This is a genomic window from Stenotrophomonas sp. SPM (assembly GCF_003105135.1).
In the GTDB taxonomy this organism is placed as follows: domain Bacteria; phylum Pseudomonadota; class Gammaproteobacteria; order Xanthomonadales; family Xanthomonadaceae; genus Stenotrophomonas.
This window is the reverse complement of the sequence record NZ_QETL01000012.1, coordinates 1-57,671: the sequence shown is the minus strand read 5'-3', so window position 1 is coordinate 57,671 and position 57,671 is coordinate 1. Positions and strand designations below refer to the sequence as shown.

Here is a 57,671-nt window from a genome sequence, read left to right as displayed (position 1 = left end):
GCGCTGCGGCTGCAGGTAGGTGTGGAACTGACGGCCTGTGAGCCGGCCATCGATCAGTTCGACCGCGCCGATCTCGATGACCCGATGGCCCATGCGGTGGGAAATGCCGGTGGTTTCGGTATCCAGTGCGACGATGCGGCTCATGCGTGTGGCGGTTTCCTGATGCGTGCAGTGATGATTTTCGCATGCCCGGCGCGTGTCACCCCAACACCTCCAGCGCCCAGTCAATGAACACCCGCAGCCGCTGGCTCATGTGCCGGTTCGGCGGAAACATCACGTGCATCGGCATCGGCGGCAGCTGCCAGTCCTGCAGTACCGGCCGCAGTTCGCCGCTGGCCACGTGTGGATCTGCCATGTAGCTCGGCAGCGCGACCACGCCCAGGCCCGCCACGCCAGCGGCCAGGTAGGCATTGCCATCATCGAAGCCCACCGCATGCCGACCCTGCACTTCCATGCGCTCATCACCGCGCTGGGCGAGGAACACGCGTGCGCGGCCCGTGCGCGGGCTGAGGAAGCCGACCATGTGATGGTCCGGCCCTTCCAGCACGCGCGGGTGCGCGGGCACACCGACGCGCTGCAGGTAGGCGGGGCTGGCATGGAAGCCGATCGACAAGCTGGCCAGCGGCCGCGCGACCAGCGCCGGATCGGCGGGCGCACCGCCGCGGATCACACAGTCCACGTTGTCGGCGATGACATCGACCTCGCGGTCGCTGACGCCGATGTCCAGCCGGATGTCCGGATAGCGCGCATGGAAATCCGGCAGCGCCGGCACCAGCCGCAGCCGCGCATACGGACCGGGCACGTCGACGCGCAGTCGCCCGCGCGGCTGGCTGACGGCATCGCCGAGGCCGCCCTCCACCTCTTCCAGCTCGGCCAGCAGGCGCGCGATGCGCGGGTAGTAGGCCGCGCCATCGGCGGTGACGCTGACCCGCCGCGTGGTGCGGTTGAGCAGGCGCAGCCGCAGGTGCGCTTCCAGCTGCTGCACCAGCTGGGTGACCGTGGTGCGGCTGACCTGCAGGGTGTGCGCGGCACGGGTGAAGCTGCCGGTTTCCACCACGCGGGCGAAGGCGCGCATCGCCTCGAAACGGTCCATGGGCCGGGCCGTGATTGTTTGGGATTGGCAATCAATCTAGGCCGATCATCACTATTTATCCAGACAGAGCCAGCGAGCAGCATGGAGGCCTTCCCCTTGGAGCCTCCCCAATGACCCCTCGTGATGTCGTTTTCCCCGCCGGCCGCCAGGCCCTGTACGAGCGCAACCGCTACTCGCCGGCCATCCGTTCCAACGGCTTCCTGTTCGTCTCCGGCCAGGTCGGCAGCCGCGAGGACGGCTCGCCCGAACCGGACTTCGAGACCCAGGTGCGCCGCGCCTTCCACAACCTCAATGCCGTGCTGGCCGCCGCTGGCTGCAGCTTTGGTGACGTGATCGACGTGACCGTGTTCATGGTCGACCCGGAAACGAACTTCGAGAAGGCCTGGGCGATCGTGCCCGAGTACTGGGGCGAAGCGCCGCACCCGACCCTGACCGGCATCGGCGTGACCTGGCTGTATGGGTTCCAGTTCGAGATCAAGGTGATCGCGAAGCTGCCCTGACGTCTGCTGTGGCGCCGAGCCCATGCTCGGCTCATGACATGAAACCAGCCGAGCATAGGCTCGGCTCTACAGCCCGCAGCCTCAGTCGGAAGCAGATTCCAGCGTGCGGCGCCAACGCAATGGCGTCTGCGCACGCGCCGGGTCAGGACCAAACCGGGTCAGCCACCCGGCCGCCAGCGCGCGCTCACGCAGGCGCCCGCCGACGCCTTCGGCGGTCTCCACCTCGACATGGGTCACCTTGCCAGCGGCATCCACGTCCATCGCCCAGACCAGCTTGCCCACCCACTCGGCCGGTGGAATGGAAGGGTCGTAGTTCGGCCGTCCTGCCACGTAGGGCTGGTCATGCCGCCGGTACAGGGGTGACGCCTCCAGCGTCGGATCCACGCGGATCTGCGCGCTGCCACGGCGTCCATCCCCCAGCACGGCATCGACGGTCCACATTCCGGCCGCGCCGGTACTGCCGAGGTCAGCGGCATAGCACTTCTTGCGGCCCCGGTAGTCCTCGTGGGCCGTGCGCGAGGCCTGCACGCCCTTGGCATCACGGATGTCGATGTGCAGGCCCGCCACGTCGGTATCGACGAGATTGGCGGCCACGCAGATGCGGTGATCGCGGTGGCCGTCGGCAATGAACAGCTGGGTCTGCGAGCGTGCGAGGGCACCTGCCGGGGTCGGCGCCCACAGGAATTCCACGTAGACATCCTCGGCGGCGACTGCGACGGGACTGGCCAGTATCAGCAGCAGGCCTGCTGCGGCAATGCGTGCGGTCATCGTTCCTTCCCTGGTGACGAATCCTGATCCTCGACGATGGTGCGTGGCGGTGCAACGGTCGCACGGGAGCAGCCGAGCATGGGCTCGGCTCTACAGGGCGATCCGACCCGGCCATTGATATTGTATCCACCGGAAACTGCTTGCTAGCCTGCCCTCCATGCGCTGGATTGCCCGCCACCTCCGTTCGACCCTGCTGATGCTGCTGATGGCGGCATTCGTGGTCGTGCCGGTGGCCGACGTGCTGGCTTGCACGGTCGAGCCGCATGACACGGTCGCGGCCCATGTTGAAGCCGCGGCCGACGACGCAGACGGCGGCAGTGACGGCATGCATACCGGTGCCTGCAGCCATAACCACTGCCACCATTCCAACCTGAGCCTGCCGGCCGGCACCGTTGCCGCCTTTGGCACGCCGCTGCCGGCACGCTGGATGGCGGACGGTGACAGCGCGACCTATGCCGTCGCGCAGGATGAACTGAAGCGTCCTCCCCGGGCGTGAGTTGAGCGCGTCCCGCGATCGCGGGCTTCCGTTTCACTCACTACCGGACATCCTTCATGCCGAACTCGACACCTCGGTCGCTGCGTGCGGCCGGGCGGGTCATCGCCGTGTTGCTGGGCCTCGCCCCGGCACTGCAGGCGATGGCGCAAGCCGCCCCTTCCTATGACACCCTGCTTGAACGCCTGGACCAGCTGCCCGGCGCCCGCGTTGGCGCGGCCCTGGCCGACGCTGCCGAGGCACGCGCCGAGCAGGCCCGCGCCCTGCCCAACCCATCGCTCTCCTACACCACCGAAAATGCCTGGGGTACCGGCAGCTATGGCGGCATGGGCCGCGCCGACAGCGTCCTCACCCTGTCCCAGCCACTGGAAATCTGGGGCCAGCGTGGTGCACGTGTAGGTGCTGCCCGCGCCGAAGCACAGGCCGCAACACTGCGAGGGACGCAGAGCCGCAGTGATGTAGCCAGCCAGCTGGCAGCGTTCTACGCGCAGGCCGAGAGCGCGCTGCGTCGTTACGCCCTGGCCAAGGAAGCGCTGGCCCTGACCCGCGACGATGCCGTGGCCGTCGACGCGCTGGTGGAGCAGGGCCGCGAACCGCAGCTGCGCGCGGTGCAGGCGCGCAGCGAAGTGGCCAATGCCACGGCAGCACTGGATGAAGCGCAGGCCTTCCGCGATGCGGCTTTGGCGCGCCTGACCAGTGCGGCCCTGCTGGATACGCCGGTGCAGTCGATCGACAGCAGTCTGCTGGACCGCACACCGCCGCTGCCGCGCGGCGCCGCCGACGCCGCGCTGGCGGTGCGTATCGCCGAAGCCGAGGCACAGGCCAGCACCCGTCTGGTTGACGTGGAACGCAAGCGTGCCCTGCCCGATCTCAGCGTGACCGCCGCGCAGACCCGCTTCCGCGAGAACCGCGAACAGGCCTATACGCTGGGCGTGAGCCTTTCGATCCCATTATTCGACCGCAACCGCGGCGGCATCCGCGCGGCCAGCGCCGAACAGCGTGCGGCCGAAGCACGGCTGGACCAGCAGCGCCGCGACAGCGAGGCCGAACGCCTCTCGGCCGTGGCCGGGCTGAAGGCCGCCGGCAGCCGCACACGCGCCGCCGATGACAGCGTCGTGGCTGCTGAGGAAGCCTACCGGCTGGCCCGCATCGGCTTCGACGCCGGACGCATCTCGCAGCTGGAACTGCGCAGCACGCGCAGTGCCCTCATCGCCGCACGCAGCAGCGCCGTGGATGCACGCCTGTCGCGCGTGGCGGCAGAACTCGATCTGGCCCGCCTGGAAGGGCGCCCCCCGTTTGTGGAGGTTCGCTGATGTTCCACCGTACTTTTTCGTTGATGGCCGCTGCCGTGTTGGGCGCGCTGCTGGCCGGCTGCACTGGCACTGCACAGCCCCCGACTGCTGCTGCCGACGATGGCCATGGCCATGCCCCGGGCAGCGCTGGAACCGCGCCCGACGCCGCGACCGAAGCCGATGAAGGCGTGGTCGCGCTGACGCCGGAACAGATCAAGGCGTCATCCATCGAGGTGGTCGCCGTCGGTCGTGGCGGTGGCGGATCCACGCGCCTGTCCGGCCGTGTCGAACCGTCGATCGGCGCGCGCGCCTCGGTAGCGTCCAGCGTGACCGGCCGCGTCGAGCGCGTGCTGGTGGCACCGGGCACGGCCGTGAAGCAGAACCAGACGCTGGCCATCGTGCTCAGCGGCGAGGCCGCGGTGTTCCGCGCCAATGCGCTGGCGGCCGCCGCCGAGGCCAAGGCCGCACGCCTGGCCCACGGTCGCGACAGGACGCTGGTGGAACAGGGCGTGATCGCGCGCCAGGATCTGGAAACCTCGCATGCACGTGCCATGGCTGCGCAGGCGCAGGCCGCAGCGGCACAGGCACAGGCAGCGGCCAATGGCGCGCCCGATGCCAGCGGCCGCGTACGCATCACCAGCCCGGTGGCCGGCATCGTCGGCAATGTGCAGGTCACGCCGGGCGGTGTGGTCACTGCCGGCAGCGTGGTGGCCGAGGTCGCCGATCCGGCGATGAACGAGCTGGTGTTCACCGCGCCACCGGCGCTGGCCGCACAGGTCACGCCGGGCATGACGCTGGAAGTGAGCGGGCCGGGTGGCAGCTTCAGCGCCACCGTCACCGGCTCGGCCGCGGATGTGCGCCAGCAGGGCGGCGTGGCGGTGATCCGTGCCATGCCGGTGAACGCCGCGCTGCCGCCGACAGGTTCGCCGGTGTCGGCCGCGGTGGTCACCGAGGCCCAGGGCGACGCGCTCAGCGTGCCGGCCGCTGCGGTGCAGAACGTCGATGGCCGCAGCGCGGTGTTCGTCGCCGTCGACGGCGGCTTCAAGGCGCAGCCGGTGCTGGCCGGCCGCCGTGCCGGTGACCGCATCGAGATCCTCGGTGGGCTGACCGGCGGCGAACGCATCGTCGGCGCCAACGCCTTCCTGCTCAAGGCCGAGCTGGCCAAGGGCGAAGCCGAGCACGGGCACTGAGGACGCGACCATGTTCAAGCTGATCATTGAAGCCGCGGTCCGCCACCGCTGGCTGGTGGTGGTGGTTGCCGCCCTGCTCGCGGCGGTCGGCCTGCTGCAGCTGGGCAAGCTGCCGATCGACGCGGTGCCGGACATCACCAACCGCCAGGTGCAGATCAACACTGTGGCACCGGCGCTGACGCCGGAACAGATCGAGCGGCAGGTGACCTACCCGCTGGAAACCGCGCTGGCCGGCATTCCCGGCCTGACCACCACCCGCTCGCTGTCACGCAATGGCTTCTCGCAGGTCACCGCCATCTTCACCGATGAGACCGACATCTACTTCGCCCGCCAGCAGGTGGCCGAGCGCATGCGCGAGGCCGCCGACGATCTGCCCGACGGTGCATCGCCGCTGTTGTCGCCGGTCACCACCGGCCTGGGCGAGGTACTGATGTGGACGGTGGATTTCACCGCGTTCGATCCGGCCCAGCTGGCCAAACCCGGTGCGGCCGGCTGGCAGGCCGGCGAGGTCTACCGCACGCCGGAAGGCACCCTGCTGCGCACGCCGGAAGAACGCGCCACCTACCTGCGCACCGTGCAGGACTGGATCATCGCGCCGCAGATGCGCTCCAGCCCGGGGCTGGCCGGTGTCGACACGGTCGGCGGCTACGTCAAGGAATACGGCGTGCACCCGGACAGCGCGCGGCTGGCCGCGCATGGCCTGGGCCTGGCCGACCTGGTCACTGCCCTGCAACGTTCCAACGTGCAGGCCGGCGCCGGCTTCGTGCAGCGCGCCGGCGAGGGCCTGGTGGTGCGTGCCGATGGCCTGGCGCTGACCACCGACGACCTGGCGCAGGCCCCGGTAGCCACGCGCAATGGCGTGGTGGTACGCGTGGCGGATGTGGCCGAGGTGGCCTTGAGCCGCGCGCCACGCCTGGGTGCGGCCAGCCGCAACGGCCACGAAGCCGTGCTCGGCACTGCGCTGATGATTGCCGGCGGCAACAGCCGCACCGTGGCCCAGGCCGCCGCGGAACGCCTGCAGCAGGTGAACACCTCGCTGCCACCGTCCATCGTGGCGGTGCCGGTGCTGGACCGCAGCGAACTGGTCAACGCCACCATCAGGACCGTGGCGAAGAACCTCAGCGAAGGCGCGCTGCTGGTGGTGGTGGTGCTGTTCCTGCTGCTGGGCAACCTGCGCGCAGCGGCGATCACCGCGTTGGTGATTCCGTTGTCGTTCCTGTTCGCAGTGATCGGCATGAACCGCTTCGGCATCAGCGGCAACCTGATGAGCCTGGGCGCGCTGGATTTCGGCATCCTGGTGGATGGCGCGGTGATCGTGATCGAATCGACGCTGCTGATGCTGGGCCAGCGCCGCGCCGAACTTGGCCGTGCGTTGACCGCGATGGAGCGCCTGCGCGTGGCTGCCGATTCGGCCATGAAGATGGCGCGGCCTGCAGCCTTTGGCCAGCTGATCATCCTGCTGGTGTTCGCACCGATCCTCACCCTGGAAGGCGTAGAAGGCAAGACGTTCCACCCGATGGCGGCCACCTTCATGCTGGCCCTGGTCGGCGCCTTCATCTTCTCCTTCACCTTCGTGCCGGCGATGGCCGCGCTGCTGGTCCGCGAGCCCACGGTGAAGCACGGCGACGCGTATGCTGGCGACGGCAAGCACGAGACGAAACTGATCCGCGTGCTGCGTGCGCGTATTGAGCCGGTGGTCCGTCGTGCGGTCACGCATCCGCGCACGGTGCTGGCCGGTGCGGTGATGATGGTGGTGGTCGGCATCGCTTCGTTCTCGCTGCTGGGCCGCGAGTTCATGCCCACCCTGGACGAAGGCAACGTGGCGATGCAGGCCCTGCGCGTGCCGTCCACTTCGCTGGAGCAGTCGCTGGCGATGCAGCTGGCGCTGGAAGAAGCGCTGGCCGGACAGCCGGAAGTGGAAACGGTGTTCTCGCGCACCGGTACCGCCGAAGCGGCCATCGACCCGATGCCGACCAACATCTCCGACAGCGTGATCGTGCTGAGGCCGCGCGCGCAGTGGCCCGATCCGTCGCTGGACAAGGAAGCGCTCGTGCAGCGTTTCGAGCAGCTGGCCGGGCAGCAGCTGGGCAACAGTTTCGAGTTCAGCCAGCCGATCGAACTGCGCTTCAACGAGCTGATTTCCGGCGTGCGCACGGACCTGGCGGTGATGGTGTACGGCGATGATTTCGCCACACTGCAGAAGGTGGCCGATCAGGTGGCGTTGAAGCTGCGCGCGGTGGACGGCGCCGCCGACGTGCGGGTGGAGCAGATTTCCGGCCTGCCCACGCTCAACGTCAAGATCGACCACGTGGCAGCCGCGCAGCATGGGCTGACCGCGGCGGACGTGAGTGATGCGTTGTCCACCGGCATCGGTGGTACCGCGGCCGGGCGGATCTTCGAAGGCGACAGACGCTTCGATGTGGTGGTGCGCCTGGACGATGCCGCACGCAACGATCCGGACCAGCTGGCCGCGCTGCCGATCGCCACGCCGGCAGGCCAGGTGGTGCCGTTGTCCTCGCTGGCACGCATCAGCGTCAGCGAAGGGCCGAACCAGATCAGCCGCAGCGACGGCAGCCGGCGGGTGGTGGTGCAGGCCAACGTGCGCGGCCGCGATCTCGGTGGCTTCGTCAGCGAAGCCCAGGCGGCGGTGGCCGACGTGGCGTTGCCGGCCGGTGCCTACCTGCGCTGGGGCGGCCAGTTCGAGAACCTGCAGCGCGCGGAGAAGCGGCTGGCCACCGTGGTGCCGGTGGTGTTCCTGCTGATCGGCGGCCTGCTGTTCATGGCCCTGCGCAGCGGCAAGGAAGCGCTGCTGGTGTTCAGCTGCGTGCCATTGGCCTTGGTCGGCGGCATCCTCGCCCTGCTGCTGCGTGGCATGCCGTTCTCGGTGTCGGCCGCAGTGGGCTTCATCGCCGTCTCCGGCGTGGCCACGTTGAACGGCCTGGTGCTGATGCAGGCGATCCGCGAGCGGCTGGAGGGCGGCGACCTGCCGATGCAGGCGGCCATCAATGGTGCCGCCAGCCGCATCCGCGCGGTGCTGACCACGGCCCTGGTGGCCATCGTCGGCTTCATACCGATGGCCATCGCCAGTGGTGCCGGCGCGGAGGTGCAGAAGCCGCTGGCGACGGTGGTGATCGGTGGTCTGATCACCGCCACGCTGCTGACGTTGCTGGTGCTGCCGACGTTTTCCGGGCGACTGGTAAAGCGCTGAGGTGCGTTGGGGTCGGAGCCCTTTCCGGTGGAAAGGGATCCGACCCCGGATCAGAGTCGGATCCCCGCCAACGGCGGGGCTCCGACCCGGTCACCTGACCCTCAGGCCTTCTTCCGCTCGGCGATGTACGTCTGGATCTGCTGCTCCAGCACCGGCAGCGGCACCGAGCCCTGCTTCAGGATCACATCGTGGAAGCCCTTGATGTCGAACTTCTCGCCCAGTTCCTTCTCGGCCTGTGCGCGCAGGCGCACGATGGCGATCTCGCCCAGCTTGTAGCTCAGCGCCTGGCCCGGCCAGGAAATGTAGCGATCCACCTCGGTGGTCACTTCATGCTCGCTCAGCGCGGTGTGATCGCGCAGGTAGGCCAGGGCCTGTGCGCGGGTCCAGCCCTTGCTGTGCACGCCGGTGTCGATGACCAGGCGCGCGGCACGCCACATTTCGTAGGTCAGGCGGCCGAAATCCTCGTACGGGGTTTCATAGATGCCCATTTCCACGCCCAGCTTCTCGCAGTACAGCGCCCAGCCTTCCCCATAGGCGGAGATGTAGGCGTTGCGGCGGAACTCGGGCAGGTCCTTCTGCTCGGAGGCGATCGCGCCCTGCAGCGCATGGCCCGGGTCGGACTCATGCAGGGTCAGCGCCGGCAGGTTGTACAGCGGGCGCGACGGCAGGTCGTAGGTGTTGACCCAGTAGGTGCCCATGCCACCGCGACCGGCCGTCCAGAACGGGGCGATATCCGGCGGCACCGGCACGATGGTGAAGCGCGCACGCGGCAGCGTCATGAACCGGCCGAGCTGACCATCGGCGCGCTTGGAGATCCACGCAGCGCGCGACAGCAGCTCTTCCGGGGTCTTGGCGTAGAACTGCGGATCGGTGCGCAGGAAAGTCAGGAATTCAGCGAAGCTGCCCTTGAACTGCACCTGCTGGATGATGTCGTTCATCTCCTTCTGGATGCGCGCCACTTCACCCAGGCCGATGCGGTGGATCTCATCGGGCGACAGGTCCAGCGTGGTGTATTCGTGGATCTGCTGCCTGTAGAAGGCCTTGCCACCGGGCATGGCCTCGGCGGCCAGGGTGGTGCGCGCCTGCGGCACGTATTCGCTGACGAAGAAGGTGCGCAGCTGCTGGAACGCCGGCACCACCTTGCCGCTGATGGCCTCCGCGGCCTGTTCGCGCAGGGCGGCCTGTTCGGCGGCCGGGATGCTGGCGGGCAGCTTCTTGAAGGGCGCGTACAGCGGCGAGGTCGTCGGGTCCTTCAGCTCGGCGACGGTGGCGATGGAGACCTCGCGGCCGTCCAGCACCGCGCGCGGCACGCTGAAACCGCGCTTGAGGCCGGCGCGCATGTTGTCGGTCTGCTGGCCGAAGTAGCGCGGCACGTCGTTCAGGCGGGCGATGTAGTTGCGGTAGTCCTGCGCGGTCTTCATCTCGCGCCGGGCCATGAAGGACAGGTTGGACCAGAACGAGGAGTCCGAATTGAACGGCATCTCGTAGGTGCGCAGGCGCGTGGCTTCGGCCAGGTTGAAGACCTGGTCGCGGTAGATCGCGTAGTTGACCTGATTGTCGGCCGACAGGGCCTTGACGTCGATCTTCTTCAGGTCGGCCAGGGTTTCGTCCCAGACCTTCAGGCGGGCCTGCTGCGCGGCCGGGCCGACATCAGGCATGCGGGTGGCGTTGGCCGGCGCGTCCTCGTCCTCGCTGGCTTCACCACCGCCATCCTGGCGCCACTTCCACTCCTTCTCGTACAGCGCACGGAAGGCAGCATCGGCGGCCGATTCGGCGGCCATGCTGGCCGGAGCGGCGGCCGGCGGCGCAGCCAGGGCGACCGCAGGAGCGGACAGGGCAATCAACAGAGCTACGGCAAGGCGGGTTTTCACGAGCACAGGTTCCCGGGAAGGCAGATCCCGATGATCGCACCGTGCACAGCCTGTGGCATGGGACGAAGGTCCTGCCTGCGCCCGGTAGCGCGGGGCCATGCCCCGCGAGCGCGCAGCGCGGACAACGGATCCATCCGCCGGGCATGGCCCGGCGCTACCGACGAACGTGCGGCGTCGGGGATCCGGACGGGGTCAGAGCCCTTTCCTGCGGAAAGGGATCCGCCCCCTTGCCTCAGTGGCTCGCCTTGTCCCGCTTCCAGCCGCGGTGCTGGATATCCAGGTGCAGGCTGTACAGGGCGGTGAACGCCGGGAACAGGTTCTGCAGCACGCCCACCGAGTCCTGCTTGGCCGAGAACAGGAAGTAGCTCAGGGTCATCAGGCTGCCGACCACGCTCATGTACCAGAACAGGCGCGGGATGACCGGCTTGCCGGCACGCTTGGACGCCACGAACTGCACCAGCCAGCGGCCGCCGAACATCAGCGCGCCGGTGTAGCCGATCAGCTTCCAGCCGGTGACGTGCAGGCCGGTCCAGTACAGCCAGGTCAGCGGCTGGTCGAGCCAGTGCAGCTCCATCAACGCTCCTCCACCGCAGTGCGCTTGCTGCGGGTGATCAGCCACGCCACGCCGCGCAGGTCGCGGATGCCGACCAGGGCGCGGCCCAGGTTGTTGTACTTGGACACGCCGGCGGTGCGGTGGCGGTGGTTGACCGGCACGCTGGTGGTCTTCCAGCCGGCGCGCTGCATCAGCGCCGGCAGGTAGCGGTGCATGTGGTCGAAATACGGCAGGTCGAGGAAGGCCTCGCGCTCGAACAGCTTGATGCCGCAGCCGGTGTCGGGGGTATCGTCGCGCAGCATGCGCGCGCGGATCGCGTTGGCCCACTTGCTGGCCCAGCGCTTGCTCCCACTGTCCTGGCGGTTGACGCGCCAGCCGGCGAACAGCTTCACCTGCGCGTCGGCCGACTGCCGTGCAGCCAGCAGCTTGGGAATATCGGCCGGATCGTTCTGGCCGTCGCCATCGAGGGTGGCGATCCACGGCGCGCGGGCGTTGCGCACGCCGGTGCGGACGGCGGTGCTCTGCCCGCTCTGGCTGACATGGTGCAGCACGCGCAGTTCCGGGGTGCTGGTCTTCAGGCCCTGCAGCACGGCCAGGCTGTCATCGCGCGAGTTGTCGTCCACATAGACGATCTCGAACGGCAGGTGGCCGCGCAGCGCGGCAACGATCTCACCGACCAGGGGCGCGACATTGTCGCGTTCGTTGAACACCGGGACGACAACGGAAAGCTCGGGTTGGCTCATGGGTCACTCGGCCAGCAGGGATACAAAGACCGCGCATTCTCCGAAGCCGAGGTTATCCGAAGATGAATCCGGCTGCGTGAGGGTCCGTCCTCAGGCGCGATCGCCAAAATAGTCGCGGCACCACGCCACCACCGGCGGCAGGCCCTGTTCGATCGGGGTCACCGCATCGAAGCCAAAAGCGTCACGGGCGCGTCGGGTGTCGGCCATCGTGCGGACCATGTCACCCGGCTGCATCGGCTTGTAGACCTTCTGCGCGGGGCGCCCGGCGGCCTGCTCGATCACGCTGATGAAGCGCTCCAGCTCGACCGGCGTATGGTTGCCGAGGTTGAACACCCGGTGCGGCACCGTTTCGGTACTGGGGTGCGCGAGGGCGCCGAGGATGCCCGATACGATGTCGGAAACATGTGTGAAATCGCGCTGCATGCGCCCTTCGTTGAACACATCGATCGGCCGCCCGGCCAGCACCGCGCGCGAGAACAGCAGCGGCGCCATGTCCGGCCGGCCCCACGGGCCATACACGGTGAAGAAGCGCAGGCCGGTGGCATGCAGGCCGTACAGCTGCGCATAGGTGTAGGCCATCAGCTCGTTGGCGGCCTTGGTGGCAGCGTACAGCGAGCGCGGCTGGTCCACGCGCTGGTCTTCGGAAAACGGCGGCGTGGCCGAATCGCCATACACCGAGCTGCTGGACGCATACACCAGGTGCTGCACGCCACGGTGGCGGCACAACTCGAGCATGTTGACGAAGCCGGTCAGGTTGCTGTCAACGTAGGCATGAGGATTTTCCAGCGAGTAACGCACGCCGGCCTGCGCGGCCAGGTGAATCACCGCCGTCGGCTGCACCTCATCGAACAGCGCGGCCAGGCCCTGCTGGTCGGTCAGGTCCAGGATGCGCAGGTCCAGGCCCGGGCACAGCGCGGCCACGCGATCGCGCTTGATCTGCGGGTCGTAGTAGTCGTTGAAGTTGTCCAGCCCGACCACGGCCTGGCCTGCCCCCAGCAGCGCGCGGGCGGTGTAGGCACCGATGAAGCCGGCAGCGCCGGTGAGCAGGATGGTCATGGCAGAGACTCTGTAACGAAGTTCAGACGGTGGATGTTACCGGTCTCAGAAGAAACCGAAGCGCTTTCTGGCGACGTTTACCCGACCCGGCACGATCACGTCCTGGATGTTCTTCGCATCGAAGCGGTCCAGCAGGGCCTCGGCGTCCTTCTTCAGCTTCAGGTCCATCTCCTCCGGGTACAGCGGGACGATGGACATGAACTCGATGGTCCTGGCGTCGTCCAGCTGCAGCGTGCCGAAGCCCTCGGGGGCGGTGACCGGCGGCAGCACGATGGCGCCATCGAAACCCACGCCCGGGGCGTAGGGCTCGGCCGGGTGGCCGTTGGGAATGGTGTGGCCGAAGCCGAGCCAGGTGTCGTACTCGTGCGGCAGCCGTGCCAGCGTCTTCAGCAACCGCACCGGCCAGTAGTTGCGCTCGTCCTCGAAGGCATCAGCGCTGATCGGCCAGTCGGCCGGCAGAGTCACCATCAGCTCCATGTATGCCGAGCCGGGCGCACCTCCGGGCAGGGTCATCGGCAGGTCGCTCATGCCTGAGGTCACCAGGCGCAGGTACGGAAACGGCTCACTGGCCGGCACGACATGACGTCGATATGCACGAGGTCGGAGATGATTTCGTGGAATACGCCCGAGATCGGCCCCAGGTGGCGCTCGATATGTGCGCTGATGGCCTCGATGTGCGATTCACCCTGGGCCGGGGTGAAGTCCTTCTCGCGGCTGTGCACCAGGATCGGGCTGCCGCCCGGGCTGACGTCGTCGATGTCCATGCTCATTCCTGCTCCGTGGATGAGCCGCGGCACGAAGCCGTCCTGCGGCGTGTGCGTCCTGTTGCCTGGCGCTGCTGCAGCGCTGCCGCGCTCAGCCCTGGCGGGTGCGCAGCTTTTCCAGCACGCCGTCCAGCGTGTCCAGATCGGTGTAATGGATGATCAGCTTGCCCTTGCCGCCGCGGCCATGGTTGATGGCCACCCTGGTGCCCAGCGATTCGGACAGCTCGGTTTCCAGCGAGGCGATGTCGGCCTGCTGCACCTTCGGCGTGGCCACCGGGCGGTTGCTCGGCACCTTGCCGGCGGCGAAGGCCTGCGCACGGCGCTCGACCTCGCGCACCGACCAGCCTTCATCGGCCGCTTCCTGGGCCAGCTTGCCGGCCAGTTCCGGGGCCAGGGTCAGCAGCGCGCGGGCGTGGCCCATTTCCAGGCGGCGGGTTTCCAGCAGCAGGCGGATGGCCACCGGCAGCTCCAGCAGGCGCAGCAGGTTGGACACCGCCGCGCGCGAGCGGCCGACGGCCTCGGCGGCCTCGGCGTGGGTCAGGGTGAATTCGCTGATGAGGCGCTGCAGCGCTTCGGCTTCTTCCAGCGGGTTGAGGTCTTCGCGCTGGATGTTCTCGATCAGCGCCATCGCGATGACGGTGCGGTCTTCCAGCTCGCGCACCACCACCGGCACTTCGTCCAGCCCGGCCAGCTGCGATGCACGCCAGCGGCGTTCACCGGCGACGATTTCGTAGTTGCCCGCCGGCAGCTGGCGCACCAGGATCGGCTGGATCACGCCCTGCGACTTGATCGAATCGGCCAGCTCGGAGAGCTTGCCCTCGTCCATCTCGCGGCGCGGCTGGTACTTGCCCGGCTGCAGCTGGCCCACGGCCAGCTTGCGCAGCACTTCACCCGGCAGGGGCTCGATGACCGCAGTGGTGGCCTGCACCTGGCTGGCTGCGCCCTTGGGGCCCAGCAGGGCGTCCAGTCCGCGGCCGAGGCCTCGCTTCTTGGCTGCAGGCTTGCTGGTCATCAGGCGGTCTCCACGGCCTTGGCGGCCTTGTTGCGTTCGTTGTTGCGGCGGATGATCTCGCCGGCCAGGCCCAGGTAGGCCACGCCACCGCGCGAGGCGCGGTCGTAGCCGACGATGCTCTGGCCGTGGCTGGGGGCCTCGGCCAGGCGCACGTTGCGCGGCACGATGGTGCGGAACACGCGGTCACCGAAGTGCTCGGTCAGTTCGGCCGACACCGCGTTGGCGAGGTTGTTGCGCACGTCGAACATGGTGCGCAGCACGCCCTCGATCTCCAGCACCGGGTTGAGGTTGGTGCGCAGCGCTTCGATGGTTTCCACCAGCGCGCTCAGGCCTTCCAGTGCGTAGTACTCGCACTGCATGGGCACCAGCACCGAATCGGCGGCAGCCAGCGCGTTGAGCGTCAGCAGCGACAGCGCCGGCGGGCAGTCGATCAGGATGTAGTCGTACTCGTCGCGGATCGGCGCCAGCGCGCGCTTCAGGCGCTGCTCGCGCTCTTCCTGCGCCATCAGCTGGATCTCGGCCGCGGTCAGGTCGATGTTGCCCGGCAGCAGATCGTAGCCCTCGGCGGTGGCCACGCGCACGTCCGCTGCCTTGGCTTCGCCCAGCAGCAGATCGTAGGTGGAGGAGACCAGCTCGCGCTTGTCCACGCCACTGCCCATGGTCGCGTTGCCCTGTGAATCCAGGTCGACCAACAGCACGCGCTTGGGTGCGTTGGCCAGGGAAGCGGCCAGGTTGACGGCGGTCGTGGTCTTGCCGACGCCACCCTTCTGGTTGGCGATGGCGATGATGCGGGCCATGCGGGTGTGCCTCGTCGACGTGTGCTGGGACCGGTCATTATGCGTACAACCGGCCCCGTGCGGAAATCATGGATCGCCAACCCGTTGTTTCGCAAAGGGCGGGCGGCGGGGTTCAGGGGCCTGTAACGGTAACCAGATGGCGTTCGCCGGCCAGGCCGGGCACGCTCAGCGGGGTCACCTCGCGCACCTGCCAGCCTGCCGGCAGGGCCGCGATCTCGTCATGCGGGTAGACGCCCTTCATGGCCAGCAGCACGCCACCGGGGCGCAGCAGGTGGCCACCGACGCGGACGATGCCGGCCAGGGTGTCCATCGCGCGCGCGGTCAGCTGGTCGTAGCGGCCGGCCTCGTCCAGCGCCTCGGCACGCGATTCGGCCACGCGCGCGTTGGTCAGGCCCAGCTGGCGCACGGCTTCGCGCATGAAGCGCGCCTTCTTGCCGTTGCTCTCCACCAGGGTGACCTGCAGGCCCGGGCAGGCGATGGCCAGCGGGATGCCCGGCAGCCCGGGGCCGGTACCGAGATCGGCCAGGCTGCCATCGGCCACGAACGGCTGCATCGCCAGGGAATCGAGCAGGTGGCGGGTGACCATTTCCTGCGGATCGCGGATGGCAGTGAGGTTGTAGGTGCCGTTCCAGCGGTGCAGCAGCGCCAGGTAGCGCAGCAGCGGCGGCGCCAATGCGGCCGCCAGGCCCATGCTGGCCAGGCCCTGTTCCAGCGTGGAGACCACGCCGGCGGGAAGATCGTGTTCGCTCATGCCGGCATTATCGCCGGTTTTGCCCGCCGGTTCGCCGCTTTCACTGCGGATACCAGGCCAATGCGGCGCGGAACTGGCCGCTGGCCTGCCATTCGTGCAGGTGCCAGCGCTCGGCCTGGCCCAGTTCGGCGTCGCACCAGCGCAGGTGCAGGGCACCATCGGCGGCGGGTGCCAGCTGCAGGCGGTGCAGGCCGAAGGAGATGCCCTGGCCGTGCGCCTTGAGCAGCGCTTCCTTGGCGCACCACACGCGGAAGAACCAGTGTTCGCGCTCGTCGGCGGCCAGCCCGTGCAGCCACGCAACTTCATCGGGGTGGAAGAAGCGATGGATGATTTCCAGCAGCCGCGGGCGCGGGCGCAGCAGTTCCAGGTCCACGCCCAGCCGCACGCCCTCGCCCAGCGCCACCAGCAGCACTTCGCCGCTGTGGCTCCAGCCGGTGCCGTAGTGGGCCAGCGCGCCGGCCAGTTCGGGGCGGCCCTTGTCGTCGCGCACCAGCGGCAGGGCATCGGGTTCGCCGCCCAGCGCCTGCGCCAGCACCTGCCGCGCCTGCGGCTCACCGCGCTGGCCGGGCACATGCGGGCAGCGCCAGACCCTCACCGGGCCGAAGCGCCAGGGGCCGTCGAGGGTGGCTGGCAGGCTCATCCGGACGCCCCCGTCACGGGATTGCACGACGGTTTCACGGCACTGCGGGTCAACTGGTCCCCGTCCCTTCCACTTCCAGAGGTCACGTTCATGGGCATAATCATCTGGCTGATCGTTGGCGGCATCGTGGGCTGGCTGGCCAGCATCATCATGCGTCGCGACGCCCAGCAGGGCATCATCCTCAACATCGTGGTGGGCATCGTCGGCGCGCTGATTGCCGGCTTCCTGTTCGGCGGCGGCATCAACGATGCCATCACCCTGCGCACATTCCTGTTCTCGCTGATCGGCGCGGTGATCCTGCTGGCCATCGTCAACCTGTTCACCCGCAAGAGCATACGGTGAAGCGAGGGGTAGCGCCGGGCCACGCCCGGCGTCTCCCTGCCGCCGCTGCGGTCGCCGGGCATGGCCCGGCGCTACCGCTTCAACCCACTTCCACCCACGCCGGCGCATGGTCGCTGGGGCGTTCCCAGGTACGCGGCTCGCGGTCGATGCCCGAGGCCACCGCACTGGCCTTCAGCGCATCGGAGACCAAGGTCAGATCGATACGCAGGCCCAGGTTGCGACGGAAGCCGGCGGCGCGGTAATCCCACCAGCTGAACACGCCGGCCTCGTCGTTGTGCAGGCGGAACGCATCGTGCAAGCCCAGCTGCAGCAGCTTCTGCAACGCGCCGCGCTCGGCGGTGGAGGTCAGGATGTGGTTCTCGTTCCAGACCTCGGGGTCGGGTACGTCGCGCACGTCCGGTGCGATGTTGAAGTCACCCATCACGATCAGCTTCGGATGGCGTTGCAGTTCCTGCGCGATCCAGGCATGCACCGCTTCCAGCCAGCGCAGCTTGTACTCGTACTTTTCGGTGCCGACGTCCTGGCCGTTCACCACGTACAGGTTGATTACCCGCAGGTCGCCGAAGGTGCCGGCGATGACGCGCTTCTGCTCGTCCTCGAAGCCAGGGATGCCGATCTGCACGTCCTGCGCCGGCTCACGCGACAGCAGGGCTACGCCGTTGTAGGTCTTCTGGCCGGCAAACACGCTGCGGTAGCCCGCGGCGATCAGCGCCGAATCGGGGAACTTGTGGTCCTCCAGCTTGGTTTCCTGGATACCGACGATGTCCGGGCCGAAATCCTTGAGCCACTGCTCCAGGTGCGGCAGGCGGACATTGAGCGAATTGACGTTCCACGAGGCGATTTTCATGGGGGGCATTCTACCCGGGTGGGCCTGGGTTGCCTTGTAGAGCCGAGCCCACGCTCGGCTGCGGTTGAACGACAGAAGGCAGCCGAGCGCGGGCTCGGCTCTACAGGTGAACGTGCCCGCATGGCGTCACCGAACCAGCAGCTTCAACAACCCCGCAATCCTCGAATACGGCGGCCGCAGCCGGTCACTGGCCGCCCAGCGCGACTGCCACAGCACCGGCAGCCGCTTGCTCATGGCATCGAAGCCGGCCCGGCCGTGGTACGCGCCCATGCCACTCGCCCCCACCCCGCCAAACGGCAGGCCGTCGGCGGCGAAGTGCAGCAGCGTGTCGTTGACCGTTACCCCGCCCGCCACCACCTGGCCGAGAATGCGCTCCACCGTGGCCGTGTCATGGCTGAAGGGATACAACGCCAGCGGGCGGTCGCGCGACAGCACATCGGCCAGCGCGGCTTCCAGGTCCGGGTAGGCCCGCACCGGCAGGATCGGCCCGAAGATCTCCTCGCGCATCAGGTCCAGATCATCCGGCGGGTCCAGCACTACCGTCGGCACCAACAGGCGCTCGCGGTCGGCGCGCGCCTGGTCCACCTGCGCCAGCGCAATCACCGGAACACCGCGTTCGCGCGCCTGCGCCAGATAGCCCTGCAGGCGCTGGTACTGGCCTTCGTTGATGATCCGCGTGTAGTCACCCGCATCGCTGAAACCGCCGTAACGCTCGCGCACCTGCTGCTGCAGCGCCTGCACGAACTCACGCTGGCGCGCCGTGTCGATCAGCACGTAGTCCGGCGCGATGCAGGTCTGGCCCGCGTTGAACCACTTACCAGTGGCCAGTCGCGCGGCAGCCTTTTCCAGCGGGAAATCGCGGCAGACAATCGCCGGGGATTTGCCGCCCAGCTCCAGCGTCAGCGGCACCAGATGCTCGGCCGCGGCGGCCATCACCTTGCGGCCCACCGCCGTCGAACCGGTAAACAGCAGATGGTCCAGCGGCAGCGAGGACACCGCCGCAGCCACGTCCGCCCCGCCCTGCACCACTGCTACCCGGTCGAACGGGAACACGCTGGCCAGCAGATCGGCCAGGAACGCGCTGGTGCGCGGGGTGTGCTCGGATGGCTTCAGCAGCACGTGGTTGCCGGCGGCGATGGCCGTGACCAGCGGCACCAGCGCCAGCGTGACCGGGTAGTTCCAAGGTGAGATCACGCCGACCACGCCGAGTGGCGTCGGCCGCAGCTGCGCGCGCGCCGGCCACAGCTTCCATCCCGCCGATGCCCGCTGCGGCTTCGACCAGCGCCGCAGGTGCCGACGCAGATGATCGATGGCCGACAGCACGCTCATGCCATCGGCCAGCTTCGATTCAACGTGGGCGCGGTGGCCGAAGTCCTCGGCGATGGCCTGGGCCATTTCATCCATGCGCGCCTGCAGCGCCTCGCGCAAGCGGCGCAGGTCGGCTTCGCGCTGGTCAAGCGAAGGGCGCTGGGCCTGCCAGGCGCTGCGCAGGGTGTGCAGGATGGCGGGGAGGTCGGCGGCTGAGATGCTCATTCCGCGACTATACGGCGTGCGCACGTGAGGCGGCGGTCTCGATGGGGTCAGATCCCTTTCGCGCGCGAAAGGGATCTGACCCCGGGCGCGAGAGGGCGTGTCGCTTCGGATGCTTGTCAACCGCGATGACGGCATTGAGCGCTGTCTGTTCGCGTCTGCGGAGTTTTGTGCCGCGCGTTGCGCGGTCGCCGAGCATGGCTCGGCGCTACAGGGAAACGAAAAGGCCGTGGTCTTCACCACGGCCTCTCCTTCATCCAATGAACATCATTCTTACTTGGTGATGTCCACGTTCTTCGTTTCACGCAGGAACAGGCCGCCGATCACCACCGACATCAGCGCGATGATGATGGGGTACCACAGGCCGTAGTACAGGTTGCCGGTACCAGCCACCAGCGCGAAGGAGATCGCCGGCAGGAAGCCACCGAACCAGCCGTTGCCGATGTGGTACGGCAGCGACATCGAGGTGTAGCGGATGCGGGTCGGGAACAGTTCGACCAGGTAGGCGGCGATCGGGCCGTAGACCATGGTCACGTACAGCACCAGCAGCCACAGCATGAAGATCGTGCCGGCGATGTTGATGCGCGAGCCATCGGCCTTGGCCGGGTAACCCGCACCGGTCAGCGCGGTTTTCAGTTCGGCACCGAAGGCATCGGCCTTGGCCTTGCTTTCTTCCTTGGTCAGGCCGGCCCCCTCGTACGAGGTGACGCTGGCGCTGCCCACATTGACCATGGCCAGCGAACCGGCAGCGGCCGGCTGCACGTCATACGGCACGCCCGCCTTGGTCAGCGCGGCAGTGGCGATGTCGCAGGAGCTGGTGAACTTACGCACGGCGACCGGATCGAACTGGAACGAGCAGGTGTTCGGATCGGCCACAACCAGGGCCGGTGAGTTGCTGCGGGCCTCTTCGATGGCCGGGTTCGCGAAGTGGGTCAGGCCCTTGAAGATCGGAATGTAGGTGACGGCGGCCAGCAGGCAGCCGGCCAGGATGATCTTCTTGCGGCCGATACGGTCGGACAGCCAACCGAAGAAGATGAAGAACGGCACGCCCAGCGCCAGCGCGGCGGCGATCAGCAGGTAGGAGGTGGTGGCGTCGACCTTCAGCATGCTGCTCAGGAAGAACAGCGCGTAGAACTGGCCACCGTACCAGACCACGGCCTGGCCGGCTGCGGCGCCCAGCAGGACCAGCAGCATCAGCTTCAGGTTGCCGCCCTTCAGGCTGTCACGGAACGGGGTCTTGGAGCCCTTGCCCTCGGCCTTCATCTGCTGGAACAGCGGCGATTCGCTCAGCTGCAGGCGGATCCACACGGAAACACCCAGCAGCAGGATCGAGACCAGGAACGGAATGCGCCAGCCCCAGGCTTCGAAGGCTTCGTTGCCCAGGAAGTAGCGGCAGGCCAGGATGATCAGCAGCGACATGAACAGGCCGAGCGTGGCCGTGCACTGGATGAAGCTGGTGTACAGGCCACGCTTGTCTGCCGGGGCATGTTCGGCCACGTAGGTCGCAGCGCCACCGTACTCACCGCCCATCGCCAGGCCCTGGGCCAGGCGCAGCACGATCAGGATGACCGGTGCGGCGAAACCGATCTAGGCGTAGTTGGGCAGCACGCCGACCAGGAAGGTCGAGATACCCATGATGAGGATGGTGACCAGGAAGGTGTACTTGCGGCCGATGCGGTCGCCGAGGCTGCCGAAGAAGGCCGCGCCGAACGGACGCACGAAGAAGCCGGCGGCGAAGGCCAGCAGGGCGAAGATCATGCCCGTGGTTTCGTTGACGCCACTGAAGAACTGCTTGGCGATGATCGCGGCAAGCGAGCCGTACAGGAAGAAGTCATACCACTCGAAAACGGTGCCCAGGCTGGACGCGAAGATGACCTTCTTGTGGCCCTGGGTGAGTTGGGCTTTCGCCGGTGCAGGTGTTGTTGACATGGGATGCTTCCCCTCCGAAGCAATCGTTGTTGGTGGGTGCCGACCGTTGATCGGCACTCGATCTAGGCAGGTACCGACCGTTGGTCGGCACCTATTCAGAAGCTGTACTTCGTGGTGAACTGCAGACGGTTGATGTCGCCCTTGCGCCCATCTTCGATCTCACGCACGCCGTACATGTACTCGGCACCGATATCGACCTTGGGCATCGGCGTGTAGAAGATGTTGCCGCGGATGCTCTGCACGCTCTTGGTGACCAGCGGCCCCAGGCTGCCATCGTTGTCGTAGTCGCTGCGGGCGTAGATCAGGTTGGTGCGCAGCTTCGGCGAGAAGGCATGGCGCCAACCCACGTAGCCGGCCAGCACGCCGGTCGGGTTCAGTTCGTCGCGGGCGATGTCATAGGCGGTATCCGCAGTGACGCCCAGGCCGATGTAGCGGGCGATGCCCTCGCCACCGGTCAGCTGGTAGTGCAGCGAATCGTTGCCGCCCATCACCCACTTGCCGCCCAGGGTCAGGCCGCCAGCCACCTTGTCGGCCTTGGCGCCGGTAGCCTGGTTGTCGACCTTCAGCTGGCGGACGATGCCGCCGACGCCGAAGGTGCCCCAGTCACCCTTCCAGCCATAACGCATCGTCAGGTCGGGCAGGCTGCCACGGTCGGAGTTGGCGCTGGCGTTGGTCCACACGCCGGTGACCGGATTGCGGGTACCGGTAAGGGTGGTGGTTTCCGGGTTTTCCAGGGCGACGCTGAAGCCGCCCTGGGTGTAGCGCACCTGGGCCTGGCGCACGAACACCACGCCATCGGTCGGGCCGACGAAGTCGACCGCTTCCGGCAGTGCCGCCGCATCCATGAAGTTGGACCAGGTCTGGCCGGCCAGCCAGTTGTTCCAGTACATGTAGGCGTGGCGCAGGGTCACGCCGTAGGTGTTGGTGGCGGTCTGGTTGCCCAGCGAGTTGCCGAAGAAGTCCATCTCGAACATCGCACCGGCCTTGTTGCCCGATTCGCTGACGTTGTCGATGCCGATGTTGAAGCGCGAGAACTTGGCGTGGGCGTTGTAGTCCACGTCCGAGCGCTTGCCCGAGCCGCCGGCACCGGCCACCGGGGTCTGGCCGGGCAGGTACAGCGCGCGGCCGGTGGCATCGTCGGCCAGCTGGCCATCGCTGGTCTGGGTGGCCATGAAATCGGCCTTGATGAAGCCGCCGATCTTGACCGTGGTGCCCGGCGCGGCGCCCGGGGTGATGGTGGTGACCTGGATCGGCTGCTTGCCGGCCGGCACCTGCGCGACCGGCTTCTGCTCGGCCTGGACGGCGCGGACATCGGTCACGGCCTGCTGGGTCTGCACGATCTGGGTCTGCTGTTGCTGCTGCGAGGACAACAGCGCCTGGACCTGGCGCTCCAGCTCGGCAACGCGTGATTCAAGCGCTTTCTCTTTGGCGGTCTCTGCGAACGCCATGCCCGGTGCGACCAGGGCGACCAGCAGGCAGGCCGCCAAAGGTTTGCGCACGGCTTTCAACGTACGGTGGCTCATGTTGCCCTCTCTCCCAAGTGGCAAGGTGATGCCGCGCGTGGGGCACGGTCGAGCCGAGACTGCGGGGCGTTTATGTATAGCGGTATTCGCCATTGGTCGAACCCGGGCCTGCAGGGCACCGACTTTCGACCATGGTCTAAGCGCCGTGGTGACGCGACCGGGGGTGGATGGGGCAAACTGGTGGCGGAGGGTCGTTGCGATGCTGCGACCGCACATACAAAGTCAACGTGCAAGTGAGGGTGCCATGGCTGATATCTACCCCGTCGATCCGCAGTTCGCCGCCAAGGCACGCATCGACAAGACGTCTTACGAGCAGCAGTACCAGGCTTCGGTGTCCGACCCGGATGCATTCTGGGGCAAGGCCGCCGAACGGCTGGACTGGATGCGCAAGCCGACGAAGATCAAGAACGTCAGCTACGACCTGGCCGACTTCCACATCCAGTGGTTCGAGGACGGCGAGCTCAACGCCAGCGTGAACTGCCTGGACCGCCAGCTCGAGAAGCGCGGCGACAAGACCGCCCTGCTGTTTGAACCGGACGGCCCGGACGCACCGGCCCAGCACGTGACCTACCGCGAGCTGTACGAGCGCACCTGCCGCCTCGGCAACGCACTGCGCAACCTGGGCGTCAAGAAGGGCGACCGGGTCACCATCTATCTGCCGATGATCGTCGATGCGGCCGTAGCCATGCTGGCCTGCGCGCGCATCGGCGCGATCCACTCGGTGGTATTCGGCGGCTTCGCTCCGAACTCGATCGCCGACCGCGTCAGCGACTGCCAGAGCAAGCTGATCATCACCGCCGACGAAGGCCTGCGCGGTGGTCGAAAGATTCCGTTGAAGGCCAACGTCGATGCCGCGCTGAAGCTGCCGGGCACCAACACGGTTGAGACCGTGCTGGTGGTGCGCCACACCGGCGGCGCGGTCGACATGCAGGCCCCGCGCGACCGCTGGTTCCACGACGTGGTGGACAGCCAGCCGTCCACCTGCGAGCCCGAACGCATGAACGCGGAAGACCCGCTGTTCATCCTCTACACCTCCGGTTCCACCGGCAAGCCGAAGGGCGTGCTGCACACCACCGGCGGCTACCTGCTTTACGCGGCCTACACCCATGAAGCGGTGTTCGACCTGCGCGAGGACGACATCTACTGGTGCACCGCCGACGTCGGCTGGGTCACCGGCCACAGCTACATCGTGTACGGCCCGCTGGCCAACGGCGCGACCTCGCTGATGTTTGAAGGCGTGCCGAACTATCCGGACACCTCGCGCTTCTGGAACGTGATCGACAAGCACAAGGTGACGATCTTCTACACCGCCCCGACCGCCATCCGCGCACTGATGCGCGAGGGCGAGGAGCCGGTGAAGAAGACCTCGCGCGCCTCGCTGCGCCTGCTCGGCAGCGTCGGCGAGCCGATCAATCCGGAAGCCTGGCGCTGGTACTACGAAGTGGTCGGCGACAGCCGCTGCCCGATCGTCGATACCTGGTGGCAGACCGAAACCGGCGGCATCCTGATCTCGCCACTGGCCGGCGCGATGGACCTCAAGCCGGGTTCGGCCACCCTGCCCTTCTTCGGCGTGCAGCCGGCGCTGGTCAATGCCGATGGCGAAGTGCAGGACGGCCCGACCGAGGGCAACCTGATCATCCGTGATTCCTGGCCGGGCCAGATGCGCACGGTGTACGGCGACCACCAGCGCTTCATCGATACGTATTTCCGCACCTACCCGGGCAGCTACTTCACCGGCGACGGTTGCCGCCGCGATGAGGACGGCTACTACTGGATCACCGGCCGCGTGGACGATGTAATCAACGTGTCCGGCCACCGCATCGGCACCGCCGAAGTGGAGAGCGCACTGGTGTCGCACCCGAAGGTGGCCGAGGCCGCGGTCGTCGGCTTCCCGCACGACGTCAAGGGCCAGGGCATCTACGCCTACGTGACCCTGGTGGCCGACGAGGCCCCCAGCGACGAGCTGCACAAGGAACTGGTCGCCTGGGTGCGAAAGGAAATCGGCCCCATCGCCACGCCGGACCACCTGCAGTGGGCGCCGGGCCTGCCCAAGACCCGTTCGGGCAAGATCATGCGCCGCATCCTGCGCAAGATCGCCGAGAACGCGCCGGACCAGCTTGGCGACACCTCGACCCTGGCCGATCCGTCGGTGGTGGCGTCGCTGGTGGACGAGCGCAAGGTCCGCTGATGGCGTGACTGCAGGCGCAGGACGCGCCAGGGACGTGGCCGGGAGGAGGGACCCGGCCGCGTCCGACCCGTCCTGCACCTGCCATCACGTCGCTCTTTTTCCTGATCGATAAGCTCGACCCATGACCACCCTCCTGATTGCCGATGACCACCCGCTGTTCCGCGAAGCCCTGCGTGGGGCCGTGCAGCGGGTCATCCCGGGCGTACAACTGTTCGAGGCCGACAGCGTGGAAGCACTGTACGCGCTGGCCGATCAGCACAACGACGCCGACCTGGTCCTGATGGACCTCAACATGCCTGGTGCGCAGGGCTTCAACGCACTCGTGCACATGCGCTCACTGCATCCGCAGCTGCCGGTGGTGGTGGTGTCCGCGCGCGAAGAAGCCACGGTGATGCGCCGCGCGCTCGACCACGGTGCGCTCGGCTTCATTCCCAAATCGGCCGACTCGGACACCATCGGCCATGCACTGGGCACCATCCTCGATGGCGAGACCTGGGCACCGCCGGAAGCGCACAACGTGCCACCCACCGGCAGCGAAGAACGCGAAGTCGGCCAGCGCCTGCGCGAGCTGACCCCGCAGCAGTTCCGCGTCCTGCAGATGCTCGGCGCCGGCCGCTTGAACAAGCAGATCGCCTACGACCTCAACGTCTCCGAAGCGACGATCAAGGCCCACGTCACCGCGATCCTGCGCAAGCTGGGCGTGACCAACCGTACCCAGGCCGTGCTGATGGCCGGCAAGCTGGCCATCGACGACGACGCCATCGTGCTGCCGCCGGAAGAAGACTGAGCCCACCGTTGTAGAGCCGAGACCATGCTCGGCTGCTGTTCGCCGAAGGCCGCGCTACTCCCGCAGAGGCCATCTGCTCCAGGCGTGGGGGTACTCGCCAAGAAACGTAGCGAGACCGGCACGAACCGGATTGGCCGCAATGTACATCGCCTGCGTGCGCAGGCATTCATCGCTGCGCAGCGCGTGGTCGTAGTAGCCCGGCTGCCAGATCGGCGCGTTGGCCTCCACCTGCCTGGCGATGGCTCGTCCGCTTCTGGACTTGAGGATCTGCATGCATCCGGCGAGCGTTCCGCGTCGCAGTTCGATCAGCCAGTGCAGATGGTCCGGCATGATCACCCACGCCAGGGAACACGTCCGCCCCGTTCGTTCTACCGTACGGAGTGCCTCGATCAGAAGGTCAACGTTGGCTTCATCGTCGAACCAGCGTCGACGCGCGTATGTCACAGCGGTGATCGCATAGACATTGCCGGTCTGCGACCACCGGCCAATACGGAGTGCGGGGCTGGACATGCCCGAAGACTATGCTGCGCCCAACAGGCTCTCCATCGGGGCAACACCGCATAACTTGTCGGCCGATGCCCCGCTGTAGAGCCGAGCCCATGCTCGGCTGCTGTTCGCCAAAGACCGCGCTACGCGCGTGAGCCGAGCGCAGGCTCGGCTCTACAGGACTTCGCGGCGCCTGCCTTTGTAGAGCCGAGCCCATGCTCGGCTGCTGTTAGCCAAAATCCGCGCTGCGCGCGTGAGCCGAGCGCAGGCTCGGCTCTACAGGACTTCGCGTGTTACGCCACGCCGTGCAGATGTTCGTACAGGATCGTCGAACCGATGATCACCAGGATCACGCCGCCGATGATCTCGGCGCGCTTGCCGACCATGCCACCCAGCACGCGGCCGAGCATGATGCCGGCGGTGACCATGGTCAGCGTGCACAGGCCGATGACCGCAGCCATCACACCGATATGCACGTCCATGAAGGCCAGGCCGATGCCCACGGCCATCGCATCGATGCTGGTGGCGAATCCGGTCAGTGCCAGCTTCCAGAAACCGTGATGCTGCGAGGGATCCTCGTCCTCTTCAGCGCTGTCCGGGCGCACGCCGTTGATGATCATGTGCACGCCCAGCGCGACCAGCAGGCCGAACGCGATCCAGTGGTCGAAGGCTTCCACGTATTGCAGGGCGGCACGGCCGAGCAGCCAGCCGATGATGGGCGTGATCGCCTCGATGACGCCGAAGATGATGCCGGCGCGCAGTGCATCGCGGAATACCGGCTTGCGCATGGCCGCACCCTTGCCGATCGCGGCAGCGAAGGCATCGGTAGACATGGCAAAGCCGATCAGGAGGATCGAAACAGGAGACATTGGCGGCTGCTGAAGGTCGGGCAAGGACGGACGCACGGCTCGCGCTCGCGCCCAACCTGACGTTGCGCGCGCGGGCCGCTGGTCTCGCCAACCATCATGGTTGTCCACGCCACGGCGCACTGGCCGAGTATGTTGACGTGGACGATTCCTGCGTAGGAATCCGGCTACTCCCCAAGGGGACGCGAAGCTTAGCATCGCGATCCGCGCGTGGCGCATTTCCGGGCAAACGCGCAGGCAGGGCTGGTTTGTATAGCGAAGGCTATATTGCGGCGAAAATTACAGGGGCGCGGTGCGATCCAGCCGAGCATGGGCTCGGCTCTACAAGGGGCTTCGTGGCCCGGCGTTACCTCGCGTCGCGCAGCGCGCCGAGGAACGCGCGCAGCGAGGCCGGTTTGATCGGCTTGGTCAGCACGCGGTAGCCGCGTTCGCGGGCCATGCGCTTCAGTTCATCGCGGCCGTCGGCGGTCAGCAGCGCGCCCGGCAACGGGTAGCCGGCCGCTTCGCGCAGTGCCACCAGCGCGTCCAGGCCATCCATGCGGTCGTGCAGGTGGTAGTCCACCAGCATCACCTGCGGCTGCTCGGCCACCTTCTCCAGCGCCTGGTCCACGGTCGATGCGGTGATCACCTGCACCTGCCAGCGGCCCAGCAGCGCACGCATGCCGTCGAGGATCTCCTCGTCGTTGTCCACGCACAGCACGCGCATGCCGGCCAGCGAATCGCTGCGCACCGGCTGTGGGGTCGCCTGTGCAGCGGTCACCGGCTCGGTGTAGCCCGGCAGCGGCGCCACCCGCGGCAGGATGATCGAGAACATCGAACCGCTGCCGACCCGGCTGCGCGCATTGAGGCGATGGTCGAGCAGGCGCGAGATGCGCTGGCAGATCGACAGGCCCAGGCCGAGGCCCTGCTCGCCCCAGTCGAACGGCTGCTGGTAGCGGTGGAATTCGTCGAAGATCTGCCGCATGTGGTGCTCGGGGATACCGGGGCCGGTATCCCACACCTGCAACTCCACTTCGTCGCCGCGCTGGCGCACGGCCAGCACGATGCGGCCCTGCCGCGTGTAGCGCAGCGCATTGGCCAGGAAGTTCTGCAGCACACGGCGCAGCAGGCGTCGGTCGCTGCGTACCCAGGTGGTGCGTGCGAACAGGTCCAGGCGCAGGCCGCGACCGGCGGCCACCGGCGTGTACTGCGCTGCCAGCTCGCGCATCAGCGCGCTGACGTCGAACTCGCCGATCACCGGATGCAGGCCACCGGCGTCCAGTCGGGACACGTCCAGCAGGCCATCGAGCAGCTCTTCGGCCGCACGCAGCGAAGCATCCACGCGCTCGGCCAGATGCTTCTGCTCCTCGCTCACATGATCGCTGTCACGCAGCGCCGACGCGAACAGGCGCGCGGCGTTCAGCGGCTGCAGCACGTCATGGCTGATCGCCGCCAGGAAACGCGTCTTCGACTGCTGCGCGACCTCGGCTTCGTGCGAGCGTTCGGCCACGCGCTGTTCCAGCGTTTCGTTGGCTTCCAGCAGCGCTTTTTCCGCGTGCTTGTAGTCGGTGATGTCGTTGTAGCTGGTCACGTAACCGCCGCCAGGCAGGGCCTGGCCGCGCATCTCGATCACCTTGCCGTCGCTGCGGGTGCGTTCGAAGACATGCGGTGAACCGGCGCGCATGTAGCCGATGCGACGGTTGATCTGCACTTCGATATCGCCTTCGCCGAGCTCACCGCGTTCGGCGTTGTAACGGATCAGGTCGGCCACGGGGCGGCCCACGTACAGCATGCCGTCGGGGTAGCCGAACATGTCCTGGTAGCGGCGGTTCCAGGCGGTGAGGCGCATGTCCGGGTCGACCACGCTGACACCCGCGCTGATGTTTTCCAGCGTGGTGGACAGGATCTCGCGGTTGAAGCGCAGCTCCTGCCCAGCTTCGTCCAGCACCGCCACCACTTCGCCGAGGTCCATGCCCGAGCCGCGCAGCAGGCTGGTCAGCAGCAGGCGCGCGGACGCGGCGCCGATGGACGCGGCCAGCAGGCGCTCGGTGAACTGCACCCACGGCCGGTCCGCCGGCGCCGTCGACTGCAGCTCGCGCCCCAGCGACTGCGCCTGTTCGAAGAACGAGCGCCGTGCGTGGCGCTCGCCGACCACGCGCGAGGCCAGCGCCAGCAGGTCGCCCACGTGCACATGGCCGGGCCAGCCGCCCGCCACCGAGGGTCGCTCGGCATAGGGATCGAGGAAGGGCGCGGCGCGCAGGCGTTCGTCCACACCCGGACGCCAGCGCGCGGAGACCAGCATCATCGTGGCAACGTTGACCAGCAGCGACCAGAACGTGCCATGGGTCAGCGGGTCCCAGCCGGTCATGCCGAACAGCTGCTGCGGGCGCAGCCACTCCACGCCGAACGGCCCGTGCCGCACCCAGGTCGCATCCACCCATCCAGCCATGGTCATGGCCGGCAGCAGCAGCGTGTATATCCACGTGGCAAAGCCCAGCACCATGCCGGCCTCGACGCCGCGACGGCTGGCGCCGCGCCAGTACAGGCCACCGATCAGGCCCGGCGCGAACTGCGCCACCGCAGCGAAGGCCATCAGGCCGTACGAGGCCAGGCTGCTGTCGTTGCTGCTGCTGCGGTAGTAGCTGTAGGCCATCAGCGCCAGCAGCAGGATCGCCATGCGGCGGATCCACAGCACGCGCGAGGCCATGTCGGCCGCTTCCTGGTGGTCGCCGCTGCGGCGCAGCAGCACCGGCATCACCAGATCGTTGCTGACCATGGTGGCCAGCGCGATCGAGGCCACGATGACCATGCCGGTGGCGGCCGAGAAGCCGCCGACATAGGCGATCAACGCCAGCGCGTTGCGCCCTTCGGCGAGCGGCAGGGCCAGCACCATCGCATCATCGGCCACGCTGCCGCCGGTGCCGAACAGGGTGACGCCGGCCGTGGCGATCGGCAGCACCATCGCCGAGATCAGCACCAGGTAGCCGCCGAACATCCAGCGCGCGCGGCGCACGTCACGCACGTCACCACACTCCACCACGGCCACGTGGAACTGCCGCGGCAGGCAGATGATGGCCAGGAAACTGAGCAGCGTCTGCGAGATGAAGCCCACCGGCGGCAGGCCGGTGAACAGCGTATGCACCGACTGCACCACCGCATCGGTGCGGTTGCTCAGCCACAGGTAGGCGAACACGCCCACCGCCAGCATCGCCAGCAGCTTGATGACCGATTCGAAGGCGATGGCCAGCATCATGCCGTGGTGGTGCTCGGTGGCATCGACCTGGCGGGTACCGAACAGGGTCGCGAACAGGGCCATCAGCAGCGCCACGTACAGCGCCGGGTCGGTGAAGAAGCCGGTGGGGCCGGTGTTGCCGGTCAGCACCTGCAGGCTCATCGCCACCGCTTTGTACTGCAGCGCCAGGTACGGGACGATGCCGATCAGGGCGATGATGGCTACCAGCGCGGCCAGCCGCCGCGAGCGGCCGAAGCGCGAGGAGATGAAATCGGCGATGGACACCACGTTCTGGCTGCGCGCCACCAGCGCCAAGCGCTCGATGATGCGCCAGCCGAACAGCAGCATCAGCAGCGGGCCGATGTAGATCGGCAGGTAGCCCACGCCGTGGCGCACCGCGGTGCCTACCGCGCCGTAGAAGGTCCACGACGAGCAGTACACGGCCAGCGCCAGGCTGTAGACGACCGGCCGCAGCCACGGCCGGTCGGGATACATCGGCCGACGGTCGCCCCACCACGCCACGCCGAACAGCAGCGCGGCATAGGCAACCGAGACCAGCAGCAGGATCCAGCTGGAGACCACGCGCGCGTTTCCGTCAGGACAGGGGCCAGTAGATCACGACCGTTGGGCGGGATGGTAGGTCACGACCGTTGGTCGTGACGGAGCATCCGTGCCCAGCAACGGTGGGCACCCACCCGCAACCGGCGTTATTCCGCCGGGACGCCCATTTCCTTCAGCAGCTCCGGCGCCGGGTAGACCTTGGCCAGCAGCCAGCGCAGGTAGCGCATGTCCACGTGCACGGCACGCTTGAAGCGCGGGTCGAACCACCAGCTGGCGCTGACCGATTCCCAGTTGCTGTCGAAGTTCAGGCCGATCAGTTCGCCCTGGGAGTTGAGCACCGGCGAGCCGGAGTTGCCGCCGGTGGTGTCCAGGTTGGTCAGGAAGTTGACCGTCTGGGTCTTCAGCGCCGGGTCGGCGGTGCTGCCGAAATCACCCTTGGTGATCGCCGCCAGCAGCGGCTTGGGCGCATCGAACGGGTAGGCGTTGGTGTTCTTCTCGACGATGCCGGCGACAGTGGTCACCGGCGAGTAGGTCACGCCGTCACGCGGGTGCAGCGCTTCGACCTTGCCGTAGCTGATGCGCAGGGTGCGGTTGGCATCCGGGTACACTGCGCGGCCCTGCTTGGCACGCCAGGCGAACAGCGCCTGCATGTAGGCCGGGCGCAGGCGCAGCTGCTCGCCTTCGCGGGTCTTGCTCTCGTTCTCGATGCGCAGCTGCGCGGCCACCAGCGGGCCGGCCACGGCGATCAGCGGATCGGCGGCCAGGGCCTTGCCTTCGCGGGCAGCGGCGAAGCGGGACAGGCGCTGTGCCTCGTCACCCAGCTGGGTGCCGGCGTACAGGCCGTCCAGGGCCTTGGCCAGCTGTTCCGGCGTGCGGCCGAAGGCGGTGTCGAATTCGGCCACGCGCTGTGCGTCCGGCAGCTGCTGGTAGCGGGCCAGCAGGCGGGTCAGAAGGGCCTTCTCGACCTCCGGTGCGTAGCGGCGCTGCACCTGCTTCAGCACGCCTTCGATCATCGTCTGGTCGCGCTGCTGGTAGCCGGTTTCGCGCTGCGCGTCCGGCTTGGCCGATTCGATGCGCAGGCGTTCCAGCAGCAGCGCCGAACGCAGCAGCTGGGTCTGCAGGGCCATCTGGTCCAGCAGCAGGTCGCGCTCGCCCACCGCCGCACCCTGCGACAGGTTGGCCAGCAGCGCGTTGATGTCGGCCTGGTACCTGCGATCGGTGGCCGCCAGCATGGCGGTTTCGTCGGCCGCACGCTGGGCCTTGGCGTCGCTGCGCAGCAGGCCTTCCAGCTCACCGGCGGCGCGCTTGCGGTTGTTCTTCAGCGACTGCAGCTGCGAGGCGTAGCGGGTACGTGCCTGCGCATCGTTGGCGCTGGCCGCCTCGATGGTGTCGATCATCTGCTGGAACACCGAGACGCGGCGCGGCAGCACGGTGTCGATCTGGCCGGCGAATTCGGCCGCGGTGCGGTGGCGGTAGGTAATGCCCGGGTAACCGGCTAGCATCGCGTAATCGCCTTCCTTCGGCCCTTCCACCGACATCTGCAGGTGCGCTGGGGCCTGGTAGGGCACGTTGTCCTTGCTGTAGGCGGCCGGCTTGCCGTCCTTGCCGACGTAGGCACGCAGCAGGGTGAAATCGCCGGTGTGGCGCGGCCACATGAAGTTGTCGATCTCATCGCCGTAGTTGCCGATCGCGCGCGGCGGCGCGTAGACCAGGCGCACGTCGCTCAGTTCCAGCTGGGCGATGCGGTAGAAATCGGTGCCGTAGTACATGTTGGCCACCGAGCAGCGCACACTGCCGTCCTTCTCGCACTCGGCCACGATCTGCTTGCTGGCCGCATCGACGGCGTCGAAGTAGGCGCGGCCGGTCTTGCCCTTGGCCTGGGCCAGCACCTGGTCGGTCACCTTGTCGAAGCCAACGGTGACCAGCACGCGGAAGTCGGGATTGGCCGGGCGCTCGTCGGCGCGGCCCTGGGCGATGAAGCCGCCGTTGATCAGGTCGTGCTCGGGCGAGCTGTTGTACTGGATCACGCCCATCGCCACGTGGTGGTTGGTCAGCAGCAGGCCGTCGGCGGAAACGAACGAAGCGGTGCCACCGCCGGCACGCACCACGGCGCTCAACGGCGGTGCGGTGACGTTGGCCAGCTCGGCCGGGTTGCCCTTGAAACCGGCCGCCTTCAGCGGCTTGGCCAGCTCCGGCAGCTGGGTCGGCATCCACATGCCTTCATCGGCATGGGCGCCTGCGGCGAGGGTCAGGCCCAGGGCCAGGGCGGCAGGAAGGGTTTTACGGGCAGACATCGGCGTTTCCGGCAGTACAGAACAGCCCGGGACCATAGCCGCTGGGGGCGGATGGGGCAACGGCCGATGGTTGGGGTGGCGCGTTCATCGGCCGCGTTGTCGGCCTACAATCGCTGTTCCATCACATGCAGTCAGGGAAGCAGCATGATCGTCGGTATCGACCTGGGCACCACCCATTCGCTGGTGGGCATCTACGAGGCGGGCGGCGGTCGACTGTTCCCCAATGCGCACGGCGAGCTGCTGACGCCCTCGGTGGTCAGCCTGGCCGATGGCGCGGTGCTGGTCGGGCAGCCGGCGCGCGACCGCCTGGTCAGCCATCCGGCGCACAGCGTGGCGAACTTCAAGCGCTGGATGGGCACCGACCGGCAGACCCGCCTGGGCGACCGCAGCTTCCGCCCCGAGGAGCTCTCGGCGCTGGTGCTGCGCTCGCTGCTGGCCGACGCCGAGGCCGCCCTGGGGCAGAAGGTGGAAGAGGCGGTGATTAGCGTGCCGGCGTACTTCTCCGATGCGCAGCGCAAGGCCACGCGCACCGCCGGCGAACTGGCCGGCATCCGCGTTGAGCGCCTGATCAACGAACCCACCGCCGCCGCGCTGGCCTATGGCCTGCAGCAGCGCGAGGGCGAAGGCCGGGTGCTGGTGCTGGACCTGGGCGGCGGCACCTTCGATGTGTCGATCCTGGAGCTGTTCGACGGCGTGATCGAAGTGCATGCCAGTGCCGGCGACAATTTCCTCGGCGGCGAGGATTTCTCGAGCGTGCTGCTGGAGGCCCTGCTGGCCGACCAGCGCCTGGACCTGGCTACCCTGGCCGACAGCGAGAGGGCGCAGCTGCTGCGCCAGCTGGAACTCTTCAAGCGCGAGCTGAGCCACAGCGGCAGCAGCACGCTGGAGCTGACGCTGGGCGAACGCCGGCTGCGCTGGGAACTGGACGAGGCCGGATTCGCCCGGCTGTGCGATCCGCTGCTGCAGCGCATGCGCGGCCCGATCGAGCGGGCCATCCGCGATGCACGGCTGCAGCCGGACGCACTGGACGACATCGTGCTGGTGGGCGGGGCGGTGCGCATGCCGATGGTCAGCCGCCTGGTCACCCGCATGTTCGGCCGGCTGCCGCTGCGCCATGTCCACCCGGACCATGCCATCGCCCTGGGCGCCACCGTCGCCGCAGGCCTGAAGGGACGCAACGAGGCCCTGCGCGAAGTGGTGCTGACCGATGTCTGTCCCTACACGCTGGGTACCCAGGTGTCGCGCCGCACCCCCGATGGGCAGTCGCGCAGCGGCTATTTCCATCCCATCATCCAGCGCAACAGCGTGGTGCCGGTCAGCCGCGAGGATCAGTTCTTCCCGATCCACGAGAGCCAGCGCGAAGTCGTGATCGACATCTACCAGGGCGAAAGCCCGACCGTGGACCGCAACATCAAGCTGGGCGAGCTGCGCGTGCCGCTGACCCATCGTGCGCCGATGGAAGAACGCGGCATCACCACCCGCTTCACCTACGACATCAACGGCCTGCTGCAGGTGGAGGTCACCGAAGATGCCACGGGCCTGCGCCACGAGCTGATCTTGGAACAGAACCCGGGCCTGCTGTCGCCCGGGGAGATCCAGCAGCGCCTGCGGGCCCTGCAGGACCTGAAGATCCATCCGCGCGATGCCCAGCAGAACCTGGCCGTGGTGGCCCGCGCCGAACGCCTGTACGAGGAGTTCATCGATCAGCGCGACACGCTGCAGGGCTGGCTGCTGCAGTTCCGCCACGCGCTGGACGGCCAGGACCTGCACCACATCGAGCAGCAGCGCCGCGAGCTGTCGCAGGCGCTGGACATGCTGGAGCGCGATGCATGAGCTGGGGCCTGGACGTGCTGGAGCTGGACGAGGATGCCGACGAACGTGCGATCAAGCGGGCCTACGCGCAGCGCCTGCGGGTGACCCGCCCGGAGGACGATCCGGTCGCCTTCCAGCACCTGCACGAGGCCTACCAGGCCGCACTGGCATGGGCGAAGGATCGCGCTGCAGAGGAGGCCCCGTGGCCCGGCAGCGGACCGGAAGCACCACTGCAATGGGCAGCGCCGAGCGCTGCGGAGGCGGGTCCCCAGGCGGATGACCACGTGCGGGCCGACCCGCGCATGGACGTGGAGGCCATCGCCGGCCGCATCCTGGCCGAAGCCGTACAGCAGGAGCCGGGCGTGCTGCAGGAGTGGCTGGCGCAGCAGCCGGAACTGTGGTCGCTGCAGGGGAAGGCGCGGATCAGTGACGCCCTGCTGGACGCGCTGTTCTCCGCCACCGAGCCGGTGCAGGCCGACAACCTCGATGTGCTGGCCGAACTGTTCGGCTGGGACGAGATCGGCAGCAGCGTGGATCCCTATGCACTGGATGCACGGCGCATGGAGATGCACCGCCAGTGGGTGGTGCAGCCGGGCAACCACCACCGCCTGGCCGAACTGCTGCATCGCTGCGGATTGCCGAACCCGCCCGTCGCGGCCCGCGAGCATATGGCCTGGCTGTCGCGTCCATGGAATCACTGGCAGGCGCTGCTCACTTCGTTGTCGCCCCAGCGTGGGCGCGACCTCAACCAGACCCTTGATGCCCTCGGCATCGATGACGACACGCCGGTGCCGGCCCCACTGCAGGCCCGCCAGATCGCGTTCTGGCGCGACATCGGCGCGATGCACCGGCTGAACCGCGAGCGCTGGCTGCAGGGACTGCTGCGCGGTGTCGCGTGTGCGGTGATCGCCGCGCTGCTGGTGCTGGCCGTGGGCGTGCTGGGCCAGTTTGCCTCCGGTGACGGCGCTGCCGGCATCCATCCGATGGCCACCTACGCACGGGTGGCACTGTACGCCACGCTGGCGCTGGTGCTGCTGGGCGCAGTCGCCCCCGCGGTGCAGACCTTCCTGCACTGGCAGGTGCAGGACGAGCAGCCACATCGGTCCGCGCTCGCGGCGCTGCTGCCGATTCCGCTGCTGGCGATCGTGGCCATCGTGCTGATCCACGGGCTGGAGCTGCGCACGGCCGGAACCCTGCTCGCCTGGCCGGTACTGGGCCTGTCCGTGTGGCGCTGGTGGCGGCGCAGCCACCTGCAGATCCAGTTCAACGGCTGGCTGCTGCTGTCGGTGGTGCCGTTCCTGAAACTGCTGATCCTCGGCATGAGCTACGCCGAACTGCCGGTCGCCCTCGCAGTGGCGTTGTGGACGCGCGATGCCTGGACCCAGGTGTGGCGCCGCCAGCGATGAGCGACTGGGTGGCGCTGCTGGGGCTGGACGCCGACGCCGACGAACGCGCCATCAAGCGCGCCTATGCGCAGCAGCTGCGCGTCACCCGGCCCGAAGATGACCCGGTTGCGTTCCAGCGGCTGCACGAGGCCTACCAGGCCGCGCTGGCGCAACTGCGCGAGGATGCAGCGCCGCCTGCGGAAGACCGCCCGGCGCCGGCATCGACGGATACGGTGGACGCCGAGGGCGTCGCCGCGCAGCTGCTCGTGGTGGCCAGCCAGGGCGACACGGCCCTGCTCCAGCAGTCGCTGCAGCAGCAACCGGAGCTGTGGTCGCTGCACGGCAAGCAGCGCATCGGCGACGCCGTGCTGCAGCGGCTGGTGATCGACGAACCGGCGCTGCCGCGCAGCACCTTCGACACGCTCAGCGGGTGTTTCAACTGGGATGACCCGGTGCGGGGCATGGACCTGCACTGGCTGGATGCGGTGGCGCGCCGCTGCGAGCAGCGCTGGCTGCTGTCACCCGCCGGTGCGCAGGCACTGGCGACCCGCTACCTGGGCATCAGCGAGTCGCTGCTCGTGCCCGGCAGCGATGTGCTTCCCAGCCTGCGCGAGCATCGCCCGGCCTGGCGCAACCTGCTGGACACCCTGCAGCCGTCGCGCGCGCACCAGGCGATCAGCCTGCTGGCGGCACTCGGCTACTGGCACGACCTGCGCGTGCCACCCGGCCTGGATGCAGGACAGGTCGCGTTCTGGTCACGCTTCGGGCGCGAGGGCGATGCCATCCATTGGCAGGCCGGTGGCCTGCGCGCCCTGCTGGTCGCGCTGGTCCTAGGGCTGATTTGCACCTGGGCCGTGATCGCCAGCTGGCCACTGCCGGCCTCGGAGGATGGCGCGCTGGATGGCGGCCAGCGCGCGGCGCTGATCATCGCCGCTGCGGTGCTGCTGGTTCCAGGGCTGTGGCTCACATCCCACGCCACACGCGCGATCATCCGCTGGCAGTCGCTGCCGGAGCACGTCGCCACCGTCCTGCCGGGGCTGCGCATCCTGACCATTCCACTGGCAGTCGCCGCGGTGATGGGCGCGTTCCACCTGGCGCTGCGTTTCACCACCGGGGTTCCGGTGTTCTCGCTGGTACTGCTGGTCATCGCCAGCGGTGCCGTGCTGCGCATGGCCCGCCAGCGCTTCCTGCAGCGCTGCGGCTCAGCGGAGCAGGACGCGCCCTCCGGCAGCCTGGTGGTGGCCATCGTGCTGATCGTGCCCGCGCTGGTCATGGCGCTGGTCTACTGGGCGAAAGACCTGCACGTCCACCGCGGCGAGCTGCGCTGGCTCAACCGCTGAGGGGTCGGATCCGTTTCAACGAAAGGGCTCCGACCCCGGCCGGGTCATTTTTCGCGACGCCAGTTCAGCGAGCCGCGGTTTTCCACCGTGCTCGACTCCACTTCCACGTCGAAGCCGCGGCGCAGCAGGTACTTCAGGGTCAGCACCGAACCGGCGCCGACCATCGACACGCCGTAGCCGACGTAGAGCTTGGGCGAGATGTACTTGCCGAAGCCAATCACCGAACCGCCCAGCGCGCGCGACTGGCTCACGCCGGCATCGTCCAGGCCCAGCTTGGCGCCCAGCTGCGAAGCCAGCAGGCCGCTGCCGGCCGACAACGCCGCCGAGGCCGCGGTGACCTGCTGGGTCTGGTCGGTGCTGGCATTGGTCAGGCTGCGGCCCAGCACCAGGTAGGCCAGTGCCTCGGACTGCGACATCGCCGGGTCGGACCACACATCGGCCCGCGGCTGCTGCGCGCGGCCGGTCACGTCGATGCCAGCGGTGACATCACCGATGCGGCGCTCGGCGCGGATGTTGATCCGCGGATCGGAGACGGCGTTGTAGTTCCAGTTGAGGTTGCCGCGGGTGATGGTCAGGTCCTGGCCGTAGGCCTTGTAGCGGCCGCTCACCTCAAGCCCGCCGTTGGCGGTCATCTCGCGGCCGGGCTTGGCCCAGACCTGCATCCTGCCGGTCAGCCCGCCCTTCAGGCCGAATCCGGTCATCTTCACCTTGTCGCCCAGGCTCACGGTCAGGTCCATGTCCAGCGGCGAGGTGCGCGATTCCTCCGGGTCGGCCGGATCCAGCACCACCACGTCCTCGGACACCGAAGTGCCGCGGTCCAGGCGCTCCAGGTCGATGTCGGCCTCGGGCACGTTGACCGTGCCGCGCAGCTCCATCGCCGCCTTGGCCAAGGTGAAGTCGAGATCGGGGTTGGCGACGATGCGCAGTTCGCTGGTGTTGGACACCAGCACGTTCTCGCCATGGATCTTCAGCTGCAGCGGCTGCGCATCGCCGAACCAGGACAGGCCGCCATCGACGTACAACGTGCCCTTGCCCGAATTGGCCTGCGCAGTGATCTTGGCCGAGCCATCGGGCTGGGCGACGAAGCTGCCCTTGCCCTGGTCGAAGGTCAGGCCCAGCGCCGGGAATTCGCCCTTGAAGTTGGTCAGCTGCGCGTCACCGCCCAGCGAGGGCTGGCCGCGCGTGCCACGCAGGCTCACGTGGCCTTCGATGAGGCCGGTGGGACGCACGATGTCCGGCGAGAACAGCTCCAGCCAGTACAGCCGCGACATGTTGAGATAGAGCTCGCCGTTCAACGGCGCGCTGGCTTCCCAGCCGGTCTGCATCTTCGCATCGACGAAGCCGTTGCCCTGGAAGCCCATGCCCAGGTAGCCCTTGATGCTGGCCGGGGTCATGTCCAGCTTCAGCGAGAACTGGTCATAGCGCACCAGTTCGCCGCGGGTGGAATCGCCCACCGTGTTGCGGTTCTCTCCCAGACGCACGCCGCCTTCCTTCGAGCGCACTTCCACGTGGCCTTCCCAGGCATTGGCGCGCGGACGGATCTGCGCGTCCAGGCTGACATCGCCGCGCAGGTAGATGCGGCGACCGGACTGCGGCGGCAGCCACGGCTGCACCAGCGACAGCGGCAGCGCATCACTGCGCACCACCACGCCTTCGCGCGGCCAGTTGGCCTGCGCGCACAGTGCGCCGCTGCCGGTGGTGGCCAAGCAGGCTTCGGACAGCGTGTAGGTGCTGCCGTTGATGGCGAAGGTCGCCGGTGCACGCAGCGACCACGGATCGCCCTTCATCGGCGCGATGCGCAGCGCGGACAGTTCACCGCGCCACTGCGTGCCCTGCTGGCGCACGCTGCCCTGCAGGTCGATCGCACCCATCTCGTTGCGCGTCTGTGCGGCCAGGCGCAGGTTGGACACGCTGCCCTGCGCATCCACGTTCAGGCGCTCCAGCAGCATGCCGGCGTTGACCTGCTGGCCCTGCACCGCCAGCGTGCCGCTGTCGCCCCGCCACGGCAGGTGGCCCTTGATGCTCAGGCTTTCGGCGCCGTAGCCATCCCAGTTGAGGTTGTTGCCGACCAGGTCGGCGGTGATGTCCGGCGCATCGCGCGGGCCCTTCACCTGCACCTGGCCACGCAGGCCACCGTCGGCGCCGGGCAGCAGGTCGCTCAGCTGCAGCGGCTCGAAGCGTGCATCGATGTCCAGGCGATCGCCGACCTTGCCCGACGCGGTCACCCGGCTGCTGCCCACGGCCAGCTTGAGCTCGCCCTCACCCCGCTCGCCCTGCAGGGCAAACTTGCCCCGCGCGTCGACGTTGCGCTGGCGCAGCGTGCCCTTCAGCGAGGGCAGGTCCACCGTCGCCTGCAGCGTACCAGCGGTGCCGGCCGGCGCATTGGCCGGCGGCGGCAGCTGCTGGCCCTTGGAGGCCAGATTGCCCGACAGGCGGCCATTCCAGCCCGGCACGAAATAGCCCGGATCGAAGTCCTTCAGCGTGGCCTTGGCATCCCAGTCCAGTTGCGGCGACCAGGCCAGCTTGCCCTCCACCTGCAGCTGGCCACCCGGGGTCTGCGCCTGCAGCTGGTGGATCTGCGCGGCCTTGTCGTTGCCGCGCACATCGAAGCGCAGCTGCGCCTTCTGTTGCTCGCGCTGCACGTCGGCGCGGCCGATCGCGGCCCAGGCCTGCAGCGTGCCGGCCAGGCCGAAGCGCGCTTCTTTCAACGTCACCGGCACCGGTGCGCTGGCGGCGGTATTCGGGTCCGGTGCCGGCACCCAGGTCAGGTTCTGCGCGATCACCGAGAAATTGAGCTTCTGCTGGTCTTCCTGGCTGAAATCGGCGATGCCTTCCAAGCGTGCTTCGCCGCCTAGGCCCTTCACCACCAGCGGCGAGACCTTCAGCACCTGGTCCTGCAGCGAGACCACCGACGGTGCCAGTTCCAGTTCCTGTTCGCCCTGCTTCACCCGCCCATGCAGGTTGGCGTTGCCGCCCTTGCCCGAGGCGGTGAAATCCAATGCCAGCGGCGCGATGCCCGAAGTCGCCAGCGCCGGCGACAGCAGCGCCAGGTCCAGTTCATCGCTGCGGACCGTGGCATTCCAGGTCGGGTCGGTGCGGCCGTCGAACACCAGCATCGCCTTCAGCGGCTGCGGTGCACGGCCAGCCACGGCCACTTCCATGTGGCCAAGGTCGCCGCGCGCGACCAGGCCCAGGGTGGCGGCGGTGCGCCCGCGCGGTGCCGGCAGCACGGCGGTCACGGTCACGTCGGTGTCGTAATCCTCGGCCGGGATGTAGCGGCCCTGGGCGGTGAAATCACCCATGTCGCTGTCCACGACCAGCTGGCGGGCCTGGAACTCGCCATTGGCGATCTCGATGCCGCCGCGTACGCGGGCGATGTCGATCAGCGGTTCGTTGCCCTGGCTGATGCGGAAACCATCAATGGCGATGACATCGGCCTGGATCGCCAGCGGCATCTCGATCTGCGGCAGCGAATCAGGCCACGACGGCAGCTTGAACGGCTCGTCGCTCTTGGCCAGGTTGAGCGTGGCGTTGGTCAGTTCCAGCTTGTCCAGCAGCAGCTTGCGGCCCAGCAGCGGGCGCAGGTCCGGCTCGAGGTGCGCGCGCTCGGCGTGGAAGTGGATGTCGTCGTAGCGGAAATCGACGTTGTACAGGGTCAGCGGGCCGGCCACCGGGCCGTCCGCCTTGTCCCAGGTGAAGCTGGCGCCCACCGGCAGCCGCGCCACCACCTGCGCCAGCAGCACATCACGGCCGGCCACGGTCTGCAGCAGCCAGTACACGGCCAGCAGCGCCAGCAGCACCAGGCCGATCACGCCCACGCCCGACCATGCCCAGAAACGGCGGCGGCGGTAGAAGCGCACGCGCGGCGGCGGCGGGGTGCGGGTATCCGGGGTCTGCGCGCTCACAGGTCCGCTCCGATGTTCAGGTACAGCTGGAACTGCGAATCAGGGTTGTTCAGGCCATGCGCGATGTCCACGCGCACCGGGCCCACCGGCGATTTCCAGCGCACGCCGAAGCCCACGCCGGTGTGCAGGTCGATGGTGTTGTCGAACGCGCTGCCGGTGTCGACGAAGACCGCCGCACCCCAGGGGCCGCCCTTGAAGTAGTGCTCGTACTCGGCCGAACCGACCACCAGGTTCTTCGCACCCAGCGCGTACTTGTCCGGGGCCGGCGTACGCGGGCCCACCTCACGGAAGGCATAGCCGCGGATGCTGCGGTCACCACCGGCGAAGTAGCGCAGGCTCGGCGGCATCGCCACCAGGTCGCTGGTCCAGGTGGTGCCCCCTTCACCGCGGAGGATCAGGCGGTCGCTCTGCCCCACCGGGATGTACCAGCGCAGCACGGCATTGGCCTGCACGAAGCTGGTATCCGACCCGGCGCCCTCGATGCCGCCGCGCAGGGTGGCGGTGCCGCTGATGCCGCTGCGCGGGAACAGCGGATCGTCGACGTTGACGTAGTCGGCCACCAGCTGCGGGTAGACCAGGGTCGAGGTGTTGTAGACCGCGTTGGTGAACTCGGTGCCCGAGGCATAGCGCCAGCGCTCGCGCAGGGCGTTCATCGAGGCGATGGCGGTCCAGTTCTCGTTGATCTGCCCGCTGCGGCTGGCGATCAGCTTGAAGTTGCGCAGGTCGATGTAATCGGTCTGCTCATCGTAGGCGCTGGCGGTAAAGCCGTACCAGCCGTCGAGCCACTTGAACGCCGGCACGCGGTAGGTGCTGGTCAGGCTCTTGCGCTTCTGCGCATAGTCTAGCTGGGTGTTCATCTTGTGGCCGCGGCTGTTCACGTAGCGCCGCTCGATGCCACCGCGCACACCCGCGCCGCTCTCGCTGCCGTAGCTCAGGCCCGAGGTGTAGATGGTGCGCTTGGCCCGGGTCAGCTTCACGTCCACCGGCACTTCGCCGTTCTCGTCGGCCTGGTCCGGGCGCGGCTGGATGTCGATCACGCTGAAGTAGTCGAGCTTGGTCAGCGACTCGCGCAGGCGGTCCAGCTTGCCTTCGTGGAAGTAGCTGCCCTGTTCCCAGTACACCAGCGGGTCGAACAGCTTGTCGACGAAGTAATCCTGCTCGAAGGTCACCGGGCCCATGTTGTAGCGGCGGCCGCTGTCCCAGGTCAGGTCGATGTCGGCGGCGTTCTCGGCGCGGGTGACCTGCACCTGGCGCTGGGTGTAATCAGCATCGAAGTAGCCACGCTCGGCCAGGCGCCGGGTGATGGTGATCTTGCTGGCTTCGTACTGGGTGTGTTCGAAGCGCTGGCCCTTGCGCGGCTTGAACGCGGCCAGGTCATCCTGCAGGTACTGGTCGTACATGGCCGGGCCGGTGATGTCGATGTGCTCGCGGCGCACGCGCACCGGCTCGCCCTTCTCCACCCGGATATGCACCTGCACGCGCTCGTCCTGGCGGGGCGCTTCCACGGTGATGACCGGGTTGTAGTAACCGAACGGTTCCAGCGCCTCGCGGGTCTGCCGCTCGGCCTGCGACAGCAGGTATTCCAGCCGCGACTCGCCCTGTTCCTTGCCGATGGTGTCGTACAGCGTCAGCGATTCCTGGATGTTCTCGATGATCGCGGCGTCGTCGCCCTTGTCCAATCCCTTGATCTCCACCTTGTCGATGGTGCCGCGCGCATGGGCCACGGAAGAGGTGGCCAGGGTCAGGACCATCAGCGGGAGGGCGTATTTCTTTGGCTGCATGCGGCACAGCATACCGACCGCGCGTGACGATGCGAAATGCAGCGCGCGAATGGGGATAGGTTGTTAAGTGGCAGTCAAAATGCGCAGCTTTGTGCGCGTTATCTGCACGATATGGGTAGCGCCGGGCCATGCCCGGCGAGCGCGCAGCGCGGCCGCGCAAGAAACCGCCGGGCATGGCCCGGCGCTGCCGATGGGCGCCACGTGTGCACGGCGCCCAGTAGATCCACGCCATGCGTGGATGGTGTGCCCATCAGCTCGACAGATGCTCGATCGCCGCGACCTTGCCCAGGCGCTCGCCCAGCAGGGTCAGCAGCGCCAGGCGATTGCCACGCAGCGCCGGGTCTTCGGCATTCACCATCACGCCATCGAAGAACGCATCAACCTGCGGACGCAGGCGGGCCAGGCGCGCCAGCACGGCCACGTAGTCCTTCTGGTGCAGGCTGGCGCCGGTGTCGTCGATGGCCGCGGTGACCGCTTCGGCCAGCGCGCGCTCAGCGTCTTCCTGCAGCAGCGATGCATCGATCTGGCCCGGAATGTCGCCCTCGGCCTTGCGCAGGATGTTGCGGATGCGCTTGTTGGCCGCGGCCAGCGCCTCGGCTTCCGGCAGCGCGGCAAACGTGCCGATTGCGTCAAGGCGACGGTCGAAGTCATACAGCGACGCCGGCTTGAGCTCTGCCACCGCGTTGAAGTGCGTGGCCGGCACGCCCTTGTCGCTGTAGTAGCCCTTCAGGCGTTCGAGGATGAAGTCGTACAGCTCACCCACGTCGGCCTGCACGTTGCGCGCGGCCAGGCCTGCATTGGCGCTGGCCAGCAGTGCGCGCAGGTCCAGCTCGAAGCCACTCTCGATGATCGTGCGGGCCAGGCCCAGCGCGTTGCGGCGCAGGGCGAACGGGTCCTTGTTGCCGGTCGGCTTCAGGCCTGCGGCGAAACCGCCGGCCAGGGTGTCCACGCGCTCGGCGATCGCCAGCACCTTGCCCAGCGCCGACAGCGCGATGTCATCGCCACCGAAGCGCGGCTGGTAGGCCTCGTCGATGGCCAGCGCCACCTCCGGCGATTGCCCACCGGCCACGGCGTAGTGGCGGCCGGCGATGCCCTGCAGTTCCGGGAATTCATTGACCATGCGCGACTGCAGGTCGTTCTTGGCCAGCTGTGCCGCACGCTTGGCCAGCACCGGATCGGCACCAACCTGCGGCGCGATCACTTCGGCCAGCGCCGACACGCGCGCCACCTTGTCGGCCACGCTGCCCAGCTTGGCCTGGTAGGTCACGGTCTTCAGGCCGTCGCCCATCGATTCCAGGCCCTGCTTCAGGTCTTCGTCGAAGAAGAACTTGGCATCGGCGAAGCGCGGGCGGATCACGCGCTCGTAGCCCTTGGCCACTTCGGCCACGTCCTTCGATTCGATGTTGGCGATGCCGATGAACTTCTCGGTCAGCTTGCCGCTGTCATCCAGCACCGGGAAGAACTTCTGGTTGACCTCCATCGTCTCGATCAGCGCTTCCTGCGGCACGGCCAGGAACGCACGCTCGAAGCTGCACAGCACCGCCGCCGGCCACTCGACCAGGTTCACCACCTGCTCCAGGTTGTCCTCGGTGATGCGCGCGCTGCCACCGGCCTGGCCAGCAGCGGCCTCGACCTCGGCAACGATGCGCTGGCGGCGCTCGGCCGGATCGACCAGCACCTTGGCCGCGCGCAGCGATTCGACGTAATCCTGCGGCTGGCTCAGCCACACGGTCTTGTCATGGTGGAAGCGATGGCCACGGCTCATGCGGTCGGCCTTCAGGCCGAACAGCTCGGCCTCGACCACGTCGGCACCGTGCAGCAGCACCAGCCAGTGCGCCGGGCGGGCGAAGCCCCAGTCGTGGTCGCCCCAGCGCATCGGCTTGGGGATCGGCATCGCGGCGATGGCCTCGCGCAGGATCTCCGGCAGCAGCGCGGCGGTGCGCGCACCCGGGCTCACCGCGCGGTGGACGAAGCGCTCACCCTTGTTGTCGCTGGTCTTCTGCAGCGCGGTCCAGTCGATCCCGGCCTTGGCGGCGAAGCCCTGCAGGGCCTTGGTCGGCTGGCCTTCGGCGTCCAGCGCGATGTTCAGGTACGGGCCCAGCACTTCACTGCGCTGTTCCGGCTGTTCCAGGCCGACGCCGGGCAGCAGCACGGCCAGGCGGCGCGGGGTCGACAGCGGGCGTGCATCGCCCAGTTCCAGCTCGATGCCGCGCTTGCGCAGGCCGTCGACAACGCCATCGAAGAAGGCCTGGGCCAGGCCCGGCAGCGCCTTGACCGGCAGCTCCTCGGTGCCCAGTTCGATCAGCAGGGGGGACAGTTGGCTCATCGTTTCAATCCTGTGGTGGGGGCGCAGCGCGCGACGCGGCCGGCGCCCCGGGGCAATGGGGTGATGAAAGGCAGCAAGGCCGTCAGGCCTTCTTCGCGCCCGGGAAGCCCAGCTTCTCGCGCTGCTCGTAGTAGGCCTTGGCCACCGCCTGGGCCAGCGCGCGCACGCGCAGGATGTAGCGCTGGCGTTCGGTCACGCTGATCGCGCGGCGCGCATCGAGCAGGTTGAAGGTATGGCTGGCCTTCATCACCTGTTCGTAGGCCGGCAGCGGCAGGTTCACTTCCACAAGCTTCTGCGCCTCGCGCTCGCACGCGTCGAAGCGGTGGAACATTTCTTCCACGTCGGCGTGTTCGAAGTTGTAGGTGCTCTGCTCCACCTCGTTCTGGTGGTAGACGTCGCCGTAGGTCACCGGCTTGCCGTCCGGGCCGTGGGTCCAGACCAGGTCATAGACGTTGTCGCAGTTCTGCAGGTACATGCACAGGCGCTCGAGACCGTAGGTGATCTCGCCCAGCACCGGGCGGCACTCCAGGCCACCGGCCTGCTGGAAGTAGGTGAACTGGGTCACTTCCATGCCGTTGAGCCAGACTTCCCAGCCCAGGCCCCAGGCGCCCAGCGTCGGCGATTCCCAGTTGTCCTCGACGAAGCGCAGGTCGTGCACCAGCGGGTCGATGCCCAGCGCCTTCAGCGAATCCAGGTACAGCTGCTGGATGTTGTCCGGTGCCGGCTTCATCGCCACCTGGTACTGGTAGTAGCGCTGCAGGCGGTTCGGGTTCTCGCCGTAGCGGCCGTCGGTCGGGCGGCGCGACGGCTGCACGTAAGCCGCGTTCCAGCCTTCCGGGCCGATCGCACGCAGGAAGGTGGCCGGGTGGAACGTACCGGCGCCCACCTCCAGGTCGAGCGGCTGGATGAGCACGCAGCCCTGCTGGGCCCAGAACTGGTTCAGGGTCTGGATCAGGCCCTGGAAGGTGATCGGAACGGTCGGGTTCGCGGACATGCGGACGATTCTTGGCCGGCAGAGGGGTGCGCTAGTATAACGGCCGACCTGCGGGGCATTCCGTACCCGGGAGGAGCAGGCAGATGGAACACCGGCTGCCGGCAGGCACGCCCGGGGCACCGCCCCCGTTGCCACCAGGGCGCCTGCAGTTCGAGCAGGTGGCCGCTGCCGCACTGGCCGATGGCCTGATCGCCGAACGTGACCGCGACCGCGTGCGCTTTTCCGCACAGGGCGCGCGCAACGCCAGCGAAGTGCACCCGCTGGTGCTGCTGTCCAACCTCAAGCTGGCCGCCAGCGAGGGCGGCGAGCTCAGCCTGGAACGGCTGACCGAATGGCTGGCCCGGCGCACCGGCTGCCGCTACCTGCGCATCGACCCGACCCGCGTCGACGTCGCCTCGGTCACCGCCGTGGCCTCGCACGCCTATGCCCGCCGCCACCGTTTCCTGCCGCTGGCGGTCGACGCCGAACGCGTGCTGGTGGCCACCAGCGAGCCTCTGGCGCAGGAATGGCGCCGCGACCTGCAGCACCTGACCCGGCGCCAGATCGAGCTGGCGATGGTCAACCCGCTGGACCTGCACCGCTACACCATGGAGTTCTTCGGGGTCACCCGCTCGGTGCGCGGGGCCCGCGGCGACGTCCGCGGTGAAGCCAACACCACCCTGCCCAGCTTCGAGCAGCTGGTCGAGCTCGGCCGGGCCGGTGACGTCAACGCCGACGACCAGCACATCGTCCACATCGTCGACTGGCTGCTGCAGTACGCCTATGAACAACGCGCTTCGGACATCCACCTGGAGCCGCGCCGCGAGATGGGGCGCATGCGCTTCCGCATCGATGGCGTGCTGCACAAGGTGTTCGAGGTGCCGCCGGCGGTGATGACTGCCGTGGTCAGCCGCATCAAGGTGCTCGGCCGCATGGACCTGGCCGAACGCCGGCGCCCGCAGGATGGCCGCATCAAGACCCGTTCGCCAGGCGGCCGCGAGGTCGAGATGCGCCTGTCGACCATGCCCACCGCCTTCGGCGAGAAGTGCGTGATGCGCATCTTCGACCCGGATGCCGCCTTCAAGAGCATCGACCAGCTCGGATTCAGCCCGCAGGAGGCCGCCGGCTGGAATGCGCTGGTCGAGCGTCCGCACGGCATCGTGCTGGTCACCGGCCCAACCGGTTCGGGCAAGACCACCACCCTGTATTCCACCCTGAAGCGGCTGGCCACGCCGGACGTGAACGTGTGCACGGTGGAGGACCCGATCGAGATGATCTCGCCGGAGTTCAACCAGATGCAGGTGCAGGCCAACATCGACCTGGACTTCGCCAGCGGCGTGCGCACCCTGCTGCGACAGGACCCGGACATCATCATGATCGGTGAGATCCGCGACCTGGAGACCGCACAGATGGCGGTGCAGGCCTCGCTGACCGGCCATCTCGTGCTGTCCACCCTGCACACCAACGATGCGGCCTCGGCCATCACCCGCCTGCTCGACATCGGCGTGCCGCACTACCTGCTGGCCAGCACCATCAACGGTATCCTCGCCCAGCGCCTGGTGCGCACCCTGTGCCCGCACTGCAAGCAGCCGCACACCCTCGGCGCGTCCGATTGGGCGGTGCTGGCTGATAGCCATGCTGCATATCCAGATGCCGCCACGCCCTGTCGGCCGGTCGGTTGCCTGGAGTGCCGGCGCACCGGTTTCCTCGGCCGCATCGGCCTGTATGAGTTGCTGCCATTGGGTTCGCGGCTGCGCAGGCTGATCCGCGCGGACATGGATCTGGCCGCTTTCGGACGTGCCGCACAGGCTGAAGGACTGCGAACCCTGCGCCAGGCGGGGCTTGAAAAGGTGGCGCAGGGGCTGACTACAATCGAGGAAGTCCTGTCAGTCCTGCCGCCCCCGGATGAATCCAGCACCGTTCCTGATCCTTGAAACCGGCCGCCCGGTGCCGTCGCTGCGGCGCTACGGCCGTTTTCCGCACTGGATCCGCGTCGCCGCCGGGCTGGAAGAACACGAAACGGTGGTGGTCGACGTCGAGCACGGCGGCCACCTGCCCGACGCGCGCGGCTTCGCCGGTGTTCTGGTGACCGGTTCGGCCGCCTACGTCACCGACCACGCCGAATGGAGCGAGCGCAGCGCGGCGTGGCTGCGCCAGGTCGCCCACGACGGCATGCCGGTGTTCGGCATCTGCTACGGCCACCAGCTGCTGGCGCACGCGCTCGGCGGTGAGGTGGCCTACAACCCTGCCGGGCGCGAGTCGGGCACGATCGAACTGGCGCTGGACCCGGCCGCCGCCGAGGATCCGCTGTTCGGCGGCCTGCCCAGCCACTTCCCGGCCCACGCCACCCATATGCAGACCGTGCTGCGTGCGCCCGAGGGGGCCGCGGTGCTGGCGCGCTCGCCGCTGGATGGCTGCCATGCCTTCCGCTGGGGCCGCCAGGCCTGGGGCGTGCAGTTCCATCCCGAGTTCGCCACCCACCACATGCGCGGCTACATCCGTGCCCGTGCCGACTGCATCGGCCGCCACGGCGGCTGCGCACGCAGCATCGAACGCGCGGTCAGCGCCGCGCCCCTGGCCCGCCAGCTGTTGCGGCGCTTCGTCCGCCAGGCCCGCCAGTCTTCAGCCCAGCCGGTCGCAAAACAGGGATAATCGGCGGCACGGGCACCCGCCCGGCCCCCTTCTGTCCCTTCCCGGATGTCCATGAAAGAGATTCGCAAGCTGCCGGCTTCGGCGGGCGCCCAGTGGTTGCTGGATACGTTCTCGCTGTACCGGCGTGCGCCGCTGCAGCTGGCCCGGATCGGCCTCACCTGGCTGGTGGTCAGCTGGGTGGTCACCCTGCTGTCGACCCTGATCCCGGGTGCCGCAGGCCTGGCCGTGCAGTTGATGACCCTGGCCATTTCGCCGGTGATGTTCGGCGGCATGCTGTACGCGATGGGCGAGATCGACGAGGGCCGTCCCGGCCTGGCCTCGCACCTGCTGCAGCCGATCCGCGACCACCGCGTCAGCCACCTGCTGGTGCCGCTGGCCATCCAGGTGCTGGCGGTGCTGCTGCTGGGCGTGCTGCTGTTCCTGATGATCGGCCGCGAAGGCTTCTCCGCCTTCAGCGAGGTCATGACCAAGATGGAGCAGATCAGCCGCAGCGGCCAGCAGATCAGCCCGGATGATGCGGCGAACCTGGTGGCCAACCTCCCGGCCAAGCGCATCGCGCTGTGGCTGTTCCTGGTGTTCGTCACCGCGGTGGGCCTGTCGCTGGCGATGTTCACCCAGCCGGCGCTGGTGGTGTTCGACAAGCAGAGCGGCATGCATGCGCTGCGCCTGAGCCTGCAGGGCTGCATCGAGAACATCGTGGCGATGACCGTGTTCGCGGTGCTGGGCCTGATCGCGGCCTTCTGCGGCTACATCCTGTTCGTCATCGTCATCCAGATCGCGATGCTGATCGGCGGCCCACTGGCGGCGGCCTTCATCGCCCAGCTGGTGCTGACCACGGTGGTGATGCCGCTGTACGTCGGCGCGGTCTATGCCGCCTGGAAGCAGATGTTCGTCCACCGCGGCAACCGCGCCGCACCGCCGGTGCCGGCCCCCCCGCCGCAGAACGACGTCTTCCACGCCTGACCTGCACATCGAAGTAGATCCACGCCATGCGTGGATGAAACGGATCAATGAAGAACGCCGGGCCATGCCCGGCGTTCCCGTATCAGGCAGCGGGTTTCTTCACCGCTGCAGACGGCACCAGCCAGCGTGCGGCGTGGATGCCCAGCTCGTAGAGCAGGCACATCGGGATCGCCAGCATCAGCTGCGAGACCACGTCCGGCGGGGTCAGCACCGCGGCCAGCACGAAGATGCCGACCACCGCGTAGCCGCGGCCTTCCTTGAACTGCTGCGGCGTCACCCAGCCCAGCAGCACCAGGATCACCATCGCCACCGGCAGCTCGAAGCTGCCGCCGAAAGCGAAGAAGATCGCCAGCACGAAATCCAGGTAGGCGTTCGCATCCGGGGTGATCGCGATCACTTCCGGGCTGAAGGTGGTGAGGAAGTGGAACACCGCCGGCAGCACCAGGAAGTAGGCGAACGCGCAGCCGGTGTAGAACAGCAGCACCGACGACACCAGCAGCGGCACCGCCAGACGCTTCTCGCGCGCGTAAAGGCCGGGGGCGACGAACGCCCACAGCTGGTACAGCAGCCACGGCACGGCCACGAACAGGGCCACGAAGCAGGTCAGCTTCAACGGCGCGAAGAACGCACCGGCCGGGTTGGTGGCGATCATCGTCTGCCCGTTCGGCAGCTGCGACACCAGCGGTTCGGCCAGCGCGTTGTAAAGCGTCTGGGTGAACGGCAGCAGGCCCAGCAGCACCACGCCGAAACCGAGCAGCCCGCGGATCAGCCGCGCGCGCAGTTCTACGAGGTGCTCGACCAGCGAGCTTTCACCGAAATCATGGTCGCTCATGGCTGGCGCTCCGGCGGAACGGGCGCATCGGCCACGGGGGTGTCAGCAGGCGCGGTAGCGTCCGGCTGCGCAGGGGCATCTGGTGCTGAAACGACATCCTGCGGCGCCGCGGGGGCCGGGACATCATCGGCCAGGTGCGGCGGCGTCTGCGCCGGGGCCGGCGCGCGCACTTCCTGGGCCAGGTCATCGCCCTGCTGCTGCGCCTGCGCTGCCTCGCGCCGCACCGCTTCGCCGCTGGCGCGCAGCTGGCTCTCGGTGTCCTGCATGCTCTGCCGCACGTCCTGCATCTGCCGCTTGATCTCCTCGGCCTGCAGTTCGCGCTCCAGCTCCTGCTTCACCGAATCCCATTGATTGCGGGCGCGACGCACCCACAGGCCGGCGAAGCGGGCCGCCTTGGGCAGGCGCTCGGGACCGAGCACCACCAGGGCGACCACGGCGATGACCAGCAGTTCGCTGAAACCAATGTCAAACACCGCAACCGCTCCGGATCAACGCGCGTTGCGGTCGTGCTCGTCCTGCGCCGTGCGCGAGGCGTCCTGGCTGGGCGACTCGTCGCCCAGCTGCGCCGACGGCTTGTCGTCGTCGCGCATGCCCTTCTTGAATTCCTTCACCGCCGAACCGAGGTCCTTGGCACCACTGGTCAGCCGCTTGGTGCCGAACACCAACAAAACCACGGCCAGGACAATCAACCAATGCCAGATGCTCAAACTGCCCATAAAGACACTCGTTACGTTGTGATCAGGCTGTCGAGCATAGCGCACCGGCTGTAAGCCGGCGCGCGTGACGAAAGTCAGTTGCCGCCCAGCGTCTCGGTACGGATCTCACCGTCGCCGACCGGCTGGAAACCCTGCTGTGCCGGCGGCGGGCTCTGCGGCATGTTCTGCAGCGGCGCGGTGGTCGCTTCGGCCGGGGCCGCGACCGGTGCCTGAACAGGCGCCTGGGCCGGCGGCGGCGGTGCGCTGGCAGTACCACCGTTGCCGGTGCGGTTGTTGCGCGCGGCGTAGGTGGCTTCTTCCAGGCGGTCACGGAAGGCGACGACGTCCATCGACGGCGAACCGGCGGCTCGCCCCTCGAAGATCATCCGCGGCGTGGTGTTGCTGCCGTAGGCGTCGAGGTTGGCGGCATCATCGATCTGCAGCACCGCGCCATCCAGGGCGACGCCGGCGAACAGGCCGCGCGCACGCGACCACGACCAGATTTCGGCCTTCAGCTGGCCATCGGTGGCGGCGGCGGCATTGCGGCCCACCGGACCGGCGGCCACGCCGGCATCGGCGCCCAGGGTGAACTTGCCGTTGACCAGATTGTCGAGGCTGCGGTCGTTGCGGAACACCAGCACCACGTCGGAGGACTGCACGCCGGCCTGGAAGCCGATGCTGCCGCCGGTGAGCTTGATGAACACCGGGTTGGACCATGCGCCATTGGGCATGCGCACCGACATCAGACCGTGGCCACGGCGACCGCCGATGACCAGACCGGCCTTGATCGTGTCGGGAATGACGATGACTGCGCGGCCTTCGTCGAGCAACTTGTCCGGAATGCCCTGTTCGGGAATTTCCTGGATTTCAGCCAGCACACGCACCGCGTTGCGGGCGCGCTGGTCTTCCTGCGGTCCGGCCATGGCCTGGCTGGACAGCAGGCTGGCGGCGATCAGCAGGGCTTGGATCGGGCGACGCATGGCGGGCTCCAGAAGTCAGTCCATAGGAAGATATAGCAAGTGACTGAAATTAGTAGCGTTGTGATGAATATCCAATGAGCGTGGCGCATGCGGATAAACGCCCTGCATCGACATGATCCAAACCCTGCATCCCGGCGCGGCATCGGATCGGCGACAATAGCCCTCATGCTAGACGCACCCGATACCGCCGTGCTGGCGGTCAACCTAGGCACGCCCGAGACGCCGACGGCCCCCGCCGTCCGTCGTTACCTGGCTGAATTCCTGTCCGACCCCCGCGTGGTCTCGATTCCGGCGCTGCTCTGGCAGCCGCTGCTGCGCGGGCTCATCCTGCCGCTGCGCAGTGGCCGTTCAGCCGCGAAGTACGCCCTGGTGTGGCTGCCGGAAGGCTCGCCGCTGATGGTGCATACCCGCCGCCTGGCCGAGGCCATGCAGGCCCTGCTGCCCAGCCTGCGGGTGCGCCATGCCATGCGCTACGGCGCACCGGCGCTCGCCGCCGAGCTCGACCGCCTGGCCGCCGAGGGCGTGCGCCGCATCGTGGTGCTGCCGCTGTACCCGCAGTATTCGACCACCACCACCGCCTCGATCGAGGACCGCGTGGATGACTGGCAGCGCCGCCATCCCGGCATCACCATCAGCCTGGTGCAGGATTACTCGGTCGACCCGGACTGGGTCGCCGCGGTCGCCGGCTCCATCCAGCGCTACTGGCAGCAGCACGGCCGCGGCCAGAAGCTGGTGTTTTCCTTCCACGGCATTCCGCAGCGCCTGGCCGATGCCGGCGATCCGTACCCGCAGCGCTGCGAGGCCAGCGCGCAGGCCATCGCCAACGCACTGGGCCTGGCTGCCGATGAGTGGCAGCTTGGCTACCAGTCGCGCTTCGGCCGCGAACGCTGGCTGCAGCCCTACGCCGAGCCAAGCCTGTGGGCGCTGGCCGAAGCGGGCGTGAAGCAGATCGACGTGGTCTGCCCGGGCTTTGCCACCGACTGCCTGGAAACGCTGGAAGAAGTGGCGATGGGTTTCACCGAAACGTTGGCCGAGCGCGGCGCGCAGATGCGCTACATCCCGTGCCTCAACGCCGAACCCGAACACGCCCGTGCCCTGGCACGCCTCGCCGTGGCATCGCTGGCATGAGCCTGCAACCGTTCGTGATGGACGTGGCGGGCGCGCGCGTGGCGGGCCTGCGCGGCGGCCCTGCCGGTGGCACCCGCATGCTGGCCCTGCATGGCTGGTTGGACAACGCCGCCAGCTTCGTACCGCTGGCGCCACACCTGGCCGACGTGGAGCTGGTGGCCATCGACCTGCCCGGCCACGGCCACAGCGCCCACCTGCCGGCCGGCGCGGTCTACACCACCCCGGCAGCGATCACCCACGTGCTCGATGTGGCTGACGCGCTGGGCTGGGACCGCTTCACCCTGATGGGCCATTCGATGGGCGCCGGCATCGCCAGCCTCACCGCCGCCGTCAGTGATCGCGTCGAGCGGCTGATCGCCATCGAGGCGCTGGGCGGCCTGCGCGGACCGGAGGAAGAAACCGCCGAGCGCCTGCGCGAGCATGTGACCGCCACCCGCGCCTTGGCCCGCAAGCAGCTGCGCGTGTTCCCCGAACTGGCCGCGCCCATCCGCGCGCGGATGATGACCAACCAGCTCAGCGAAGGCTGCGCCCGCCTGCTGGTCGAGCGCGGCGTCGAGCCGGTGGAAGGCGGCTACCGCTGGTGCAGCGATCCGCGCCTGGTGCTGCACACCGCCATCCGCCTCAGCGAAGGGCAGATCGACAACCTGCTGCAGGCCATCGCCTGCCCCACCCAGGTGATCTACGCCACGCCGGCACAGTCCTACTATCCCGAGCCGGGGCGCAGCCAGCGCCTGCAGCACCTGCGCGACGGCCGCCTGGCCGTGTTCCCCGGCAACCACCATCTGCATATGGAACAGCCGGCACAGATCGCCGAGGTCATCAACGGCTTCCTTGCCGTTTGATCGCGTTGCTTCACGGCAACAGCCGCTGAGCGGAAATCTTCACGCGCGCTTCACTCCAGGCCCGCGCGGCCGATAGAACAGGTGCGGGCCCCTGCGCCCGCCGCACGCGGGCCCGGTCGGGCCTGCGGCTGTTCGTGGTCCTGCAAGGAAGCCCGCATGCCTGTCTGCCCGCACCACCGCCCACAGGACGTGGCCCCGGTGCCTGCCTGTTCCACCTTCCCTTTTCGCAATCCCTGCCCTGCCACCGTCGCGCCGTCGCGCGTGCGGGTATGCGGGGCCGTTGCCGTTCGTTGATCCAGGAGTCGCCGATGTCCATTGCATCCCCCCGTCCGCCCAACCAGGGCCGCCTTCCCTACCTGCAACAGCTCGCACGGCGCGGTGACCGCCGCCTGCTGCTGGGCAGCGCCGTCATGGCCCTGCTTGGGCTGGGTCTTGCCGTAGGCAGCCAAGACGGGCTGGTAGCCGTGCTGGCGGCATCCGCCGTGCTGCCTGCCGCGTGGCTGGGCGGCCCGCAGGCGGGCACGCCGCTGGCCCGCAATGGCCTGGCCGTGCTCGTCGCCATCCAGCTCTGCCTGCTCTGCCACCTGGGTGGCCTCGGCCCGGCATTGCCGATCGCCGTGCTGCTGGGGGTCCTGCTGGGTCATCGCGACCGGCTGCCACTGTGGCTGGCCGGCGCGGCCGGGGTGATCGCCCTGCTGCTGCCGCTTGTACAGGGCGCCGCGGTACTGCCGGGCGTGTTGCACGCGGCGGCACTGGCCGCGCTTGCGGCCGTGCTCGGGCAGACCGCCGCGCGCCTGCGCCAGCAGAGTGAGGCACTCGGCCATGGCCCGCAGCGGCTGGCCGCCCTTGCCCGCGACATCGCCACCGGCGCCGACCTGTCCGCGCACGGCAACGTGCAGGATTACGCGGTAGGTTCGCTGGCCCACGCCCTGGCCGACACCGCCCGCCACGTGCAGGCGCAGCGCGAACGCCAGACGCAGGGTCATGCCGACAACGCACAGATCCGCCAGGCACTGGATGTTTCGCGTACGGCAATGATGATCGCCGACAACGACCACGTGATCCGTTACGTAAACCAGTCGGTGGTGGCCCTGCTGCGCAACCAGCAGGCGAACCTGCGTCAGGCCTTCCCCGATTTCGATGCCGAACAGCTGGTTGGCAGCAGCATCCATCGCTTCCACGCCAACCCCGACCGCATCCGCGCCATCCTCAACACGCTGCAGGTCACCCATAACGGCAAGATCCAGATCGGCCCGGTCCACTTCGCCCAGGTGGTCACGCCGGTGTTCGATGCGCAGGGCATGCGCCTGGGGTTTGCCGTGGAGTGGCATGACCGCACCCATGAGCTGACGCTGGAGAATTCAGTGGCCGGCATCGTGGCGGCAGCGGCGGCCGGCGATCTGGACCAGCGCCTGCAGGCCAGTGACGGCGCCAGCTTCTTGGACGGCCTGACCGGTGGCATCAACCAGTTGATGGCTACCGTCGGCGGCACGGTGGAAGAGGTTCGACAGATGCTGGCCGCACTGGCACGCGGTGAACTCGACCGGCGCATGGAAGGCGAGTACCACGGTGCGTTTGCCGCCATCCAGCGCGACGCCAACGCCACGGCGACCCAGCTGGCGCGCATGGTCGGCCGCATCCAGCGCAGCGCCGGCGCGATCCGCGGCGCCGCCAGCGAGATCGCCGCAGGCAACGATGCACTGTCCGAGCGCAGTGAGCGCCAGGCCGCGCACCTGCAGGAGACGGCCGCGTCGATGGAGGAACTCACCGCCACCGTGCGGCAGAACGCCAGCCACGCACGCCAGGCCAGTGACCTGGCCAGCACCACCCAGGGCGCAGCCAACGAAGGCAACCTCGCCATGCAGCGGGTGGTCACCACCATGCAGGCCATCGAGGCTGCCTCGCGTCGCATCGGTGATATCACCGGCGTCATCGACGGTATCGCGTTCCAGACCAACATCCTGGCCCTGAACGCCGCGGTGGAGGCCGCCCGCGCCGGTGAGCAGGGACGCGGCTTCGCCGTGGTTGCCAGCGAAGTACGCGTGTTGGCCCAGCGTTCGGCGGCGGCGGCGCAGGAGATCAAGAAGCTCATCGACGAAGCCGGCCGCGAGGTGGGCGAAGGCGCGCAGCTGGTGGCCGACGCCGGCCAGCGCATGCAGGGCATTGTCGGCGGCGTGCAGAGCGTGAGCGCGTTGATGCAGGAGATCTCGGCTGCCTCGCAGGAGCAGTCCAGCGGCATCGAACAGATCAACCAGACCGTGGTGCAGATGGACCAGGCGACGCAGCAGAACGCGGCCCTGGTGGAGGAAGCTACTGCCGCCGCACGCGAGTTGCAGGTGCAGGCGGGCACGTTGAGTGAAGCGGTTGCGGTGTTCCGGCAGCAGGAAACGCGGGAGATGGCGCTGGCTTGAGGCCACGCGCCCGGTTCCTGCTTTGTGCTTTGGGTGGGTGCCAACTGTGGTTGGCACCTTGCCTGGCGCGGGTGCCGCGCCTGTGCCGGCCATCGGCCGGCATTACCGGTGTTGCTCGATGCCGTTTGCCGGTACGGCACATCCACGCAAGGTGTGGCTCTACCGGGGAACGCAACGCGCGGTATCCCCGGTGGCGTGATTATCCACGCGCAAAGAAAAACCCCGCTGCGTGAGCAGCGGGGTTCTCGGGTATAAACCCTGGCGATGACCTACTCTCGCATGGCTTGAGCCACACTACCATCGGCGCAGCTGCGTTTCACTTCCGAGTTCGGGATGGGATCGGGTGGTTCC

At 68.2% G+C, this 57,671-nt stretch carries 43 protein-coding genes, 1 rRNA gene, 2 pseudogenes and 1 riboswitch (1 of these 47 running past the window's edge); of the genes and pseudogenes, 17 read left to right on the top strand and 29 right to left on the bottom strand.

The window, feature by feature from the left end:
* On the bottom strand, positions 1-144 hold the 5' portion of the coding sequence (gene dnaQ, locus DCO49_RS05130; RefSeq protein ID WP_116863101.1) for a DNA polymerase III subunit epsilon. It extends 366 nt beyond the left edge of the window; 144 of the gene's 510 nt are visible here — the first part of the coding sequence; its start codon is at positions 142-144; its stop codon lies beyond the left edge, outside the window.
* A gap of 55 nt (positions 145-199) precedes the next feature.
* Positions 200-1,093 carry a LysR family transcriptional regulator gene (locus DCO49_RS05125; RefSeq protein ID WP_116863100.1) on the bottom strand — a complete coding sequence of 298 codons (894 nt, stop codon included), beginning with the start codon at positions 1,091-1,093 and terminating at the stop codon, positions 200-202.
* Positions 1,094-1,203: 110 nt separating this feature from the next.
* Between DCO49_RS05125 and DCO49_RS05120 the strand changes: the two genes are divergently transcribed.
* A complete protein-coding gene (locus DCO49_RS05120; RefSeq protein WP_116863099.1) occupies positions 1,204-1,593 on the top strand; it encodes a RidA family protein in 390 nt (129 codons plus the stop codon).
* An 81-nt stretch (positions 1,594-1,674) separates the two neighbouring features.
* Here DCO49_RS05120 and DCO49_RS20490 read toward each other — a convergent pair whose 3' ends face one another.
* Positions 1,675-2,361: a hypothetical protein gene (locus tag DCO49_RS20490; RefSeq protein WP_243402666.1), complete on the bottom strand. Its 687-nt coding sequence runs from the start codon at positions 2,359-2,361 to the stop codon at positions 1,675-1,677.
* A 157-nt stretch (positions 2,362-2,518) separates the two neighbouring features.
* Here DCO49_RS20490 and DCO49_RS05110 point away from each other — a divergent pair, with 157 nt between their 5' ends.
* Genes DCO49_RS05110 through DCO49_RS05095 form a run of 4 tightly spaced genes read left to right on the top strand, consistent with a single transcriptional unit; the run spans position 2,519 to position 8,544 of the window.
* Positions 2,519-2,857 carry a hypothetical protein gene (locus tag DCO49_RS05110; RefSeq protein ID WP_116863098.1) on the top strand — a complete coding sequence of 113 codons (339 nt, stop codon included), beginning with the start codon at positions 2,519-2,521 and terminating at the stop codon, positions 2,855-2,857.
* A 56-nt stretch (positions 2,858-2,913) separates the two neighbouring features.
* On the top strand, positions 2,914-4,167 hold the full coding sequence (locus DCO49_RS05105; protein WP_116863097.1) for a TolC family protein: 1,254 nt from the start codon (positions 2,914-2,916) through the stop codon (positions 4,165-4,167).
* The gene (locus DCO49_RS05100) at positions 4,164-5,336 is read left to right on the top strand and encodes an efflux RND transporter periplasmic adaptor subunit (protein WP_116863096.1); all 1,173 of its coding nucleotides are present in this window, start codon (positions 4,164-4,166) and stop codon (positions 5,334-5,336) included. The genes DCO49_RS05105 and DCO49_RS05100 overlap by 4 nt, the downstream gene beginning before the upstream one ends.
* A gap of 10 nt (positions 5,337-5,346) precedes the next feature.
* A complete protein-coding gene (locus tag DCO49_RS05095) occupies positions 5,347-8,544 on the top strand; it encodes a CusA/CzcA family heavy metal efflux RND transporter (protein ID WP_116863095.1) in 3,198 nt (1,065 codons plus the stop codon).
* A 101-nt stretch (positions 8,545-8,645) separates the two neighbouring features.
* Here DCO49_RS05095 and DCO49_RS05090 read toward each other — a convergent pair whose 3' ends face one another.
* From DCO49_RS05090 to DCO49_RS05050, 9 genes and pseudogenes are all read right to left on the bottom strand, one after another.
* Positions 8,646-10,415 (bottom strand): DUF885 family protein, encoded by a 1,770-nt coding sequence (locus tag DCO49_RS05090; protein ID WP_116863094.1) that lies wholly within the window; start codon positions 10,413-10,415, stop codon positions 8,646-8,648.
* A 232-nt stretch (positions 10,416-10,647) separates the two neighbouring features.
* On the bottom strand, positions 10,648-10,989 hold the full coding sequence (locus tag DCO49_RS05085; RefSeq protein WP_108760679.1) for a lipid-A-disaccharide synthase N-terminal domain-containing protein: 342 nt from the start codon (positions 10,987-10,989) through the stop codon (positions 10,648-10,650).
* Entirely contained in the window at positions 10,989-11,711 is a 723-nt protein-coding gene (locus tag DCO49_RS05080) for a glycosyltransferase family 2 protein (RefSeq protein WP_116863093.1), read from the bottom strand. Before DCO49_RS05080 ends, DCO49_RS05085 begins: the two co-directional genes overlap by 1 nt.
* Positions 11,712-11,801: 90 nt before the next feature.
* On the bottom strand, positions 11,802-12,767 hold the full coding sequence (locus tag DCO49_RS05075) for an NAD-dependent epimerase/dehydratase family protein (RefSeq protein WP_116863092.1): 966 nt from the start codon (positions 12,765-12,767) through the stop codon (positions 11,802-11,804).
* A 45-nt stretch (positions 12,768-12,812) separates the two neighbouring features.
* A pseudogene (locus tag DCO49_RS05070) lies at positions 12,813-13,537 on the bottom strand (suppressor of fused domain protein).
* An 85-nt stretch (positions 13,538-13,622) separates the two neighbouring features.
* Positions 13,623-14,543: a ParB/RepB/Spo0J family partition protein gene (locus DCO49_RS05065; protein WP_116863091.1), complete on the bottom strand. Its 921-nt coding sequence runs from the start codon at positions 14,541-14,543 to the stop codon at positions 13,623-13,625.
* Positions 14,543-15,340: a ParA family protein gene (locus tag DCO49_RS05060; protein WP_108770493.1), complete on the bottom strand. Its 798-nt coding sequence runs from the start codon at positions 15,338-15,340 to the stop codon at positions 14,543-14,545. Before DCO49_RS05060 ends, DCO49_RS05065 begins: the two co-directional genes overlap by 1 nt.
* Positions 15,341-15,452: 112 nt before the next feature.
* Positions 15,453-16,091 (bottom strand): 16S rRNA (guanine(527)-N(7))-methyltransferase RsmG, encoded by a 639-nt coding sequence (gene rsmG / locus DCO49_RS05055; RefSeq protein WP_108770494.1) that lies wholly within the window; start codon positions 16,089-16,091, stop codon positions 15,453-15,455.
* Between the two features lie 40 nt (positions 16,092-16,131).
* Positions 16,132-16,731, bottom strand: a complete 600-nt coding sequence (locus tag DCO49_RS05050) for a 4'-phosphopantetheinyl transferase superfamily protein (RefSeq protein WP_116863090.1) — start codon at positions 16,729-16,731, stop codon at positions 16,132-16,134.
* A gap of 90 nt (positions 16,732-16,821) precedes the next feature.
* On the opposite strand from DCO49_RS05050, the gene DCO49_RS05045 reads away from it, so the two are divergent.
* Positions 16,822-17,073, top strand: a complete 252-nt coding sequence (locus DCO49_RS05045) for a GlsB/YeaQ/YmgE family stress response membrane protein (protein WP_044571088.1) — start codon at positions 16,822-16,824, stop codon at positions 17,071-17,073.
* 79 nt (positions 17,074-17,152) lie between these two features.
* Here DCO49_RS05045 and xth read toward each other — a convergent pair whose 3' ends face one another.
* From xth to DCO49_RS05025, 4 genes and pseudogenes are all read right to left on the bottom strand, one after another.
* The gene (gene xth, locus DCO49_RS05040) at positions 17,153-17,920 is read right to left on the bottom strand and encodes an exodeoxyribonuclease III (protein WP_116863089.1); all 768 of its coding nucleotides are present in this window, start codon (positions 17,918-17,920) and stop codon (positions 17,153-17,155) included.
* 126 nt (positions 17,921-18,046) lie between these two features.
* Positions 18,047-19,453: a coniferyl aldehyde dehydrogenase gene (locus DCO49_RS05035; protein ID WP_116863088.1), complete on the bottom strand. Its 1,407-nt coding sequence runs from the start codon at positions 19,451-19,453 to the stop codon at positions 18,047-18,049.
* A 270-nt stretch (positions 19,454-19,723) separates the two neighbouring features.
* Positions 19,724-21,379: pseudogene (locus DCO49_RS05030) on the bottom strand (MFS transporter).
* Positions 21,380-21,474: 95 nt separating this feature from the next.
* A complete protein-coding gene (locus tag DCO49_RS05025) occupies positions 21,475-22,902 on the bottom strand; it encodes a DcaP family trimeric outer membrane transporter (RefSeq protein ID WP_108770499.1) in 1,428 nt (475 codons plus the stop codon).
* A gap of 244 nt (positions 22,903-23,146) precedes the next feature.
* Between DCO49_RS05025 and acs the strand changes: the two genes are divergently transcribed.
* On the top strand, positions 23,147-25,090 hold the full coding sequence (acs, locus tag DCO49_RS05020; RefSeq protein WP_116863087.1) for an acetate--CoA ligase: 1,944 nt from the start codon (positions 23,147-23,149) through the stop codon (positions 25,088-25,090).
* A gap of 121 nt (positions 25,091-25,211) precedes the next feature.
* A complete protein-coding gene (locus DCO49_RS05015) occupies positions 25,212-25,877 on the top strand; it encodes a response regulator transcription factor (RefSeq protein ID WP_005420420.1) in 666 nt (221 codons plus the stop codon).
* A gap of 54 nt (positions 25,878-25,931) precedes the next feature.
* On the opposite strand, the gene DCO49_RS05010 is transcribed toward DCO49_RS05015, so the two are convergent.
* The 4 genes from DCO49_RS05010 to DCO49_RS04995 form a co-directional block, all read right to left on the bottom strand.
* Entirely contained in the window at positions 25,932-26,387 is a 456-nt protein-coding gene (locus DCO49_RS05010) for a transposase (RefSeq protein ID WP_116863086.1), read from the bottom strand.
* A 269-nt stretch (positions 26,388-26,656) separates the two neighbouring features.
* Positions 26,657-27,232: a manganese efflux pump MntP gene (mntP, locus tag DCO49_RS05005; RefSeq protein WP_116863085.1), complete on the bottom strand. Its 576-nt coding sequence runs from the start codon at positions 27,230-27,232 to the stop codon at positions 26,657-26,659.
* A 10-nt stretch (positions 27,233-27,242) separates the two neighbouring features.
* Positions 27,243-27,411, bottom strand: a riboswitch (yybP-ykoY riboswitch).
* Positions 27,412-27,575: 164 nt separating this feature from the next.
* Positions 27,576-31,022, bottom strand: coding sequence for a PAS domain-containing hybrid sensor histidine kinase/response regulator (locus DCO49_RS05000; protein ID WP_116863084.1), 3,447 nt, complete (start codon positions 31,020-31,022; stop codon positions 27,576-27,578).
* A gap of 125 nt (positions 31,023-31,147) precedes the next feature.
* Positions 31,148-33,295 carry a S46 family peptidase gene (locus DCO49_RS04995; RefSeq protein WP_116863083.1) on the bottom strand — a complete coding sequence of 716 codons (2,148 nt, stop codon included), beginning with the start codon at positions 33,293-33,295 and terminating at the stop codon, positions 31,148-31,150.
* 144 nt (positions 33,296-33,439) lie between these two features.
* On the opposite strand from DCO49_RS04995, the gene DCO49_RS04990 reads away from it, so the two are divergent.
* From DCO49_RS04990 to DCO49_RS04980, 3 genes are read left to right on the top strand one after another with little or no spacing between them, the layout of a single operon-like run.
* Entirely contained in the window at positions 33,440-35,128 is a 1,689-nt protein-coding gene (locus DCO49_RS04990) for a molecular chaperone HscC (protein ID WP_116863082.1), read from the top strand.
* Entirely contained in the window at positions 35,125-36,513 is a 1,389-nt protein-coding gene (locus DCO49_RS04985; protein ID WP_116863081.1) for a hypothetical protein, read from the top strand. The genes DCO49_RS04990 and DCO49_RS04985 overlap by 4 nt, the downstream gene beginning before the upstream one ends.
* The gene (locus DCO49_RS04980) at positions 36,510-37,832 is read left to right on the top strand and encodes a hypothetical protein (protein WP_116863080.1); all 1,323 of its coding nucleotides are present in this window, start codon (positions 36,510-36,512) and stop codon (positions 37,830-37,832) included. Before DCO49_RS04985 ends, DCO49_RS04980 begins: the two co-directional genes overlap by 4 nt.
* 44 nt (positions 37,833-37,876) lie before the next feature.
* On the opposite strand, the gene DCO49_RS04975 is transcribed toward DCO49_RS04980, so the two are convergent.
* The 4 genes from DCO49_RS04975 to glyQ all read right to left on the bottom strand — a co-directional run bounded on the left by DCO49_RS04975 (position 37,877) and on the right by glyQ (position 46,838).
* A complete protein-coding gene (locus tag DCO49_RS04975) occupies positions 37,877-41,737 on the bottom strand; it encodes a translocation/assembly module TamB domain-containing protein (RefSeq protein WP_116863079.1) in 3,861 nt (1,286 codons plus the stop codon).
* Positions 41,734-43,530: an autotransporter assembly complex family protein gene (locus tag DCO49_RS04970; protein ID WP_116863078.1), complete on the bottom strand. Its 1,797-nt coding sequence runs from the start codon at positions 43,528-43,530 to the stop codon at positions 41,734-41,736. Before DCO49_RS04970 ends, DCO49_RS04975 begins: the two co-directional genes overlap by 4 nt.
* A gap of 238 nt (positions 43,531-43,768) precedes the next feature.
* Entirely contained in the window at positions 43,769-45,844 is a 2,076-nt protein-coding gene (gene glyS, locus DCO49_RS04965) for a glycine--tRNA ligase subunit beta (protein WP_116863077.1), read from the bottom strand.
* A gap of 82 nt (positions 45,845-45,926) precedes the next feature.
* Positions 45,927-46,838 (bottom strand): glycine--tRNA ligase subunit alpha, encoded by a 912-nt coding sequence (glyQ, locus tag DCO49_RS04960; protein WP_116863076.1) that lies wholly within the window; start codon positions 46,836-46,838, stop codon positions 45,927-45,929.
* A gap of 83 nt (positions 46,839-46,921) precedes the next feature.
* Between glyQ and DCO49_RS04955 the strand changes: the two genes are divergently transcribed.
* Genes DCO49_RS04955 through DCO49_RS04945 form a run of 3 tightly spaced genes read left to right on the top strand, consistent with a single transcriptional unit; the run spans position 46,922 to position 50,432 of the window.
* Positions 46,922-48,751: a GspE/PulE family protein gene (locus tag DCO49_RS04955; protein ID WP_116863075.1), complete on the top strand. Its 1,830-nt coding sequence runs from the start codon at positions 46,922-46,924 to the stop codon at positions 48,749-48,751.
* Positions 48,723-49,469, top strand: coding sequence for a glutamine amidotransferase (locus DCO49_RS04950; RefSeq protein WP_108770510.1), 747 nt, complete (start codon positions 48,723-48,725; stop codon positions 49,467-49,469). Before DCO49_RS04955 ends, DCO49_RS04950 begins: the two co-directional genes overlap by 29 nt.
* A gap of 51 nt (positions 49,470-49,520) precedes the next feature.
* Positions 49,521-50,432 (top strand): BPSS1780 family membrane protein, encoded by a 912-nt coding sequence (locus DCO49_RS04945; protein ID WP_116863074.1) that lies wholly within the window; start codon positions 49,521-49,523, stop codon positions 50,430-50,432.
* A gap of 82 nt (positions 50,433-50,514) precedes the next feature.
* Here DCO49_RS04945 and tatC read toward each other — a convergent pair whose 3' ends face one another.
* From tatC to DCO49_RS04925, 4 genes are all read right to left on the bottom strand, one after another.
* Positions 50,515-51,264, bottom strand: coding sequence for a twin-arginine translocase subunit TatC (gene tatC / locus DCO49_RS04940; protein ID WP_116863073.1), 750 nt, complete (start codon positions 51,262-51,264; stop codon positions 50,515-50,517).
* Entirely contained in the window at positions 51,261-51,737 is a 477-nt protein-coding gene (gene tatB, locus DCO49_RS04935; protein ID WP_116863072.1) for a Sec-independent protein translocase protein TatB, read from the bottom strand. The genes tatC and tatB overlap by 4 nt, the downstream gene beginning before the upstream one ends.
* Positions 51,738-51,752: 15 nt before the next feature.
* Entirely contained in the window at positions 51,753-51,980 is a 228-nt protein-coding gene (gene tatA, locus DCO49_RS04930; RefSeq protein WP_116863071.1) for a Sec-independent protein translocase subunit TatA, read from the bottom strand.
* Positions 51,981-52,054: 74 nt separating this feature from the next.
* Positions 52,055-52,939: a YSC84-related protein gene (locus tag DCO49_RS04925; RefSeq protein WP_116863070.1), complete on the bottom strand. Its 885-nt coding sequence runs from the start codon at positions 52,937-52,939 to the stop codon at positions 52,055-52,057.
* A 165-nt stretch (positions 52,940-53,104) separates the two neighbouring features.
* On the opposite strand from DCO49_RS04925, the gene hemH reads away from it, so the two are divergent.
* The 3 genes from hemH (at position 53,105) to DCO49_RS04910 (ending at position 57,320) form a co-directional block, all read left to right on the top strand.
* Positions 53,105-54,067 (top strand): ferrochelatase, encoded by a 963-nt coding sequence (gene hemH / locus DCO49_RS04920; RefSeq protein ID WP_116863069.1) that lies wholly within the window; start codon positions 53,105-53,107, stop codon positions 54,065-54,067.
* Positions 54,064-54,909, top strand: a complete 846-nt coding sequence (locus DCO49_RS04915) for an alpha/beta hydrolase (protein ID WP_116863068.1) — start codon at positions 54,064-54,066, stop codon at positions 54,907-54,909. The genes hemH and DCO49_RS04915 overlap by 4 nt, the downstream gene beginning before the upstream one ends.
* A gap of 308 nt (positions 54,910-55,217) precedes the next feature.
* The gene (locus DCO49_RS04910) at positions 55,218-57,320 is read left to right on the top strand and encodes a methyl-accepting chemotaxis protein (protein ID WP_116863067.1); all 2,103 of its coding nucleotides are present in this window, start codon (positions 55,218-55,220) and stop codon (positions 57,318-57,320) included.
* Positions 57,321-57,576: 256 nt separating this feature from the next.
* Here DCO49_RS04910 and rrf read toward each other — a convergent pair.
* Positions 57,577-57,671 (bottom strand): 5S ribosomal RNA (rrf, locus tag DCO49_RS04905); the annotation flags it as partial.

What these genes read in the sequence shown, in the direction of transcription:
- DCO49_RS05125 (WP_116863100.1), bottom strand. Translation starts at nt 1,093, where the DNA reads ATGGACCGTTTCGAGGCGATGCGCGCCTTCGCCCGCGTGGTGGAAACC.
- DCO49_RS05120 (WP_116863099.1), top strand. Translation starts at nt 1,204, where the DNA reads ATGACCCCTCGTGATGTCGTTTTCCCCGCCGGCCGCCAGGCCCTGTAC.
- DCO49_RS20490 (WP_243402666.1), bottom strand. Translation starts at nt 2,361, where the DNA reads ATGACCGCACGCATTGCCGCAGCAGGCCTGCTGCTGATACTGGCCAGT.
- DCO49_RS05110 (WP_116863098.1), top strand. Translation starts at nt 2,519, where the DNA reads ATGCGCTGGATTGCCCGCCACCTCCGTTCGACCCTGCTGATGCTGCTG.
- DCO49_RS05105 (WP_116863097.1), top strand. Translation starts at nt 2,914, where the DNA reads ATGCCGAACTCGACACCTCGGTCGCTGCGTGCGGCCGGGCGGGTCATC.
- DCO49_RS05095 (WP_116863095.1), top strand. Translation starts at nt 5,347, where the DNA reads ATGTTCAAGCTGATCATTGAAGCCGCGGTCCGCCACCGCTGGCTGGTG.
- DCO49_RS05085 (WP_108760679.1), bottom strand. Translation starts at nt 10,989, where the DNA reads ATGGAGCTGCACTGGCTCGACCAGCCGCTGACCTGGCTGTACTGGACC.
- DCO49_RS05080 (WP_116863093.1), bottom strand. Translation starts at nt 11,711, where the DNA reads ATGAGCCAACCCGAGCTTTCCGTTGTCGTCCCGGTGTTCAACGAACGC.
- DCO49_RS05075 (WP_116863092.1), bottom strand. Translation starts at nt 12,767, where the DNA reads ATGACCATCCTGCTCACCGGCGCTGCCGGCTTCATCGGTGCCTACACC.
- DCO49_RS05065 (WP_116863091.1), bottom strand. Translation starts at nt 14,543, where the DNA reads ATGACCAGCAAGCCTGCAGCCAAGAAGCGAGGCCTCGGCCGCGGACTG.
- DCO49_RS05060 (WP_108770493.1), bottom strand. Translation starts at nt 15,340, where the DNA reads ATGGCCCGCATCATCGCCATCGCCAACCAGAAGGGTGGCGTCGGCAAG.
- rsmG (WP_108770494.1), bottom strand. Translation starts at nt 16,091, where the DNA reads ATGAGCGAACACGATCTTCCCGCCGGCGTGGTCTCCACGCTGGAACAG.
- DCO49_RS05050 (WP_116863090.1), bottom strand. Translation starts at nt 16,731, where the DNA reads ATGAGCCTGCCAGCCACCCTCGACGGCCCCTGGCGCTTCGGCCCGGTG.
- DCO49_RS05045 (WP_044571088.1), top strand. Translation starts at nt 16,822, where the DNA reads ATGGGCATAATCATCTGGCTGATCGTTGGCGGCATCGTGGGCTGGCTG.
- xth (WP_116863089.1), bottom strand. Translation starts at nt 17,920, where the DNA reads ATGAAAATCGCCTCGTGGAACGTCAATTCGCTCAATGTCCGCCTGCCG.
- DCO49_RS05035 (WP_116863088.1), bottom strand. Translation starts at nt 19,453, where the DNA reads ATGAGCATCTCAGCCGCCGACCTCCCCGCCATCCTGCACACCCTGCGC.
- DCO49_RS05025 (WP_108770499.1), bottom strand. Translation starts at nt 22,902, where the DNA reads ATGAGCCACCGTACGTTGAAAGCCGTGCGCAAACCTTTGGCGGCCTGC.
- acs (WP_116863087.1), top strand. Translation starts at nt 23,147, where the DNA reads ATGGCTGATATCTACCCCGTCGATCCGCAGTTCGCCGCCAAGGCACGC.
- DCO49_RS05015 (WP_005420420.1), top strand. Translation starts at nt 25,212, where the DNA reads ATGACCACCCTCCTGATTGCCGATGACCACCCGCTGTTCCGCGAAGCC.
- DCO49_RS05010 (WP_116863086.1), bottom strand. Translation starts at nt 26,387, where the DNA reads ATGTCCAGCCCCGCACTCCGTATTGGCCGGTGGTCGCAGACCGGCAAT.
- mntP (WP_116863085.1), bottom strand. Translation starts at nt 27,232, where the DNA reads ATGTCTCCTGTTTCGATCCTCCTGATCGGCTTTGCCATGTCTACCGAT.
- DCO49_RS04995 (WP_116863083.1), bottom strand. Translation starts at nt 33,295, where the DNA reads ATGTCTGCCCGTAAAACCCTTCCTGCCGCCCTGGCCCTGGGCCTGACC.
- DCO49_RS04990 (WP_116863082.1), top strand. Translation starts at nt 33,440, where the DNA reads ATGATCGTCGGTATCGACCTGGGCACCACCCATTCGCTGGTGGGCATC.
- DCO49_RS04985 (WP_116863081.1), top strand. Translation starts at nt 35,125, where the DNA reads ATGAGCTGGGGCCTGGACGTGCTGGAGCTGGACGAGGATGCCGACGAA.
- DCO49_RS04980 (WP_116863080.1), top strand. Translation starts at nt 36,510, where the DNA reads ATGAGCGACTGGGTGGCGCTGCTGGGGCTGGACGCCGACGCCGACGAA.
- DCO49_RS04970 (WP_116863078.1), bottom strand. Translation starts at nt 43,530, where the DNA reads ATGCTGTGCCGCATGCAGCCAAAGAAATACGCCCTCCCGCTGATGGTC.
- glyS (WP_116863077.1), bottom strand. Translation starts at nt 45,844, where the DNA reads ATGAGCCAACTGTCCCCCCTGCTGATCGAACTGGGCACCGAGGAGCTG.
- glyQ (WP_116863076.1), bottom strand. Translation starts at nt 46,838, where the DNA reads ATGTCCGCGAACCCGACCGTTCCGATCACCTTCCAGGGCCTGATCCAG.
- DCO49_RS04955 (WP_116863075.1), top strand. Translation starts at nt 46,922, where the DNA reads ATGGAACACCGGCTGCCGGCAGGCACGCCCGGGGCACCGCCCCCGTTG.
- DCO49_RS04950 (WP_108770510.1), top strand. Translation starts at nt 48,723, where the DNA reads ATGAATCCAGCACCGTTCCTGATCCTTGAAACCGGCCGCCCGGTGCCG.
- DCO49_RS04945 (WP_116863074.1), top strand. Translation starts at nt 49,521, where the DNA reads ATGAAAGAGATTCGCAAGCTGCCGGCTTCGGCGGGCGCCCAGTGGTTG.
- tatC (WP_116863073.1), bottom strand. Translation starts at nt 51,264, where the DNA reads ATGAGCGACCATGATTTCGGTGAAAGCTCGCTGGTCGAGCACCTCGTA.
- tatA (WP_116863071.1), bottom strand. Translation starts at nt 51,980, where the DNA reads ATGGGCAGTTTGAGCATCTGGCATTGGTTGATTGTCCTGGCCGTGGTT.
- DCO49_RS04925 (WP_116863070.1), bottom strand. Translation starts at nt 52,939, where the DNA reads ATGCGTCGCCCGATCCAAGCCCTGCTGATCGCCGCCAGCCTGCTGTCC.
- hemH (WP_116863069.1), top strand. Translation starts at nt 53,105, where the DNA reads ATGCTAGACGCACCCGATACCGCCGTGCTGGCGGTCAACCTAGGCACG.
- DCO49_RS04915 (WP_116863068.1), top strand. Translation starts at nt 54,064, where the DNA reads ATGAGCCTGCAACCGTTCGTGATGGACGTGGCGGGCGCGCGCGTGGCG.
- DCO49_RS04910 (WP_116863067.1), top strand. Translation starts at nt 55,218, where the DNA reads ATGTCCATTGCATCCCCCCGTCCGCCCAACCAGGGCCGCCTTCCCTAC.